Raw genomic sequence first — 57,044 nt, 5'->3', positions numbered from 1 at the left:
CCGTTCGGCGACGAGACGCTGGCGCTGGTGGACAAGTGGTGGGCCGCCGGCCCCTGCGTGGACGTGCCCGCCGGGGAGTGAGATGACCACCGTCGACCAGGTCACGGTCCGCCGGGCCCGCACCGCCGACGTGCGCGGCATCCGCCGGCTGGTGGACACGTACACCGACGACCGGCGGCTGCTCAGCAAGGCCACCGTGACGCTCTACGAGGACGTGCAGGAGTTCCGGGTGGCGGTGACGCCGGACGGCACGGTGGTCGGCTGCGGCGCGCTTCACGTCATGTGGGAGGACCTGGCCGAGATCCGCACGGTCGCGGTCGACCCGTCCTGCCGGGGGCACCGGATCGGCCACCGGATCGTCGGTGAGCTGATCGACGCGGCCCGCGAGCTGGGCATCGCCCGGATCTTCGTGCTCACGTTCGAGACCGGCTTCTTCGGCGGCTTCGGCTTCCACGAGATCGACGGCGCCCCGGTGCCGCAGTTGGTCTACGAGCAGCTCCTGCGCTCCTACGACGAGGGTGTGGCCGAGTTCCTCGACCTGGAACGGGTCAAACCCAACACCCTGGGCAACACCCGCATGCTGCTGCGCCTCTGAGTCGCGTCGGGCTGCCGTAGGGTGGGCGCCGTGAGCGTGCGCGTGGGGGCCATCGACTGCGGGACCAACTCGATCCGACTGCTGATCGCGGACCTGCCGGATCCCTCCGCCGGGGCGGCGGCGCCGCTGACCGACGTCAGCCGGCGGATGGAGATCGTGCGGCTGGGGCAGGGCGTCGACCGGACGGGCACGCTGGCGCCCGAGGCGATCGAGCGGACCCGGGTGGCGCTCGCCGACTACGCGGCGGAGATCGAGAAGACCGGCGTCGAGCGGGTGCGCATGTGCGCCACCTCGGCGTCGCGCGACGCCTCCAACGCCGACGACTTCCGCGCGATGGTCGAGCGGACGCTCGGCGTACCGCCGGAGGTGGTGACCGGCGACGAGGAGGCCCGGCTGTCGTTCACCGGCGCGGTGCGCGGGCTGCCCGCCGACGCCGAACCGCCGTACCTGGTGGTCGACATCGGCGGTGGCTCGACCGAGTTCGTGGTCGGCACCCGCGCCGACGGCGTGCGCGGGGCGATCTCGGTGGACATCGGCTGCGTCCGGATGACCGAGCGGCACCTGCACGGCGATCCGCCCTCGCCGGCCGAGATCGCCGCCGCCGAGGCGGACATCGCGGCGGCGGTGGACCGGGCGCTGGCCGCCGTCCCCGGCCGGGAGGCCGTCACGCTGGTCGGGCTCGCCGGTTCGGTCACCACCGTGGTCGCCCTGGCCGAAGGGCTCCGGGAGTACGACCCGAGTCGCATCCACCACGCCCGGGTTCCGTACGCGCGGGTCGCCGAGGTGACCGCCTACCTGCTGGGCGCCACCCGGGAACAGCGGCTGGCCGAGCCGGTGATGCACCCGGGCCGGGCGGACGTGATCGGCGCCGGCGCGCTGGTGCTGCGCGTGATCATGGAGCGGGCCGGCATGTCCTCGGTGGTCGCCTCGGAGCACGACATCCTCGACGGCATCGCCTGGAGCCTCGCCTAGCGCGCAACTCCTTGGTCGACGGATCAGTCGGTCGGCAGGTCCGGGCGGTGCTCTCGCACCCACTTCTCGACGTCCGACTTCCGCCACACCTTGCCCATCGCCAGCACGGCGATCGGCTCGGGGAAGTTGCGTTGATTGGCGATCACGGACGCACGCTGGCGTGACACGTTGCCGAGCATCGCCCGGATCTCCGACACGCCCACCAGCTCCACGTGTTGACGATGGCAGCGGCGTGGTCCGCGTACGGCGACAACTGCGGAGGCTATTGACAGCGTCAATGATGAAGCGACACGATCGGGGGATGAGTGCGTCGAATGGCTATCCCGTACCCGATCGAGGTCGTCGGGCGATGCGGCCGCACGTGCCGATGCGGCCGCGCTGGCTCTGCCGGGTGTGCGCCGGCCCCTGGCCGTGCCAGCCGGCCCGCCTGTTGCTGTTGACGGACTACCGGCGTGACCGGGTCGCCCTCTCGGTCCACCTGGCGAGCTGCCTCTTCGAGGCCGCCGCCGACCTGCTGAAACTCAACCCGGATCCCCAGGAGCTGTTCGACCGCTTCGTCGGGTGGGCCGCCCGCCCTCCGCTTGGTTGATTAAGGAGTTCGCGTCGGCGTTCGCGGCGAGTCCCGACGCAAACTCCTTGATCAACGAAGCGGGGGAGTGCGTCGTCGTTGACGGTACTGTGCATTGCGCACTACTGTGCGGAGCGTGGATACGACGCAGCTTCTCAAGGGTGTCCTCGACCTGGCCGTGCTCGCCGTGCTCAAGGACGAAGACGGCTACGGCTACGACATCCTCCGCCGGCTGCGCGAGGCCGGCCTCACCGAGGTCGGCGACGCCTCGGTCTACGGCACGTTGCGCCGGCTCTTCGCGGGCGGCCTGTTGACCACCTACGTGGTGCCCAGCGAATCCGGGCCGCACCGCAAGTACTACGCGCTGAACGCCGCCGGGCGGGACCAGCTCACCCGCTCCGGCAAGACCTGGCGCTCGTTCGCCACCACCATGGACGCACTGCTCGACGATCGGGGGATGGCGGCATGACCGTCACTGGGCAGGAGATCACGGACTACGTCGACCGGGTGCGGGCCGCGCTCGCCGACCTGCCGCCGACGCTCCGCGACGAGTTGACCGAGGACCTTCCGGAGCACCTCGCCGAGGTGGCAGCCGAGGGTGACGGCACGCTCGTCGACCGGCTCGGCGCGCCGGAGGCGTACGCGCTGGAACTGCGGACCGCAGCCGGCGCGGAGCCGGGCGGCCGACCGGCCCGCCTGCGTCGGCTGGCCGCCGCGCGGGACCGGGCCACCACCCAGTTACGCCTGCTCGACCGTCAACTCGGCCCGCTGCTCGGGCACACCCGGGTGGCGGACTTCCTGCGCTCGCTGCGCCCGGCCTGGTGGCTGGTGCGCGGCTATCTGGCCGCGCTGCTCGTCGGCGAGATGACGCGCAGCGGTCGGGTCGGCCTGCTACCCCGGCTCGACGACAGCCTGCTGGGCGGCCTGCTGCTGCTCACCGGCGCGGTCCTCGCGTCGCTGTGGCTAGGCCGTCGCTCCGGCGGCTTCACCGGGTGGCCGCGCCGGCTGCACCTGGTGGGCACCGCCGTGCTGGTGGTCTTCTCGTTCGCGGTGCTCGCCGACGTCGATCGCAACGCCGGCGAGGACGGTTACACCTCCTACCAGGAGGTCGCGGTCGACCGGCGGTACGACCGGATCGAGGACGTCTTCGTCTACGACCAGCAGGGGCGGCTCGTCCGCGACGCCCAGCTCTTTGACCAGAACGGCGTGCCGATCCGGCTCGGCTGGCCGACCTGCCTCGACGCGTCCGGCGCCGTGCCGGCACCGCGCAACGCCTACCCGTACTGCCCGGAACTGGCCCCGTTCGGCCCGCCGGCTGTGCCGCCGGCACCCGCCGCCCCGCCCACGGCCACCGGCACGCCTGCCCCGCCCACGGCCACCGGCACGCCTGCCCCGCCCACGGCCACCGGCACGCCCGCGCCGACCGCGAGCGCGACGCCGGGATCGGCGGCTACGGCCCTGCCGACCGCGTCTGCCACCGGCGCGACCGCGGAATCTGGAGCGCCGGCTCCGGCCAACTGATCTGTCGCCGTCGTCCTCACCGCCGCCCGGGTGGCGGTGAGGACGACCGGCTCAGGCGATGGCGGCGATGTCGCCGTCGTCGAAGTAGATCGCCTGGTGCAGTCGGCCGCCCAGCGCGGCGGCGAACCGGGCAACCACCTCCTGGCCGGAGATCTTTCCCTGCTCGATCTGGGAGACCCGCCCCTTCGTGACGCCCATGCGGTCCGCCACCTGCTGCTGGGTCAGCCCTCGGGCACGACGCACCTCGGCGAGCCGATGACCGATGACCTCGGCGAGGAGTTGCTGCTTGCCCGCCTCGACCGCCTCTTCGCCGCCGGCGCGGGTGACGTGAGCGGTGCGGATCTCCTGCCACCGGGTGTAGTCGCTCATGCCTTCGCCTGGATGACCCGGGCATGGAGGTGCGGATCCAATGTGTCGATCCAGTGCCTCACCTCGTCGACGAGGTAGACGTCCCACTCACCAGCCATCATACGGCGAGTTTAGCAATCGCTAAACCCCTTGGTGGGGTGGACAGGAGGTGAATGCCACTGTTCTTCCGTCTTCCCCGGGCCGGTGACGGCGTGGCACGCTACCGGCACGTCACAGCCAACTGTGCGACCAGCCAACGGTGACTGACCGCTAGGAGGACGGGCCCATGGGCGAGATGGTGAGCTTCACCGGCAACGGGGGGACGAGCGAGGGGTATCTCGCGATACCCTCCGGCGGTGCGGCCAGCCCGGCGGTCATCGTCATCCAGGACTGGTGGGGCCTGGTGCCCCACGTCCGGGCCGTGGTCGACCGCTTCGCCGAGGCCGGTTTCGTCGCCCTCGCGCCCGACTTCCGGCACGGCGGTCCCGCCGTCAAGCCGACCGAGCCCCGGCAGATGCTGAACAGCAGCCAGATGGACGAGGCGGCCAGCGACATCTCGGCCGCCGCCGAATACCTGGCGAGCCGCCCCGAAGTGGCCGGCAAGGTGGGCTGCGCCGGGTTCTGCGCGGGCGCCAGCCTCGCCCTGTGGGCCGGTACGACCTCCGAGCGGATCGTCGCCACCACCGCGTTCTACCCGCGCCTGCCCTGGGAGGGCATGGTCGCCGACTGGTCCGGCTACGCCGGAAAGGCCGCGCTCGTCCACTGTTCCGAGGCGGACGGTCTCTCCGCCGCCGACGGGGTGCAGGGCGTACGCCGGTCCATCGAGGCCGCCGGCGGCACCTGCCAGACGTTCGACTACCCGGGCACCGCGCACGCGTTCTTCAACGAGGACCGGCCGGAGCAGTTCGATCAGCGGGCCGCCGCCACCGCCTGGGCCCGCACCCTGGAACTGTTCCGGGCGAAGCTTGGCTGAGTCGCGTACCCCGGGGGAGGTGGTCGCCCGCGCGGCGCGGGCGACCGACCTGACCGACCTCGACGGCGCGGTCAGTGACTGCTTCGCCTGCCCGCGGCTGGTGGCGTGGCGCGAGGAGGTGGCCCGGGTCAAGCGGGCCGCGTTCCGCGACCAGGACTACTGGGGGCGGCCGGTGCCGGGCCTCGGGCCGCCGGACGCGCGGATCGCGATCCTCGGCCTGGCACCCGCCGCGCACGGCGGCAACCGCACCGGCCGGATCTTCACCGGGGACCGCTCCGGTGACGTGCTCTTCGCCGCGCTGCACCGGGCCGGGCTGGCCAACCAGCCGACGAGCGTCGCCGCCGACGACGGCCTCACGCTCCGGGAGACCCGCATCTTCTCGGCCGTGCGCTGCGCCCCGCCGGACAACAAGCCCACCCCGGCCGAGCGGGACACCTGCGCGCCGTGGGTGCACCGCGAGGTCGAACTGATCCGCCCCACGCTGCGCGTGGTGGTCGCGCTGGGCGCGTTCGCCTGGGCCGCGTGGTGGCCGGTGCTCCGCCAGGTGTACGGACAGCGCCCGCCCACACCGCGACCCGTGTTCGGTCATGGGGCACACTGGTCCGGCGAGTCCGTGCCGGCGTTGCTCGGCTGCTATCACGTCAGCCAGCAGAACACGTTCACCGGCCGGCTCACGCCGGCGATGTTGGACGACGTGTTCACCCGGGCCAAGCACCTGTCCGGGGTGGACTGAGGAACACACCTGAGGCGGGGGAATGGACTTCGGCGTGCTGCGCAGGTGGTGGCCGGTCGCGGCGGTCGCGGTGCTGCTCGCGGTCGCCGCCGTCGCCGCCGGGCACTCCGCGATCGGGGCCAGTCGGATTCCGCCCGTGGACAACGTCCCGTACGTCCCGGACTATCCGTCCGAGGCGCCGCCCTCGATCCCGGCCGAGCCCCGGGAGTTGGGCATCCCCTCCGAGGGTGGGGTGCCCGACTGGCTGGGCACCGCCGCGGTGGCACTGCTCTTCACGATCGTGCTGGTCGTCGTCGGCTACCTGCTCTGGAGCGTGCTCCGCAGCGCGCTGCGCCGGACCACCCGCGTGGTGCCGGTGCGGCGCACCCGGCGTACCGCCGAGGGGACGGCCCGCGAGGTGGTGGCCGCTCTGGACGCCGGGCTGGAGGAGTTGGACGACCGCGCCACCGACCCGCGGACCGCGGTGATCGCCTGCTGGGTCCGGCTGGAGGAGGCCGCCGAGGACACCGGGGTGCCCCGGAGGACCGGTGACACGCCCACCGACCTGGTCAGCCGACTGCTGCGCGGCGACCCCGAGGCGGGCATCCCGGCGATCGCCAGCGCCGACGTGCTGGACGGGTTCGCGCACGTCTACCGGGAGGCCCGCTACGCCACCCACCCGGTCGACGAACGCACCCGCGACCAGGCCCGGGCGGCGCTGCGCCGGCTGCGCGGCGAGCTGACCGGTGTGGCGGCGGGGGAGGTCGGCGCTCCGTGAGCACCAGCATCGACGACCTGCTCGGCTCCGGCGAGGAGCCCACCGGATCCGCGGCCGGACGGCCGGCCGGCGGCCGGGCCCGGTGGTTGCTGCGAATCGTGCTGGTCACCGCCGCCGCCGTCGTGGTGATCGTGGTCGGCCTCCGCGCGGTCGGCCTGCGGGTGCCGCTCTGGATCATCGTGGCGGGCGTGCTCGCGGTGCTCGCCGTGCGCCGGGTCACCGCCGCGCTCTCGCCCCCGCCGCCGCCGCGCGCCGGGCTGCGGTCCTCCGGCGGCGAGGAGTCCGGCACCTGGAACTGGTCCGCCCGGGACGCGCTGCGGGCCGCCATCAACGGCTGGGAACGACCGCTGGACTGGTGCACCGACAACCGGGAGCGGTTCACCGAGCGGGTGCTGCCCCGCCTCGGTGAGCTGGCCGACGAGCGGCTGCGCCAGCGGCACGGCGTCACCCGCGAGTCCGACCCGGCGCGCGCCCGCGCCCTGCTGGGCGAGCCGCTGTGGACGTTCCTCGGCACCCCCGCCCGCCGCCCCCCGACGCCGCGCGACCTCGCGGCGATCGTCGCCGAACTGGAGAAGATCTGATGAACGAGGACCGGAGCATGCCTCCCGCCGAGGTGGGCCGGCTCGCCCGGACCGTCCTGGACGCGGTCGGCACCGTCGTGGTCGGCAAGCGCGAGGCGCTGGAGCTGGTGCTGGCCGGCATCCTGGCCGGCGGCCACGTGCTGCTGGAGGACCTGCCCGGCCTGGGCAAGACGCTCACCGCGCGGTGCTTCGCGCAGGCGCTCGGGCTGGACTTCCGCCGGCTCCAGTTCACCCCGGACCTGCTCCCCGCCGACGTCACCGGCTCGTTCCTGTACGACCAGAGCAGCGGCGACTTCTCGTTCCGGGCCGGGCCGCTCTTCACCAACCTGCTGCTGGCCGACGAGATCAACCGGACGCCGCCGAAGACCCAGTCGGCGTTGCTGGAGGCGATGCAGGAGAAGCAGGTCTCGGTGGAGGGCGTGACCTACCGCCTGGACGAGCCGTTCCACGTGCTGGCCACCGCCAACCCGATCGAGTACGAGGGCACCTATCCGCTGCCCGAGGCGCAACTCGACCGGTTCCTGCTGCGCGTCTCGTTCGGCTACCCGACCAACGACGAGGAGTGGGACGTGCTGCGCCGGCGCATCGCCCGCCGCCGCGAGGAGGCCGAGATCACGCCGGTGGTGGACGCCGCCACGCTGCGCGCCATGCAGGCCGCGCTGGAGGACGTGGTGGTCGAGGACTCGATCGGCCGGTACATCGTGGCGCTCACCGCGGCCACCCGCGAGCACCCGTCCGTGCTGGTCGGCGCGTCGCCGCGCGGCTCGCTGGCGTTGCTGCTGCTGTCTCGGGTGCGGGCCGTGCTCGCCAACCGGGACTACGTGGTGCCGGAGGACGTCAAGGCGGTGGCGGCGCCCGCGCTGGCGCACCGCATCACGCTGCGTCCGGAGATGTGGTTGCGCCGGGTCGACCCGGCGTTCGTGGTCGGCGAGGTGCTCGAGTCGACGCCCGCCCCGGCCAGCGGCGCGCTGCCCAGCTACGCCGCCGGGCGCTGATGGACGAGCGGGCCGAGCCGGCGAACGGCTGGGCGCCCACCTGGGCGCTCGGCCGGGCCGTGCTGCTCACCGGCGTGCTGCTCGTCGCGGCCGTGCTGCTCGGCCGGATCGACCTGGTGGTGCTGGCCACGCCGTTCGCGCTGGGCACCGCGTACGGTTTGCGCCGCCGCCCGGCCACCCAGCCCGAGCTGGAGCTGAGCGTCGCGGACACCCACCTGGTCGAAGGGTCGCCGATGGCCACCACCGTGGCGGTGGCCAACCCGGACCTGATCGGCTACGACCTGGCGGTGGTCCGGACCCGGATGTCGCCCTGGCTGCGGGTGGAGAAGGTCGGCTTCGGCGGTGCCGAGCTGGACGTGAGCCGCTCCGGCGGCGCGGACCGGCCGTTCGTCACGTCGGTGCCCCGAGGCAGCGCCGTCGACCTGGAGTTGACCGGCACCGCGCTGCGGTGGGGCCGGCACCCGTTCGGCCCGGCCGGCGTCCGGGTCGCCGCCGCCGACGGGCTGCTGGTCTCCCGGGCGGTGATCACCGCCCCGATCCGCGCCCGGGTCTACCCGCGCACCGAGCCGTTCGACGCGGTCGAGGCGATGCCCCGGGCCGCCGGGCTGGTCGGCGCGCACCGGTCACGGCGGCCGGGGGAGGGCGGCGAGTTGGCCGGCGTACGCGTCTTCGCGCCCGGGGACCGACTGCGCCGCATCGACTGGCGGGTGTCGCTGCGGGCCCGCCAACTGCACGTCGCGGCCACCCTCTCCGACCGGGACGCCGAGGTGGTGGTGCTGCTCGACGTGCTCGCCGAGGCGGGCCGCTCCGGCGGCGTACGCGGGCCGGCGTCGGTGCTCGACACCACGGTCCGGGCCGCCGCCGCGATCGCCGAGCACTACCTGCACCGGGGCGACCGGGTGGCGCTGCTGGAGTACGGTCCGGCCGCCCGGCGACTGCGCCCGGCCACCGGGCGCCGGCAGTACCTGACCGTGCTGGAGTGGCTGCTCGACGTGCAGGCCGAGTCGTCCCCGCACGAGCCGTACGACCAGGTGTTCGGCCCGCAGGTGCTCTCCTCGGACGCGCTCGTGGTGGTGCTCACCCCGCTGCTCGACGAGCGTTCGGCGCAGATGCTGGCCCGGCTGGCCCGGGGCGGGCGGTTCGTGGTGGCGGTGGACACGCTGCCGGCGGAGCTGCCGCTGCCGAAGGAACGGGGCTGGGCCGAGGTGGCGTACCGGCTGTGGCGGCTGGACCGGGACACGATGATCGGGCAGCTCCGCGAGCACGGCGTGCCGGTGGTGCGCTGGGCCGGCGCGGGCAGCCTGGACGAGGTGCTGCGCGACGTGTCCCGCCTGGCCATGGCGCCGAGGGTGGGGCTGCGGTGAGTGACCTGGCGGGCGGGCTCGTGGAACGAGTGCGGGCGGTGCGGTACAAGGTGGCCCGGGTCAGCCCGCTGCCGCTACTGGTGCGCGGCGGCATCTTCCTGGTCGTGCTGGCCGGCTTCCTGCTCGCGTACCCGGTGCAGATGCTGGCCCCGCGGTCGCTGCTGGCCCTGGCGGTGGCCGCGGTGCTGCCGGCGGTCGCGCCGCGCCGGCTCTGGCCGACGTTCGCCGCGCTGGTGACGGTCGGCGGCTGGCTGCTGGCCATGCTCGGCTACGACCGGCCGCCGGCGCTGTGGCGGCTGCTCGCCGTGGCCACGCTGCTCTACCTGGCGCACACGCTCTGCGCGCTGGCCGCGCTGCTGCCCTACGACGGGTTGATCGACCCGGACCTGGTGCTGCGGTGGCTGGCCCGGGCCGGTGGCGTGGTGCTGGGCAGCGCCGTGCTCGGCGTCGTGCTGGCGTGGCTGGGCGCGCTCGGCGGGACCGACGGGACGCAGGTGGCGACCGTGGTGGGACTGCTGGTCGCGGTGGGGCTGAGCGCGTTGCTGGGGTGGCTGCTGCGTCGCAGATGACGGGACGCGGCGGGACGTTGCGCAGGTCACACGGGTTGTGCTCCGTCACAGAAGGGGGTCTCGCGCGGTATTACCGGAGCCCCCCGGGGAAAGATGGATGACGTGAATCCGAAGCGGATCCTTGTCGTGGGTGCCGGGCACGTCGGCCTGTACGCCGCTCTGCGTCTGTCGAAGAAGCTGAGCTCGCGTGAGGCCGAGGTGGTCGTCGTCGACCCGCAGCCCCACATGACGTACCAGCCGTTCCTCCCGGAGGCTTCGGCCGGCAACATCTCCCCGCGGCACGCTGTGGTGCCGCTGCGGCGGGAGTTGCGCAAGTGCACGGTGGTGGCCGGCACGGTCACCCGGATCGACCACGACCGCAAGACCGCCGTGGTGCAGCCGATCAGCGGCCCGACCCGGGAGATCCCGTACGACCACGTGGTGGTCGCCCCCGGCTCGGTCTCCCGCACCCTGCCGATCCCGGGCCTGCACGAGAACGGCATCGGGTTCAAGACCATCGGCGAGGCCATCTTCCTGCGCAACCACGTGCTGGACCGGCTGGACGTGGCGGCCGCCACGACCGACCCGGAGGTCCGTCGTCGCGCGCTGACGTTCACCTTCGTGGGCGGCGGTTACGCCGGCATCGAGGCGCTCGCCGAGATGGAGGACATGGCCCGCGACGCGCTGCGCTACTACCCGGAGCTGAAGCCGGAGGAGATGCGCTGGGTGCTGGTCGAGGCGACCCAGCGGGTGCTGCCCGAGGTCGACCGGGACATGGGCGCCTACACGGTGCAGCAGCTCCTGAAGCGGAACATGGACATCCGGCTGGACACCCGGCTGGAGTCCTGCGTCGACGGGGTGGTCAAGCTCTCCGACGGAGACAGCTTCCCGTCCGACACCATCGTGTGGACGGCCGGCGTGAAGCCGTCGCCGATGCTGGACGCCACCGACTTCCCGCGCGACGAGCGGCGCCGGGTGACCTGCCTGCCGACGCTCCAGATCGTGGACGGCGACCGGGTGGTCGAGGGCGCGTGGAGCGCCGGTGACTGCGCCGCCGTGCCGGACCTGACCAAGGAGCCGGGCAACTTCTGTTCGCCCAGCGCCCAGCACGCGGTGCGGCAGGCCGCCCGGATGGCCGACAACATCGTGAACGTGGTCCGCGGGCGCGAGCCGGTCGACTACAAGCACAAGCACGCCGGCAGCGTGGCCAGCCTCGGCCTGCACAAGGGCGTGGCGCAGGTCTACGGCGTGAAGATGACCGGCTGGCCGGCGTGGTTCATGCACCGGACGTACCACATGTCGCGGATCCCGTCGTTCAACCGCAAGGTCCGGGTGGTGGTGGACTGGTCGCTGGCGTTCTTCCTCAAGCGTGAGGTGGTCGCGCTCGGCCAGCTGCACGACCCGCGTGAGGAGTTCGCCGAGGCGTCCGCCCCGCCGGTCGGCGCGCGCGTCTGACCGTTCGTCCCGAAGGGCCCTTCCCGCACGGGAGGGGCCTTTCGTCGTACCCGGGTCAGAACCGCCAGGTCCAGGCGTCGGCGACTCGGGTGCCCGGGCCGAAGAGCGCCTCCAGCGTGCGGCGCAGCAGCTCCGCGTGCGGGGCGTCGTCGGTCAGCGCCACGCACGACGCGCCCCAGGCGTCGACGTCCCGGGCCGCCTGACGGCGCTGCCGGTCACCGACGGCCGGCGCGACGCCCCGCCGGGCCACGTCGGCCAGCAGCGCCGAGGTGGGACGCTGCCAGGTGCCCATGGTGGCCGAGCCGCCGGGACCGTACGGGCCGATGAAGAACCCCTCCGGCATGCCGAACCCGACACCCGTGGCGGTGGCCCACCGCATCGGCCCGGGGTGCTGCGGGGTGGCCGTGGGCACCGGCACCAGCACCCCGCCGGGGCGTACGCACTGTCGCCAGTGGCCGCCGGTGACGAACGTGGGCAGCGGCGGCCGGTCGATCGTGGGCAGCGGCGTCGGGAAGACGCTGAGCAGGGCCGCGCCGACCGCCAGCGGCACCAGCCGGCGCGCCGGACCCGGCTCGTGCAGCGCCCGGTGCACGGCGAGCGTGAGCACGGTGCCGACCAGCGGCAGCACCGCCAGCGCGAACCGGGTGGGCAGCGCGCCGTCCACCACCGGCAGGCCGGCCAGCAGCGCGTACGGGCCGGGCACGCCGGTCCGTTCGCCGCCGGCCACCACCTCGGGGCCGAGCGAGAACGCGGCCAGCACCAGCGCCGCGGCGACCAGGGCGCGCACCAGAGCGCGCCGGCCCAGCCAGACCGCGCAGCCGGTCGCCACCACCAGCAGCGGCCAGCCCAGGAACGTGGTGAACTCCGCCGGGCCGGTGGTCAGCCGGACGGCCTCCGGGCTGCCGAGCACGGTCAGCGCGGAGAGCCGGGCCCAGCCGGTCAGGTCGGCGGAGAAGTAGGCGGGCGGGAACATCCCGTCGGCGACGCCCTGCGGGCCGGCGAACTGGAGCCGGAGCGGGTACGCCAGCACCACCAGCGCGAGCCCGGCAGCGCCGAGCAGCCCACCGGCGAAGCCGGGCAACGCCCGACGCGGCAGCTCCCGGTCGGCCAGCCCGTACGCGACGGCCAGCACCGCCAGCGTGAGCGCGGTGAGGAAGAGCACCTCCTCGCCGACGAAGACCTGGACGACGGCGGTGCCGGCCAGCCCGACCGCCGAGGAGATCATCCGGCGGCGGTCCGGGCCGTCCGGGCGACCGGCCGGGTCGGCGGCGCGCAGCAGCCGCACCACCAGCCAGACCAGCACCGGGACCAGCCACTGCGCGGTCATGTGCAGGTGACCGTTGCTCTGCGAGACCATGCCCGGCCCGAAGCCGCAGAGCGCCGCGCCGAGCCCGGCGGCGAGCCGGTGGGCCCGCAGCGTCCGGGTGAACAGCAGATACCAGGCGACCGCCGTGCCGGCCAGGTTGCCGGCGACGAGCAGGGCGAACGTGGCCGGCGCGCCGAACGCCCACGTGACCGGCGCGAGCAGCACCCCGAGCGCGACGACCGAGGTGTTGGCCATCAGGTTGACCCCGTCCGGCGCGTTGAGCCGGTCGGTGACCAGGCTGAAGTCGCCGCGCAGGGCCCGCGCGTCGAGCGCCAGGAACCATTCGTAGAGCGTCTGGTCGGCCGGGTTGAGGGCGAGCATCCGGGCGCCCGGCGTCGGCCACAGGCCGTGGGTGAGGCCACCGGCGAACGCCACGAACAGCAGCCCGACCAGCAGGTCCGCGCGATGCCGGCGAGCGGCGGCCCGTACCCGGCCGACCCGCGCCGCGGCGGTCGCCGACGCGGGGCGGACCGCCTGGTCGCGGTCGGGCCCGGGGGCCGCGCGGGCGGCGCTGGTCACGGCCCCGACCCTATCGGCCGGCCCCCACGGGGTACGCCGCGGCGCGGCGCAGCCGCTACGGTGAGATCTGCACCGCGCGTGTCGGCGCGGCGGTGTCACCCGCCCGGGTGGTGGAACGGCAGACACGGCCGCCTTAAAAGCGGCTGCCGAAAGGCGTGCGGGTTCGACCCCCGCCCCGGGCACGGAACTCTCAGCTTTCCCACAGCTTGACGCCGCGCACGGTCTTGTCGCCGCGTCTACGCTGGGAGGCGCACGTCTACGTGCGAACGACCCCCTGAGGGAGGCCTGAGAAGTGAAGACCTCGAACCCGGTGCTCGCCCGGCTCGGCCAGGCGGCCGAGCGTGAGCGGGCGACCGGGTACGCCCAGCCCGGGCCGTACGGTCAGCCCGGATACCCCCAGCAGTACCCGCCGCAGCAGCACTACCCGAGCGGCTACGGCCAGCCGGTGGCCCCGCCTGCGGTGACGCCGATGACCCTCGACGACGTGGTCGTCAAGACGGTCCTCATGCTCGCCATCCTGGGCGCCTCGGCCGCCGCGGCCTGGGTGCTCGTGCCGGACGCCCTGGTCGGCGTCGCCTGGATCGGCGCCGCCGTGGTCGGCCTGGTGCTCGGCCTGATCATCTCGTTCTCCCGGATGGCGAACCCGGCGCTCGTGGTCGCGTACTCGATCGTCGAGGGCGTCTTCGTCGGCATGGTCAGCAAGGCGTTCGACTCGCTCTACGACGGCATCGTGCTCCAGGCGGTGGCGGCCAGCTTCGGCGTCTTCTTCCTGATGGCGATGATCTACAAGGCGCGGATCATCCGGGCCACCCCGAAGTTCGCCCGGATCATGGTGGCGATCATCGCCGGCCTGTTCGGGGTGATGCTGGTCAACCTGGTGCTGTCGCTGTTCGGCGTCAACACGCACCTGCGGGACGGCAGCCCGCTCGCCATCGGCTTCAGCCTGGTCTGCATCGTGGTGGCGTCGCTGAGCTTCGTGCTCAACTTCGCCCAGATCGAGGAGGGGGTCCGGATGGGGCTCCCGCAGCGCTACGCCTGGACGGCCGCGTTCGGCATCGTGGTCGGCCTGGTCTGGCTCTACATCGAGATCCTGCGGCTGCTCAGCTACTTCCAGGGCGACGACTGACCGTCCCGCCCGCCCGTCGACGCCCGCCTGCCGCATCCCGCGGCGGCGGGCGTCGTCCGTAGACTCGCCGGTGATGAGCGCAGCGGAACTGGACCGGGCGGTGGCCCTGCTGGTCCGACAGGTCGGGCACTGGCAGCAGCCGCGCTGGTCGGCGCCGGCCGGGGGTGGCAACGTGTCCCGGGCCGACCTGGTGCACAAGCTGGTCCAGGAACTCGCCAACCTGGCCGCCGACGCCGCCGGTGAGCCGCGCCGCGAGGTGCCCCGGCTGCCCAGCGACCTGGCCCTGCCCGACCAGCTCCGGGTGGTCGCCGCCGACCTGGCCCTGGCCGCCCCACCGGCCCCGGTCCTGGCCGTCGCCGTCGACGCGATAACCCGCACCCGCACCACCCTCTAACCCACCCCGCCCTGCCCCGGCGATCTTGCAGTTGTTGCCCCGGCGAATCGGGTACAACGGGCGGACAGCGGGCCGGAAGTGCAAGATCGCGGGCGAGGTGCCGCACGTTTCGTGATCTGTCGGATGCCTACGAGGTTGATGGCGGAATGGGTCGAGCTGACGATGCGGCCCCGAGCGCGGCGACCGACACGCTGCACCTGACCCGTTTGCGCCATCAAGTTCGTAGGCGCCGGGAAAGTCGGTGCGAGTTGGGCTGGTGTGAGAGTCGGTGATCAGGGCTTCAGCCAGCGGCGCACCCCGGGTCGGCGGGCCCGGTCGAGTGCGCGCCGCACCGCCGGCAGGTCGTGCCCGGCGGCCTCGGCCTGCCGCGCGTGCAGCAGGCCGTAGGTGAACGTGTTCTCACCCTCGGCGTACGCCCGCAGCGCGTGCCGGCGCAGCGCCTCCCGGGTCACCACCGAGTCCTGGTGCGTCCCGAGCAGGTTCTGGAGCGCCTTGAGCCGCTTTACCAGGCGGGCGGCCGGCTTGCCGGCGTCGGGCACCCGGACCTCCACCGCGTACCGGGCCGCCTTGTACTTCTTGCGCGCCTCGTGCAGGGCGGTGTCCCCGGCCGGTCCGCGGTCGGCCAACGCCCGGTCCAGCCGGTCGTCGGCGTGGCGCACCGCCCGGCGTACCCGGCGGTCCACCCAGCGGCGGTTCACCTCGGCGGTCGGGCCGTCGAGCAGCCGGTCCAGGCGGGACAGCAGGTCGGGATAACGGTCCGCGTCCAGCGCGGCGCGCAGGCCGGTGGTCGACCCGGCCAGGTCGGCGGCGAACCGCTCCCCGATCCGTGCGGCGACCGGGCCGAGCACCAGCTCGTCGGGCAACTCGTGCACCGCCGCGGCGAGTCGGGCGGTCAGCACCTGGACGTCGCGGACCGCACCCAGGTCGCCGCCGAGCTGCCGCAGTTCGCCCCGGACCGCCTCGCTCTCCCGCCGGTCCCACAGGCCGCGGAACGTGCGCAGCGTGGCCCGCAGCCGGCGGATCGCGACGCGCATGTCGTGCACCGCGTCCGCGTCCCCCTGGTACGCCGCCGCGTGGTTGCCGACGATCGCGTCCCGCTGCTTCCGGGCGTACCTCACGACTGGCTCGGCCGGGCCGGTGGGCGGCCGGTCGTCGAACCGGGCGAGCCGCCCGGCGACCGCGCGGTGGGACTTGCTGACCGGCACCTCCCGGGCGCCGGCCTCGGCCAGCCGGGCGGAAACCGCGTCGAGCAGCTCCTCGTCGCCGTCGACCAGCTCGACCTCGATCTCGTACCAGGTCCGGGCGGTGCCGTCGACCAGGTCCGCGGACCGGACGTCGTCCTCGGCCACCTCGGCCAGCACGCGACCGTCGGCGTCCAGCAGCCGTCGCTCCCGGCGGTGGTTGACGATCCGGGCCGCCGGGGCGACCGGCCGACCCCGGGACGCGCCCCGGATCGACGCGACCAGCTCGGCCGGTGGGCCGGCGTCGGCCGGCCCGGCCGGGAACTGGTGCTCGACCCGGGCTCCACCGACCGCGCCCACCTTGAGGTGCCAGCCCGCGTCGTGCCCGCCGGTACGCCGCCGCAGCGCGTGGGCGCTCCGCAGCAGTCGCAGGTCGTCGGTGTCCCAGTAGACGGCGTCCAGCTCCGAGGCGGTGGCGTCGGACATCGTCACGACGCCACCGCACCCGGTCAGGTCGGGCAGCCGGAAACCCTCGTCGCCGGAGAATTTGCGCTCGCGTTCCACGACGGTCGCCATGCGGGTTCCGGTACCCGGCACGTGCCGTAGTGAATCGAGTTCAGCTCAGTCGTTCGAGCACCATGGCCATGCCCTGGCCGCCGCCGACGCACATGGTCTCCAGGCCGATGGTCTTGTCGTGCCACTCCAGCGCGTTGAGCAGGGTGCCGGTGATCCGGGCGCCCGTCATGCCGAACGGGTGACCGACCGCGATCGCGCCGCCGGCCACGTTCAGCTTCTCCTCCGGAATGCCGAGCTGCCGGTACGACGGGATCACCTGGGCGGCGAACGCCTCGTTGATTTCCACCAGGTCGACGTCGTCGATGGTCATGCCGGCCCGCTTCAGCGCCTGCTTCGACGCCTCGACCGGGCCGAGGCCCATGATCTCCGGGGAGAGCGCGGTGACGCCGGTGGAGACGATCCGGGCCAGCGGGGTGAGCCCCAGCTCGGCCGCCCGCTCGGCGCTCATGATCACTACGGCGGCGGCGCCGTCGTTCAGCGGGCAGCAGTTGCCGGCGGTGATCCGGCCGTCCGGGCGGAACACCGGCTTGAGGCCGGCCACGCCCTCCAGGGTCACCCCGGGGCGCGGGCCGTCGTCGGCGCCGACCACGGTGCCGTCCGGCGTGGTGACCGGCGTGATCTCGCGGGCCCAGAAGCCGTCCGCGATCGCCTTCTCGGCCAGGTTCTGGCTGCGGACGCCGAACGCGTCCATGTCCGCGCGGGACACGTCGTACACCTGGGCCAGGTTCTCCGCGGTCTGCCCCATGGCGAGGTAGATGTCCGGCAGCCGGCCGGCCTCCCGCGGATCGGTCCACACCTCGGCGCCGGCCTGCGTGCGGGCCTGCGAGCGCTCGCGTGCCTCGGCGAAGCGCGGGTTCTCCCAACCGCCGCCGACCAGCGCCTGCGCCTCCGGCGGCAGCGTGTCCGAGTTGCCCCGGGCGTACCGGGAGACCATCTCCACACCGGCGGAGACGAACACGTCGCCCTCACCGGCCCGGATCGCGTGCATCGCCATCCGGGTGGTCTGGAGCGAGGAGGCGCAGTAGCGGGTCAGCGTGGCGCCGGGCAGCCCGTCCAGGCCCAGCAGCGTGGCGACCACCCGGGCCATGTTGAAGCCCTGCTCACCGCCGGGCAGACCGCACCCGAGGTAGAGGTCGTCGATGGTGGTGGGATCGAGCGCCGGCACCTTGTCGAGGGCGGCCTGGACGATGGTGGCGGCGAGGTCGTCCGGGCGGACCTCGCGCAGGGAACCCTTGAACGCGCGGCCGATGGGGGACCGGGCGGTGGCGACGATGACGGCGTCGCGGGGCGACTCAATCGGCATGAACCAACGTTAACCCGCGGGTAACTTGCGGTGGAAGCCGCGCCCCGGGCGGGAAATGTCACCCTGCCGGCGGCCGGCGGTGGTGCCGGAACGCGACCGCGGCGGCGGCCTCGACGGCCGGGAGCAGTGCGTGCGCCCAGACCCGGTAGCCGTCCGCGGAGGGGTGGAAGCCGTCGTGGCAGAGCGTGCCGGCGTCGGCCCGGAACACCGGGCCCGTCTCGGTGCCCAGGTCGACGACGGTGCCGCCGGCGTCCAGCACGGCCGCCGTCTGGGCCCGCGCCATCCGCCGCCCGGACCAGCCGAGCACCTGGCGCAGCGGAGCGGCGACGGCGCGTACCGCGCCGAGGTCGGGGCAGGTGCCGACGACGACCTCGATGTGGGCCTCGCGCAGCCGGCGGACCGCCGAGCCGAGGTAGGCCGCCGCGTCGGCCGGACGGCCCATGGCGGTGGCGTCGTTCGCCCCGATCAGCACCACCGCCACGTCGGGCCGCTCGCCGAGCAGCGCGCGGGCCACCTGCGTGGCCAGGTCGGTGGCGCGGGACCCGGAGACACCGACGCTGGACAGGTGCACCCGCCGGCCGGTCGGCCCCTCGGCGAGCAGGTGGGCGAGCTGGCCGCCGATGGTCTCCTCGAACCGGTCGACGCCCACCCCGATCGCCGACGAGTCGCCGAGCAGCACCAGCCGCAGCGGCGGCGCGTCGGCCCGGCCGACCGTGGCGCGCAGCACCAGACCCAGCTCGGGCTGGGCGTACTCCCGGCTGCGGGCGGCGATGGCCTGGCCGGCGAGGACCGCCGCGCCACCCACCGTGCCGGCCAGCAGCGACAGCGCCGCGGCCCGGCCCCACCGGGCCGCCGTCCCGTTCCGTCCGCTCATGCCGGCACCCTGCTTCGCTCGCTCATGCCATTCCCTCCAGCGTGGCCGAGTCGGTGGCGGTGCCGCTGGGCGGCATCGCGCCGACGCCGAAGAACGCTCGCCGGCGGAGCTGCGCCCACCGCCCGCCCGGCCCGCGGTCGCGGCCCCGGAGCTGGGCGCCGCTGACCTCCGTGCCGGCGTGCCGGGCCGCCTCGTGGGCCGCCTCCGGAAGCGACCGTACGCCTTCCAGCCCGGTGCGCGAAGGACGGCGTTCCGGCACCGCGCCCAACGCGGAGAGCACGGTGGGCAGCAGCGCCGCCGCGGCCATCGCGTACCCCTCCGCGGAGGGGTGGAACCGGTCCCAGGCGAACATCCGACCGGGCTCGGCGGCGAACCGCGGCCCCAGCAGGTCACCGAGGGAGACCGTCCGGCCGCCCGCCTCCACCACGGCCACCGTCTGGGCGGCCGCGAGCTGGCGGCTCCAGCGTCGGGCCAGCCAACGCAGCGGCGGCTGGATCGGCCGGATCGTGCCCAGGTCGGGGCAGGTGCCGACGACCACCTCGCAACCGGCGGCGCGCAGCGTGCGGACCGCGTCGACCAGGTAGCGCACGGCCAACACCGGCGGGGTGCGGTTGGTGACGTCGTTGCCGCCGACCAGCACCACGGCCACGTCCGGTGCGACCTCCAGGGCGGACTCGACCTGCGGCTTCAGCCCGGCCGACAGCGCGCCCACCACGGCGAACCGGTGCAGCCGGACCGGGCGGTGCAGCCGGCGGGACAGCCCGGTGGCCAGCAGCGAGCCGGGCGTCTCCCGGCGCCGGTGCACGCCGTAGCCGGCCGCGGAGGAGTCGCCCAGGATGACCATGGTGATCGGCTGGCCGGGGAACCGCGCGCCGTAGACGCCGTCGCAGCGTGGTGGCGGCGCCTCGGCCATCGGGATGGTGCGGCGGGCCTGCCGGGCCTGGCCGAGCAGCACTCCACCGGTGGCAGCCGTGGCCGCCACCGTGGCGCCCGTGCCGATCGCCGCGAGGCGGGCGATCTGCCGGGCGCGTCGCCAGCGGGCCGGCGCGACGGAACCGACGTCCCCCATGAACCGACAGTATCGCGCCGGTACGACGACCGCTGTCCTTGATCGGGCGGCTGGGAGCCGGCCGTTCTGGGTACCGGTGGGGGTGGGCTTGCCCCGGGGCCGCACCCTGGTCGGGCGAAGAGAGGCGGAATCATGGGGAAGACGTTGAAGCGCAGCGCCGCGTTCGCCGCGTTGGCCCGGGCGTTGGCGGCCGGGGCGCGGGGCGGGCCGTCGCTGGGTGCCCGGCTGGCGGCGCTGCCGCGCATGATCCGGGCCACCGGGCGGGGGGAGTACGACGGCGGGCTGCGCCTGGCGTTGATGGCCGGCGCGGCGGCGTACGTCGTCTCCCCGATCGACCTGCTGCCGGAGATCCCGCTGGCGATCTTCGGGCTGGCCGACGACGCCGTCATGGTCACCTGGCTGGCCGGCAGCGTGCTCGCCGAGACCGAACGGTTCCTGGAGTGGGAGGCACGCCGCAGCTCCGTCATCCCGGGGCAGGTGGCCCCCTGACGGCACGTACGCTGGGCGGCGAACCGGCTGACCGGCCGCCCTCCGACGGCGGCGCTACGAAGGGCACAACGAGGTGCGGTACTACGACAACGTCGTCGAGCTGATCGGCAACACCCCGCTGGTTCGCCTGCGCAACGTCACCGAGGGCATCCAGGCGACCGTGCTGGCGAAGGTGGAATACGTCAACCCGGGCGGTTCGGTCAAGGACCGGATCGCGCTGCGCATGGTGGAGGACGCCGAGAAGGCGGGCATCCTCGGGCCGGGCGGCACGATCGTGGAGCCGACCAGCGGCAACACCGGCGTCGGGCTGGCCCTGGTGGCCCAGCTCCGGGGCTACCGCTGCGTGTTCGTCTGCCCGGACAAGGTCAGCCAGGACAAGCAGGACGTGCTGCGGGCGTACGGCGCCGAGGTGGTGGTCTGCCCGACCGCCGTCGCGCCGGAGGACCCGCGCTCCTACTACAACGTCTCCGACCGGCTGGCCCGGGAGATCCCCGGCGCGTGGAAGCCCAACCAGTACAGCAACCCGGCCAACCCGCGCTCGCACTACGAGACGACCGGCCCGGAGCTGTGGCGGCAGACCGAGGGGAAGATCACCCACTTCGTCGCCGGCGTCGGCACCGGCGGCACCATCTCCGGCATCGGTCGCTACCTCAAGGAGGCGTCCGAGGGCCGGGTGAAGGTGATCGGCGCGGACCCGGAGGGCTCGGTCTACTCCGGCGGCACCGGCCGGCCCTACCTGGTCGAGGGCGTCGGCGAGGACTTCTGGCCGGAGACGTACGACCGGTCCGTCGCCGACGAGATCGTCGAGGTGTCCGACAAGCAGTCCTTCGAGATGACCCGCCGGCTGGCCCGTGAGGAAGGGCTGCTGGTCGGCGGCTCCTGCGGCATGGCGGTGGTGGGCGCGCTGGAGGTGGCCCGCAAGGCCGGCCCGGACGACGTGGTGGTGGTGCTGCTGCCGGACGGTGGCCGGGGCTACCTCTCGAAGATCTTCAACGACCGCTGGATGGCCCGGTACGGCTTCCTGGACGACGCCGGCGCCGAGCCGACCGTGGCCGACGCGCTCGGCGGCAAGCCGGGTGGCCTGCCCGAGCTGGTGCACGTGCACCCGACCGAGACGGTCCGTGACGCCATCGACTACATGCGCGAGTACGGCGTCTCCCAGCTTCCGGTGCTCAAGGCGGAGCCGCCGGTGGTGACCGGCGAGGTGGCCGGCTCGATCGCCGAGCGGGACCTGCTCGACGCGCTCTTCACCGGCCAGGCCCACCTGCACGACACGATCGAGCGGCACATGGGCGAGCCGCTGCCGATGATCGGCGGCGGGCAGCCGGTCAGCGAGGCGGTGACGCTGCTGGAGAAGGCCGACGCGGCGCTCGTGCTGGTCGACGGCAAGCCCAAGGGTGTGCTGACCCGGCAGGACCTGCTGGCCCACCTCGGCGCGCGCTGAGCGGGGTGCGGGGCCCCGGCGACGGGGCCCCTCACACCTCCCGCGCGTAGCGGAGCCGGGCGACCGACCGGGGGCCGATCCGGTCGGTGCTCCGGGTGCCGGTGGCGTGCCAGCCGCCGCGCTCGTAGAAGCGGCGCGCGGACGCGTTGTCGGCCAGCACCCACAACGCCGCCCGGGTCCACCCACGGGCGCGCGCCGCGTCCAGCGCGTCCAGCATCAGCGCCCGGCCGGTGCCCCGGCCCCGCTCGTCCGGGTCGAGATGCAGGGCGTGGAGCAGCCCGGTCGCCGGGTCACCCTCGTCGTCCGGCCCGAGATAGCTGAAGCCCACCAGCCGTCCGTCCCGCTCGGCCACGGTCATCCGGTGGTCCGTGCCCTCCCAGGTCAACCGTTCCACCCAGTAGCGGCCCATCGCCTCGGCGGTGGGATCCGTCAGCGCCTCGGGGGGCAGGAACGACGAGTACGCCGCCACCCGGGAGCGCTGGTGCAGGGCGCCGACCGCCAGCAGGTCGGTCTCGGTCGCGGGGCGTAGGGAGACGGTCACCCGGGCGACGGTACCCGCCGGGGCGGCACCGGCACCGTCTGGAGGTCCTCGGCGATCACCAGGTCGCCGGCGAAGTGCTCGCGGGCCTCGTCGTGGAAGCGGCGCGGGTCGGCGTACCGCTGGGAGAAGTGGGTGAGCACGAGCGTGCGTACCCCCGACTCGGTGGCCACCCGCGCGGCCTGGCCGGCGGTGAGGTGGCCGACCTCGGCGGCGAGCGCGGCCTCCGACGCCAGGAACGTCGACTCGATGACCAGCAGGTCGGCGTGCTCGGCCAGCGCGTACACGCCGTCGCAGAGCCCGGTGTCCATCACGAACGCGAACCGCTGCCCCGGTCGGGTGACGCTCACCTCGTCGGAGGTGACGCGGCGTCCGTCGACGTCCAGGTGGCCCTCGCGGAGCAGTCTGCCCACCGCCGGACCGACGATGCCGTACGCGGACAGCCGCTCCGGCAGCATCCGGCAGCCGTCCGGCTCGACGAGCCGGTAGCCGTACGTCTCGACGGGGTGGCGCAGCCGGCGGGCCTCCAGCGTGCCGACGCCCAGCGTGATCCGTTGCCCGTCGGCGTCGATCGGCTCGACGGCCAGCTCGGCGGTCTCGTGGAAGCTGGACGCGTGCCGCAGCCGGGCGAAGTAGTCGGCGCCGCCGGCCGGGAAGTGCACGGCCACCGGGTGCGGCACGCGGTCCAGCGAGAGGCGCTGGATCATGCCGGGTAGCCCGAGACAGTGGTCGCCGTGGAAGTGGGTGACGCAGATCCGGGTCAGGTCGGTGGCGGTCACGCCGGTGTGCAGCATCTGGCGTTGGCTGCCCTCGCCCGGGTCGAAGAGGATCACCTCGTCGTCCCAGCGCAGCAGGTAACCGTTGTGGTTGCGGGCCCGGGTGGGGGCCTGACTGGCCGTGCCGAGCACCACCAGCTCACGCATCGACACCGCATCCTCCGGCTGACATGGAACGACCCCCGGGGCTTCCGCGCTCGCGCGCGGGCCGGCTGGACTGGGCCGGCACCCCGGGGGTCGGGTGGCTGTCGTGGTTTCGCCGCACCGCTGCCACACGGTCTCGACGATCGTGCTGTCCGCCTCGCGGCGGACGATGTTTCACTGTCGAGGACAGCGGCTAGCGGACAGCCACCTCACGAGTCCGATTGCTATACAAGTCTGGACCACCTCCTTTCCCGTGTACCGCCACGCTATCCACTTCCCGGCGGCATCGGCAACGAATTTCGATCACAGACGTTCACTCCACGCCGATCGGGCCCTCGCGCGGGCCGTCCTCGTGCGCCGGCTGCACCGCCAGCGACGGGAAGTCGGCCAGGTCGCCCTCCGGCTCGGCGTCCCACTCCGGGAAGACCAGCGGGCTCTGGAGGTAGAGGCAGAGCAGTTGGGTGAGGTGGTGGAGGCCGTCGAGGTGGGTCCGCTCGTGGCCGTGGGTGGCGTCCACGCCGAAGCCGAGCAGCGCCACCCGGGCGTGCGCACCGGCCTCGACCGCGGACGCCGCGTCCGAGCGGTAGTAGTCGAAGACGTCGCGGACCAGGTCGACGCCGTGCTCCTTGGCGATGGCGGCCAGGTTGCGGGTCAGGTGGTAGTCGAACGGCCCGACCCCGTCGCCCATGGCCAGCGTGGCGGCGGTCTCCCGGGACTGCTGGCCGGGTGCGACCACCGCCGCGTCCACCGAGACGATCTCCGCCACGTCCGGGTCGAGCCCGTGGCTGGCGCCGTGGCCGATCTCCTCGGTGACGGTGACCAGCAGGTGCGCGGTGACCGCCGGTGTCACCTCGGCGTCGACCATCGCCTTGAACGCGGTCAGCACCGCGGCCACCCCGGCCTTGTCGTCCAGGTGCCGGGACTTGACGTACCCGGTGGGGGTGATGGTCGGGTTGGGCAGCAGCGCGACGAAGTCCCCGGCGTCGATGCCGAGCGCCCGCAGGTCGGCCTCGTCGTGCACCGGCTCGTCGACCCGGACCTCGACCAGTTCCCAGCCGACGCCCTGGAGGTCGACCGCCTCGTTGTAGCGGTGCCCGCTCGCCTTCAGCGGCAGCACCTGGCCGGTGACCACCCGGTCCAGGTCGTCGGTGAAGATCCGCACGTGGGCGCCCTCGGCGAAGCGGGCGCTGTGCGTGCCGATCGGGTTGATCTCCAGCCGCCCGTTCTCCTTGAGCCGCTTCACCATGCCGCCGATGGTGTCGGTGTGCACCACGACGGCCCGGTCCGCGCCGGTCGGCCGGGGCCCGGGCAGGCAGGCGCTCAGCGCCCCGCGCCGGGTCAGCGTGGAGCTGATCCCGAGCGCGGAGAGCCGTTCGCCCACGTACTGCTGGATGTGGTCGGTGCGCCCGGACGGGCTGGGGATCTCCAGCAGTTCCACCAGCACCTGGCGCAGGTATTCGAGGTCGAGCTTGAGCGGTTGGGGTTTGCGTGCGGTCATGCCCCTGAGCCTGCCGCACCGGCCGGCGACCAGAGTCGCTGCGGTGCCCGCGTGCCCGGGAAGAGGAGGTCGACGAAGCGTTCGGCGGTCGGCTGCGGCTCGTGGTTGGCCAGCCCCGGCCGTTCGTTGGCCTCGATGAACACGTGCTCCGGGGCGTCCGGCGCGGGCACCAGCAGGTCCAGCCCGGTGACCGGGATGTCCAGCGCCCGGCTGGCCGTCACGCACGCCTCGGCGATCACCGGGTGCAGCTCGGCGGTCACGTCGTGGATGGTGCCGCCGGTGTGCAGGTTGGCCGTCCGGCGGACCGCCAGCACCTGACCCTCCGGCAGCACGTCGTGCATCTGGTAGCCGGCCTCGGCCACCACCTCGCGGGTCATGTCGTCGATCGGGATCCGGGACTCGCCACCGGTGGCGGCGGCCCGGCGGCGGCTCTGCCGCCCGATCAGCTCGGTGACGTCGTGCACGCCGTCGCCGGTGATCTGCGCCGGCCGGCGGACCGCGGCGGCCACCACCTCGTGGTCGATCACCACCACCCGCAGGTCCTCGCCCGCGCGCAGCTCCTCGATCAGCACGTCCGGGCAGAACCGCCGGGCCAGCTCGACGGCCGCGGTCAGCGCCTCCGGCGTCCGGACGCCGACGGTGATCCCGTTGCCCTGCTCGCCGCGCGCCGGCTTGACCACCACCGGGCCGACGTCGGCCAGGAACGCCAGGTCGTCGGGCTCGCCGGTGGCGGTGCGCCCACGCGGCACGGACAGGCCCGCCTCGGTGAGGATGCGCCGGGTCACCCGCTTGTCGTCGCAGCGGCTCATCGCCACCGCCGAGGTCAGCTCCGACAGCGACTCGCGGGTGTGGATGGTCCGGCCGCCGCTGGTCAGCTTCAGCTCACCCCAGTGCGGGTCGGTCACCTCCACCCGGATGCCGCGCCGCATCGCCTCGTCCGCGACGATCTTCGCGTACGGGTTCAGCTCGTCGTAACCCGCGGGCATGGCCGGCAGGAACAGCCGCTCGTTGATCGGGTTCTTCCGCTTCACGCAGAGCGTGCCGGTGCGGTGGAAGCCGAGCCGCTCGTAGAGCCGGATCGCGCCCGAGTTCTCCGCCAGCACGGACAGGTCCACGTACGCCCGGCCGCGCGCGTCGAGCTGGTCGGCGAGCGCGGTCAGCAGCGCCTGGCCGGTGCCGGGCGGCGCGGTGTTGAAGTCCACCGTCAGGCACCAGAGGCTGGCGCCCTGCTCCGGGTCGGCGAAGACCGCGACATGGTCCACGCCGGTGATGGTGCCGACCACCTCGCCGGCCGCGTCCTCGGCGACCAGATGCAGGAACCGGTCGGTGGCGGCGTTGTCCACCAGCACCTCGACCGGGGCGGTGACCATGCCGTTGCGGGCGTAGATCCGGTTCACCGCGTCCGCGTCGTCGGCGTCGCGCAGCGGCCGGACGGTCAACCCGGGGATGTCCTCGCCCTCGGTGGCGGCCGGCCGGTGCTCGCCCAGCGGCAGCCGGTAGGTCAGCGACGGGTCGATGAACAGCTCGTCCGGCAGCCGGGAGACCAGCACGTGCGGGTCGCGCAGGTAGATGCAGATGTCCCGGGCGCCGTTGGCCTCGGAGCGCAGCACGTCGGCGACGTGCACCTGGTCGGTGAAGGTCTGGCCGAAGACCAGCCGGCCCCAGCCGCAGTCCAGCACCACACCGGAGGCGTCGGTGGCCACGGCGGTGGACGGCAGCGCCGGCTCCGGCGTACCGGGGGCGACCGGGTCACCGCCCGGGCCGGTGCGTTCGCGACGCCGGCCCAGCACCCGTTCCCGGTCGGTGCGAGCCGTGCCGGTGGCGAGGGTGTCGGTCACGGTCAGTCGATTCCGTGGCTCTGGAGCCACATTTCCAGAAGTCCCAGTTGCCACAGCTTGTTTCCGTTCAACGGGGTCAGTTCGGCGTTCGGGTCGACGAGCAGCGCGTCGACGTAGTCGGCGCGGAACAGGTCACGGCGGCGCGCCTCGGGGGCGCTGAGCGCGTCGCGTACCCGGTCGAGGAGCTTGCCCTCCAGGTGGGTGAGGCCCGGGACCGGGAAGTAGCCCTTCGGCCGGTCGATGACCTCGTGCGGCAGCACCCGGCGGCCGATCTCCTTGAGCACGCCCTTGCCGCCCTGGGCCAGCTTCAGCTCCGGCGGGCAGCTCGCGGCCAGCTCGACGAACTCGTGGTCGAGGAACGGCACCCGGGCCTCCAGCCCGTGCGCCATGGTCATGTTGTCGACCCGCTTCACCGGGTCGTCGGTCAGCATGACCTGCGTGTCGATCCGCAGGCCGGCGTCGACCGCGGTCTGCGCGCCCGGCCGGCCCAGGTGCGCGGCGACGAACTCGCGCGCCGGGTCGCCGTCGGCCAGCCAGTCGGGGTTGAGCACCCGGGCCAGTCCGGCCGCGTCGCGGTCGAAGAACGCCTTCGCGTACGTGTCGAGCGCCGCCTCGCGGTCCACCCCGGCCAGCGGCGGGTACCAGTGGTAGCCGCCCAGGATCTCGTCCGCGCCCTGGCCCGACTGGACCACCTTCACGTGCCGCGCGACCTCCTGGCTGAGCAGCCAGAACGCCACGCAGTCGTGGCTGACCATGGGCTCGCTCATGGCCGCCACGGCGGCCTCCAGCGGCGGCAGCAGGTCGCCGGTGGGGACCCGGATCTGGTGGTGGTCGGTGCCGAACGTCTTCGCCACCAGGTCGGAGTAGACGAACTCGTCGCCCTCCCGGCCGCCCACCGCGTCGAAGCCGATGGAGAACGTGGCCAGGCCGGAGCGGGCCTGCCCCTCGCCGGCCAGCAGCGCGACCACCAGGCTGGAGTCGAGGCCGCCGGAGAGCAGCACACCCACCGGCACGTCGGCCACCATCCGGCGGCGTACCGCGGTGGTGAGCGAGTCGAGCAGCGCGTCCTGCCAGTCCCGCTCGGACCAGCCGGCCCGCTCGGTAGCCCGGCCGAACGTCGGGTCCCAGTAGACCCGCTCGCGGGTGGTGCCGTCCGCCTCGTACACCCGGACGGTGGCCGGCGGCAGCTTGGTGACGCCGGCGAGAATGGTCCGCGGCGGCGGCACGATGCTGTGGAAACTGAGGTAGTGGGCGAGCGCCACCCGGTCGATGGTGGTGTCGACGCCGCCACCGGCCAGCAGCGCCGGCAGGGTGGAGGCGAAGCGCACCACGCCGGGGCTCTCGGCCAGATACAGCGGCTTGATGCCGAGCCGGTCCCGGGCCAGCACCAGGCGGCCGGTGTCCCGTTCGCTGATCGCCACCGCGAACATGCCGACCAGGTGGTCGACGAAGTCGAGCCCCCACTCGGCGTACGCCTTGACCACGACCTCGCTGTCCCCGGCGGAGAAGAAGCGGTGCCCCTTGGCCTGCAACTCGGCGCGCAGCTCGCGGTAGTTGTAGATGCAGCCGTTGAAGACCCCGGTGAGGCCCGCGGCGGCGTCCACGATGGGTTGGCCGCTGGCCGCGGACAAGTCGATGATCTTCAGGCGCCGGTGTCCCAGCGCGGTCGGGCCCTGCGACCAGATGCCGCTGTCGTCGGGCCCTCGGTCACTCATCGTGGCCGCCATCCGTTCCACGGCCGAGACGTCGGCCCGTGAACCGTCACGACGGAACTCTCCCGCAAGTCCGCACATACGAGCCAATGCTGCCAGAGCTTGTTGCAGTTCGCCTGTTGAGACGATGACGAACGTGTGACAGCTTGCTACGATGCGCCGTCACCGACGGTGGTTGCCTGTCATGGTTTCGGTTCCTGCCCGCGCGGGACGGATGCCGGAAATGCGCCGGGCCCACGGTGTGACGAACCCCGCAGACCCGGTTCGGGCCGCCGCCGGCCGGCCGGTCGCCTGTCGGGGGGCCACAAACGGCCCCTGGACGGCAAGGCATTGAGACTCCTGTCTCCGCGGATTGGTTTCCTGGGCGATGCGGAGAATCCGCCCCTATGCTTGCCGCCGGAATGCGCCGCGGCTCATCGGGGCCGCCGGAAAGCCTCAATACGGGGATTCGCGAATGCGCCAGAATTATTCTTCGAACAACAGCACCCCTGCTGCCGCCGACGGTGTCGCGCGTCGATCCGCGATCGCTGAGGAACAGGCGTTTCTCGACCTGGCCACGGCCCGGCGCGACACGCTCGCCGACCATCTGCGGACCGAACTGTCGTCGGACCCCGCGGATGCGGTGGAACGGGCGCGGCAGCGCATGCTCCGCCGGCAGCACGAGGAACTGCGGCGAGCACGGGAAGGGCTGGTCTTCGGCCGTCTCGATGCTCGTGACGGCACCGTGCGACACGTGGGCCGCGTCGGTCTGCGCGACGACTGCGAGGACGGTGAGCCGCTGTTGCTGGATTGGCGGGCTCCCGCGGCTCGACCGTTCTACACCGCGACGGCTGTCGACCCGCAGGGTCAGGCACGGCGTCGTCACATCCGCACGACGGAATCGACAGTTGTCGGCGTGGACGACGAGCCGCTGGACGGGACGACAACCGCGGAACTCGTCGGTGAGGGCGCGCTGTTGGCCGCCCTGGACGAGCGACGTACGGGCCACCTGTCGACGGCGGTCTCCACGCTGCAGCGCGAACAGGACGACATCATCCGGGCCGAGGCGACCGGCCCGTTGATCGTCCAAGGGGGTCCCGGCACCGGCAAGACCGTGGTCGCCCTGCACCGCGTCGCCTATCTGCTGTTCGCCCACCCGACAATGGCGGAGCAGGCGGTTCTGGTCCTCGGACCCTCGCCGCGGTTCCTCCGCTATATCGCCCAGGTGCTGCCGGCGCTCGGTGAGACCGCCGTCGTCTCGGCGACCTGCGACACGCTGCTGCCCGGGATCCGCGTGGGCCGCGACGAGAGCCGGCCGCTCGCCGAGATCAAGGGGCGCGCCCTGTGGCAACCCGCGCTGGAGAACCACGTCACGTCGCTGCTTCCCCGGCCTCGTGAGCTGAAGCTGCGCTGGGAGGGCGAGTTCTACGTCATCCCCGCCGCGACCGTGGCACAGGCGCTCGTCTCGGCGGTGCAGGGCCGCCCGTACCACCGCGCCCGCGCGGCGTTCGCCGAGCAGTTGCACCACATCCTCGCCGACGCCGTCGTCGCGCAGCGCGAGGCGCTGATGGACGAGATGGAGGAGGGCTTCGAGGACATCCTCGCCCGCGTCGACAGGAGCATGCGGCACGACTCCGTCGGCAGGAGAGCCACCGGCAGCGACGTGGACGGGTTGTTCTCGGCGGAAGAGGTGGAGAGTCTTCCCGGTCGGATCGCCGAGAACGCCGCCATCGCCCGGTTCGTCGAGGCGTGGTGGCCCAGCCTCGACGCCGAGACCCTCCTGCGTGATCTCCTGGCCGACCGCGCCCTGCTGGCCCGGTTCGCCCCCCGGCTCACCACGGACGAGATCATCGCCGTCTCGGCCGAGCCGGCACCGTGGGCGTCGAGCGACATTCCCCTGCTCGACGCCCTCGCCGACCTGCTGGGCGAGGTCGAGACCCCGCAGCCCCAGGGCGAGTTCGTCGCCGACCAGGCCCGTCGGCGACGCGACTGGGTGTACGGCCACGTCGTCGTCGACGAGGCGCAGGAGCTGTCCGAGATGCAGTGGCAGATGGTCCTTCGGCGCTGTCCCGGTCGCTCCGTCACCGCGGTCGGCGACATCGACCAGGCGGCGGCCGCGCACCGGCACACCAGCTGGGCCCAGGCGGTGCAGGCGGTCTTCGGGGACCGCTGGACCGCCGCGGAACTGACCATCTGCTACCGGACCCCACGTGAGGTCATGAGCCTCACCGCACCCGTGCTGAGAGAAGCCGGCAGCCGCAACGCGCCGCCCCGGGCGGTGCGCTCCTCCGGCCGCACCCCCTGGGTGCGCACGGCCACGCCCGCCGAGCTGGCCGGCGTCGCCGTCGAAGCGGTGCGAGAGCTGCGGCAACGGTGGCAAGGCGGGACGGTCGGCGTCATCGCTCCCGCCGGCCGCATCGCCGAACTCCTGACCGTGCTGGCTGATGTGCCGGTGCTCACCGCGACCCAGTCGAAGGGACTGGAATGGGACGCGACGCTTCTCGTCGACCCCGAGGGCATCGCCGCCGAGCCGCGCGGCTGGAACGGCCTCTACGTCGCGCTCACCAGGTGCACCCAGGAACTCGGACAGGTGGCGCTCACGTAGCGGTCGCCTGTCGGGCACGACGACCGGTGTGGCGTACCCGCCGCGCCGCTCATCGTGCCCGCCGCGCCGCCGGCCTCAGCTCCCGGTGCGGGCCACGCCGACCGGGCAGCTCAGCCCGTTGGGCCCGTGGTTGCAGTAGCCGTTCGGGTTCTTCGTCGGCGCCAAATATTGCTGGTGGTAGTCCTCGGCGAAGAAGTAGTCGCCCAGCGGCGTGATCTCCGTGGTGATCTCACCCTTGCCGGCGCGCGCCACGATCGGCGCGAACGCGTCCCGCGACGCCGTGGCGGCGGCGAGCTGCTCGTCGGTGGTGGTGTAGATCGCGGAGCGGTACTGGGTGCCCACGTCGTTGCCCTGGCGCATGCCCTGGGTCGGGTCGTGGTTCTCCCAGAAGACCTTGAGCAGGTCCTCGTAGCTGATCGTCGACGGGTCGTAGACCACCTGGACCACCTCGGCGTGCCCGGTCATGCCCGAGCAGACCTCCTCGTACGTCGGGTTGGTGGTGTACCCGCCCGCGTAGCCGGCCGACGTGGTGAGCACGCCGGGCAGCGTCCAGAACAGGCGCTCGGCACCCCAGAAGCAGCCCATGCCGAAGACGGCGACCTGCGCGCCCTCCGGGAACGGGCCCTTCAGCGAGGACGGCAGCACCTCGTGCCGGTCGGCGATCGGCATGGCGAGCGGGCGGCCCGGCAGGGCCTGGTCGGGAGTGATCATCTCGGCCTTCATGCGGCGGAGGAACACGGTGGGTCTCCTCTCGTGGCTTTCCCAGCGTGTAACAGCGCCGGTCCCCGGTTCCTTACCCGTTCGGGCGACCGTCAGGCGGGACGGCCGCGCCGGTAACGGCTCTTCGTGTAGTCGTTCACCCACTTCTGGCTGCTTCGCCACGTGCCGTCGTCCGCCTTGACGGCTCTCAGTCGACCTCTCATGGCGGCAACACGAAGGGCGTTCTCGGTCAGGTCGGCCGTGGCCAACGCGGGAAGCGGCAGCAACTTCACCGGACCGGCCACCGCGGGCATGACGAAGCGGTAGAGGTTCGCGGTGACGCTGCGGGCGATCAGCTCTCCCAACAGCCCGGGGTCGCCGACGTCGGCCCGGCGCATGGCGCGTAGATAGGCATCCCGGTCCCGCTTGTAGATGATGGCGGGCGGATAACCCAGTCTGCCGAGAAGGAGGCTCAGCACCAGGCGGCCTGTTCGGCCGTTTCCGTCGAGGAACGGATGAATGGCTTCAAAGTCGTTGTGAACCACCGCCAGCCGTTCGGCAAGGGGCGTATCCGTCTTCGCTCGCAGTTCCGCGACACGGTCGAGCCAACTCCGGATCCGCGCATCGACCTCCGGCCAGGACGGCGGCTTCATCCCGCCGGGGAAGCGTGCGATCTCGTGCCGTCGGAAGTTGCCGGGCCCTTCGAGGTCGGTGGCGTGCGGGTGCGGGTCCACCGTCCAGACCGGGCTCCAACGCTTGGCCGTAAACCCATCGGGCCGCGTCGGCGTAGCCCCGGACCTCCATGTAGTCCCGCAGCGGTTTGGCCCCGACAGCGCGACCCTCGTCGAGAAGCTTCTCGACTTCCTGGAAGAACGAGGGTGTTCCCCTCGGCCCAGATGTCTTCTGCCTCGGCGGGTGTCGGTAGCCCGCCCAGCCGGTCTCGCAGTTCGCGGACTGCCTCCTCCATGCGCTGGTACACGGCGGCGCGGGAAGGGCGCCCAGGGCCGGACACGACCTGCTCCAATTTTGTTCGTTTCAGGGAATCAAAACGTACCGAACAAATTTGTCGACTCCGGGGAGACGCGCCGAGCGCCTGCTCCCCGGGCTGGCAGCCTCTCAGCCGCCCAGCGCGGCCGAGATCCGCCCGGCGAAGCCGGTCGCCTCGGTGTCGTCGGCGTAGCGGGTCCGGGGCCAGAAGAAGCCACGCAGCCCGTCGCCCTTGGTCCGGGGCACCACGTGGGTGTGCAGGTGCGGGACGGACTGGGACACCTTGTTGTTCATCGCCACGAACGTCCCACCGGAGCCCAGACCGGTCTCCACCGCCGCCGCGATCCGCTGCACCAGCCGGAAGTAGCCGGGCAGCGCGTCGCCCGGCAGGTCGGTCAGCGCCACCAGGTGGGTGCGCGGCACCACCAGCACGTGGCCCTTGAACACCGGCCGGGTGTCGAGGAACGCCACCCCGTCCGGCTCGTCCGTCACCACGAAGCCCGGCACCTCGCCGGCCACGATCCCGCAGAACAGGCACCCAGCCATCCGCCCAGGCTAGGCCCATCCCACCGGTCCCGCCGGGCACGCCTCACCCCGGACCGGGCGGGGTTGGTCAGGGCCGGTCCAGGTAGGTGTCCCAGTCGTCGTCGGGGATGCCGGGTGGGCCGGTTTCGCCGTTGACGAGGCGCGTCTGGATGTCCGCCTCCCACCGGTGGGCCCAGCGGCGCAGTTCTCCGATGTCGTCCTCACCGAGGCCGTAGGCCACGAACGTCTCGACGTCGAGTTCGTCGATCCCGCCGAGTCGGTCCGCGAGGTCATGCAGCGAGAATCCAGCGGTGTGCCGGGCGGCCAGGGACTCCATCTCGGCGCATGTCATTAACCTGTTGGCGGCCCGGACATCTATGTAGTCGCGATGGGCGGCGCGGTCGTGCAGCGCCCGGACCTTGAGCCCGACCGCGTCCTGGAGCGCCAACACCGGACCGACGTGCAGTTCGACCGGCGGACCGATCGCCTCTTTCAACAGGTCGACCTCGCAGTCCCCGGCTGGGCCACTGACCATCAGCCGGGCCATTCGAGGAGTCGCCTCGACCACACGACAGTCATGGCCCGCGGCCTGGTACGCCTCCGCCAGGCGATCAGCCACCGAGGCAAGCGGTAAGGCGGTGGCGGTGGCGAAGTCGATGTCGCGGGACGGGCGACGGAGGAGTTCGTGCGCGGCGAGGGCGTAGCCGCCGGCGAGCACCAGGCCGAGATCGTCGCCGGCCTGGAATCCGATCCGCAGCAGATGGAGATGCAGCTCGTCCACAGCTATGCGGCGAGGCCGGGCATTCGGCTCTCCCAGAGCGCGATGACCCGCCGCGCGGTCAACCTACGTATGCGGGGCCAATCCGCGCGGAGCAGGATGGGATTGACGTATCGGACGATGTCCTCACGTTGCCCGCAGTCCATCAACGTGCGGTACAGCGTGAGCCGCTGCCCGGAATCATCGACGTCGAAGTCGGTGAGCCCCGACCAGGCGAGGCGGACCGGCAGGCTGAGGTGCCCGTGATCCGGCCCACGGAGATCGTCGAGCGACGTGGGGATCCGGTGTACGACGCCGTGCAGGCGCGAGGGCAGCGCTTCGGTCGAACTCACCGGCCCAGTATGGCCGACCGGGCGACGACCTCCCGGTTGTGACCCGCGCGCCGGGTTACCGGCGTCGGGGTGAACCGGCGGGACTAACGTCTCGGGCATGAGTCACGGCTTCGAGACGCTCGCCATCCACGCCGGCCAGGACCCGGAGGCCCGCACCGGCGCGGTGATCCCTCCGATCTACCAGACCAGCACGTACGCCCAGGACGCGGTCGGCGCGCCCCGTGAGGGCTACGAGTACAGCCGCTCCGGCAACCCCACCCGGGACGCGTTGCAGGAGTGCCTGGCCGCGCTGGAGGGCGGCCCGATCGGGCTCGCCTTCGCCAGCGGCCTGGCCGCCGAGGACACGCTGCTGCGGACCGTCTGCAAGCCGGGCGACCACGTGGTGATCCCGGACGACGCGTACGGCGGCACCTACCGGCTGTTCGCGAAGGTGGCCGAGCGCTGGGGCCTGGACTACACCCCGGCGAAGGTCTCCGACCCGGCCGCGGTCCGGGCCGCGATCCGGCCCGGCGCCACCCGGATCGTCTGGGTGGAGACGCCGACGAACCCGCTGCTCGGCATCGCCGACATCGCCGCCCTGGCCGCCGTGGCGCACGACGCCGACGCGTTGCTGGTGGTCGACAACACGTTCGCCTCGCCGTACCTGCAACAGCCGATCGCGTTCGGCGCGGACGTGGTGGTGCACTCCACCACGAAGTACGTCGGCGGGCACTCCGACGTGGTCGGCGGCGCGCTGGTCGCGGCGGACCGCGGGCTCGGCGAGGAGTTGCGCTACCACCAGAACGCGATGGGCGCGGTCAACGGCCCGTTCGACGCCTGGCTCACGCTGCGCGGCATCAAGACCCTCGGGGTCCGGATGGACCGGCACTGCGACAACGCCGAGCGGATCGCCGCCTTCCTGGACGGCAACGCGAAGGTCGCCCAGGTGCTCTACCCGGGCCTGCCGTCGCACCCGGGTCACGAGGTGGCCGCCAAGCAGATGCGCCGGTTCGGTGGCATGATCTCGTTCCGCGCGGCGGGCGGTGAGGAGCACGCCGTGGAGATCTGCAACCGGGCCCGGCTGTTCGTGCTCGCCGAGTCGCTCGGCGGGGTGGAGTCCCTGATCGAGCACCCGGGCCGGATGACACACGCCAGCGCTGCCGGCTCGCCGCTTGAAGTTCCCGGCGATCTCGTGCGACTGTCTGTCGGCATCGAGACGGTCGACGACCTGCTCGCCGATCTGGAGCAGGCACTGGGCTGACCGCTGGACGGGAGGGTGGCAGTGCCGGACATCTTGCCGACGACCTGGGTCGGGGCGACCGCGAAGCAGATCGCCCGCGCGGTACGCCGCGGCGACGTCTCCGCCACCCAGGTGGTGGCCGACCACCTCGACCACGTGTCACGGGTCGACGCCGAGCTGGCCGCGTTCCGCACGGTCCGTGGCGGCGAGGCGATCACCGAGGCGGAGAAGGTCGACGAGCAGGAGGAACTGGCCGACCTGCCGCTGGCCGGGGTGCCGGTGGCGGTCAAGGAGAACACGCCGGTGGCCGGCCTGCCCACCTGGAACGGGTCGGCTGCGATGCGTACCCCGGTGGCGGAGGCCGACCACGAGGTGGTCCGGCGGCTGCGCGGCGCGGGCGCGGTGATCCTCGGGGTGACCCGGATGCCGGAACTCGGCCTCTGGGCCCTCACCGACGACGACACCGGCGTGACCCGCAACCCCTGGGACCGGACGCGTACCCCCGGCGGCTCCTCCGGCGGCGCCGCCGCCGCGGTGGCCGCCGGGTTGGTGCCGATGGCGCACGGCAACGACGGCCTCGGCTCGATCCGCATCCCGGCGGCCTGCTGCGGTCTGGTCGGGCTCAAGCCCGGCCGGGGCGTGGTGCCCTGCCAGCTCGGCGCGGACGACTGGTTCGGTCTCACCGAGCACGGCATGCTGACCGGGACGGTGGCGGACGCGGTGGTCGGCTTCTCGGTGCTGGCCGGCCGCCGGCCGGACAAGCTGGTCCCGCCGCCGCGGCTGCGGGTGGGCGTCTCGCTGCGCTCGCCGGTCCGGGGCGTCTCGCCGGACGCGCCGAACCGGGACGCGGTGGCCGCCGCCGGCCGGCTGCTGGCCGCCGCCGGGCACGACACCGTCCCGGCCGACCCGGTCTACCCGACCCGGCTGGGCCTCCAGGGCATCGCCACCTGGTTCGCGGCGGCCGCCGCCGACGTGCGGGCCGCCGGTGTGGCGCCACGCCAGCTCCAGCGGCGCAGCCGCCGGCACGTCGCGCTCGGCGAGTGGGCGCAGCGCCGGGGGTACGTCAGGGAGGCCGACCGGGCCGCCTGGCGCGAACGGTCGGTGCACTTCTTCGACGACCAGTCGGTCGACCTGCTGCTCACCCCCGCGCTGGCCGGGCCGCCGCCGGAGGCAGCCGGCTGGTCCGGCCGCTCCTGGCTGGCGAACATGTCGACGAACATCCGGTACGCCCCGTACGCCGCGCCGTGGAACATCGCCGGCCTGCCGTCGATCGTGGTGCCGGTCGGGCGTCGCCCGGACGGGCTGCCGGTCGGGGTGCAGTTCGTCGGCCCGCCCGGCTCCGAACTGCTGCTGCTCGGGGTGGCCGGCCAGTTCGAGATGCAGGCGCCGTGGCAGCGGCACGCCCCCGGCTATCCCCGCGTCGGAACGGGGTCACCGGCCGTCGCATGATCGTCTAACGTGTGCGCGTCCCTGTCGCGCGCACTCCTCCGGACGGTCCCGATGCACTGCCAGACCTGCGGGGACGCCACCTCGCCCGCCTTCGACGAGTGCCAGCGCTGCGGCACCCGCCACGGCCAGCCCCCAGTCCTGCCCGGCGTGCCCACGTACCCGGTCCGGGGCCTGGGGTCGGCCCTCTGTGTCGCGGTCGGCGCGACCGCCGCGCTGTTCACGCTCTCCGCGCTCTTCCCGCTGCTCGGCGTCCGCCTGGCCCGCTCGGCCGCCGAGCAGCTCGACCGGGACGTGCTGCTCGGCGCGGTGCTCGCCGAGGTCCTGCTCACCCTGCCGTTCATCCTGGCCGTGCTGGTGGCCGCCACGCTGGTGGTGATCTGGACGTGGCGGGTGCGCAAGAACCTGGACGCCTTCTCCGGCGCCGCGCCGACGCAGAGCCCCGCCTGGGCGATCGCCGGCTGGCTGGTGCCGTTCGCCAACTTCGTCGTGCCGGCCCGGGTGGTGGCCGAGGTGGCGCGGTTCAGCCTGTGGCGCCGCCGAACGCCGTGGCTGGTGCCGCTCTGGTGGGCGGCCTGGCTGGTCTTCTCCATCGGGGAGCGGGTGGTGGCGCAGCTGGAGGAGCAGCGGTACGAGCGGCTGACCGAGTGGCCGCGCAGCGAGGCCGAGTTCGCCACGTACGTCACGTTCTACCGGGAGTCGCTCGCGCCCCGCCTGCTGCCGGTGCTCGCCTGCCTGGTCGCCGCGATCTCTTTCGTCGTGCTGGTTCGCCGGATCTCCGTCGCCCAGCAGGACCGGATCGCGCGGGCCCGACCGGCGTTCCCGGGCTGGCCCGGTCACCCCGGCTGGCCGGGACATTCCGGCTGGTCAGGGCAGTCCGGTCAGGCTGGCCGGCCCGGTTGGCCGGCGGCCGGGGCGGCCGGCCCCGCACCTGTCGTGGGGCCCGCGCCCGGTGCGCCCGTGGCGACGTCGCCGCAGCTTCCGCCCGGTGCGGGTGGCACGATCGGGGCATGACGGAACTGGTCGGTCTCGCCGACGTACAGGCCGCGCGGGAGCTGCTCGCCGGCGTCACCCGGACCACCCCGCTGGAGCCGTTCCGGCCGCTCAGCGCCGCGTTCGGTGGGCCGGTCATGCTCAAGTGCGAGAACATGCAGCGCGCCGGGTCGTACAAGGTGCGCGGCGCGTACGTGCGGATCTCCCGGCTCTCGGCGCAGGACCGGGCCCGGGGCGTGGTGGCGGCCAGCGCCGGCAACCACGCCCAGGGCGTGGCGCTCGCCGCCGGCCTGCTCGGCGCGGAGGCCACCGTCTTCATGCCGGTGAACGCGCCGCTGCCGAAGGTCTCCGCGACCAAGGGGTACGGCGCCCGCATCGAACTGGTCGGCACCACTGTCGACGAGGCGCTGGTCGCGGCGCAGACGTTCGCGGAGCGGACCGGCGCGGTGTTCATCCACCCGTTCGACCATCCGGACGTCATCGCCGGTCAGGGCACGGTGGCGTTGGAGATCCTCGAACAGTGCCCGGACGTGCGCACCATCGTGACCGGGGTGGGTGGCGGCGGCCTCGTCTCCGGGATCGCGGTGGTGGCCAAGGCGCTGCGCCCGGACATCCGGGTGATCGGGGTGCAGGCGGCGAGCGCCGCCGCCTTCCCGCCCTCGCTGCGGGCCGGCGAGCCGGTGCGGCTGCCCGCCTTCTCGACGATCGCCGACGGCATCGCCGTGGGGCGTCCCGGCGAACTGACGTTCACCCACGTCCAGCGGCTGGTCGACGACGTGGTCACGGTCTCCGAGGAGGACATCTCACGGGCGTTGCTGACGCTGATGGAGCGCGGCAAGCAGGTGGTGGAGCCGGCCGGCGCGGTCGGCGTGGCGGCGCTGCTGGCGGCCGTCGTGGAGGTGGAGTCGCCGGTGGTGGCGGTGCTCTCCGGCGGCAACATCGACCCGTTGCTGATGCTCCGGATGATCGAGCACGGGCTGGCGGCGACCGGGCGTTTCCTGCGCATCACGGTGCGCTGCACGGACCGGCCCGGGCAGCTCGCCTCGCTGCTGGGTGAGATCGCCGGGCACCGGGCGAACGTGGTGGACGTGGTGCACCAGCGGGCGAACCCGCACCTGCGGCTCGGGGAGGTGGAGGTGGCACTCTCGGTGGAGACCCGCGGGGTGACGCACTCGGACAAGCTGATCAGCGCGTTGCGGGCCAGCGGCTACCAGGTGGATCTGGTCGGCGCCGTGTGAGATCGCGAACGCCCCGGCCGGATGATCCGGTCGGGGCGTTCGAGTGGAGTGGCTCGGGTCCGAGGAGCCTGTCAGCCTCGGTCGGGTCGGACCCGAGCCGGCCGGCGCGGGTCCGCCAGCGGGATCAGCCGGAGTACGGCTCGAAGGACACCACCGTCACCTTGATGTCGGCGCCGCTCGGCGCCGTGTAGGTGCAGGTCTGGCCGGCCTTGCCACCGAGGATCGCCTTGCCGAGCGCGGACTCGGGGCTGTAGACGGTCAGCTCGGTGGTGGAGGCGATCTCGCGGGAGCCGAGCAGGAAGGTCTCGGTGTCGTCGGCGTCGTCGTCGAAGTAGATCGTCACGACCATGCCGGGCGACACCGCGTCGGCATCCGGCGCCTCACCGACCTTGGCGGTGCGGAGCAGCTCCTTCAGGTAGAGGATGCGTCCCTCGGCCTTGCCCTGCTCCTCGCGGGCGGCGTGGTAGCCACCGTTCTCCCGCAGGTCGCCCTCCTCGCGCCGGGCGTTGATCTCGGCGGCGATGACCGGCCGGTTGGCGATCAGCTCGTCGAGCTCGCCCTGCAGGCGGTCGTACGCGTCCTGGGACAGCCAGGTGGCGGGCGCCTCGTTTCCGTTGGTGGACACAGGCGATCTCCTCGGTTGGTGCGGACTGGCTGACAGGTGAACTACCAAGCTACCAGTGCCGTGCCCGTCCGGGTGCGCTCGATCACCCGGGGTGCCGGCGGCGGGACCCACCCGGGTGCGAGGTCCGGCGGCTCGCCGGCGCTCCGGCTCAGGCCGGTCGGCAGCGCAACACCTCACCGATGAACGGCCGGGCGCTGGTCGGCACCTCCTGGCTGGCCCGGACGTGCCGCTGGCCGGGCCCGGCGGTCACGGTGGCCTCGACGTGGCCCACCTCGGCGCCGTCGTGCGAGCGGGCCCGCAGCAGGCAGGTGGCCGCGCCGCCCGGCGGCACGGTGACCCGGAAGTCGACCACCACCCGGGAGTCGGTGATCCCGGTGTAACTGATCATCTCGCCCCGGTACTCCGGGTCGCCGTACTGGGTGTAGAGCTTCGCGGCAGCCAACCCGAGCACGGCCAGCACGACCGCCACGGTCAGCGCGAGCAGAAGCGGCCGGCGGCGACCCGGCTCCCGGCGGCGGCCGTAGCGGCCGGGCGGGAAGACCGGCGTACCCGGTACGACTGTGGCGTGCGTCTCGCTCACCGGCGGGTATCTCCTGGCGTTGTTGTCGGCGGCATCGGCAAGAATGGCAGGGTCCATCTTCCCAGCCCGGCGCTGAGCCAAGGATGGCAGGTCGGCCCCGACCGGTCCGAGTGGTCCCGGCCACTCCGACGGGGTGCCGGCCGGCCAGCACGGGGGCTTTCGCGGGCGCGGGGGGAGATTCCGGCAGGTCAGCCGGTCGGCCCGGGTGGGTCGGCCGGTGGGCACAGACGAGGAGCGCCCAAGGTGGCAGAGCAGCTGCGTCTCATGGCGGTGCACGCCCATCCCGACGACGAGTCGAGCAAGGGCGCCGCCACCATGGCGAAATACGTCGCCGAGGGGGTGGAGGTGCTGGTCGTCACGTGCACCGGCGGCGAGCGGGGCAGCGTGCTGAACCCCAAGATGGACCGGCCGGACGTGTGGGCCAACATCGGCGACATCCGCCGGGCCGAGATGGACGCCGCCCGCGCCATCCTCGGCGTCGAGCAGGCGTGGCTCGGCTTCGTCGACTCCGGGCTGCCCGAGGGCGACCCGTTGCCGCCGCTGCCGGAGGGCTGCTTCGCCCTCCAGGAGGTGGAGGCCGCCGCCGCGCCACTGGTGCGGCTGATGCGGCAGTTCCGCCCGCACGTGGTCACCACGTACGACGAGGAGGGCGGCTACCCGCACCCGGACCACATCATGACCCACAAGGTCACCGTGGCCGCGTTCGAGGCGGCCGGCGACCCGGAGCGCCACCAGGAGCTGGGCGAGCCCTGGCAGCCGCTCAAGCTCTACTACGACGTGGGCTTCTCCCGCGCCAAGATCATGAGCCTGCACGAGGCGATGCTCGCCGCCGGCCGCGAGTCGCCGTACGGGGAGTGGATGAAGCGCTGGGAGGACCGCCCCGACAAGGGCGACCGGATCACCACCCGGGTCGACTGCGCCGCCTACTTCCCGGTCCGCGACGACGCGCTGCGCGCCCACGCCACCCAGATCGACCCGGACGGGTTCTGGTTCCAGGTGCCGATGGACCTCCAGCAGCGCGCCTGGCCCACGGAGGACTTCCAACTCGCCCGTTCGCTGGTGAACAGCCCGCTCCCCGAGTCGGACCTCTTCGCCGGCGTGCGCGAGACGTGCCGTGCCCACTGACGTCGGCGCGGGCTACCCTGGTCGTCAGCCGCACATCGGAGGAACACCATGCTGACCACCGCCCAGGTGCTCGCGGAGAACAACTTCGGTGACACCCGCACGGGTGGTCTGGCCGGTCCGATGGGCCTCTTCCTCATCGTCGCGCTGGCCACCGTCACCGTCCTGCTGATCCGCAACATGAACGCCCGGCTGCGCCGGCTGCCGGACCGCTTCCCGCACCAGGCCGAGCCGGGACGGGTCGACGCGGCGGTCGTCGATCCGACAGGGGGGACTGTCGAGCAGGATTCACCGACGAATACTCCCAACGGCTCCCAGCAGCACCGCAACAGCTGAACACCACGTGAATCACGCCCAAGTCGGTCGTCGACCCCTGTTGCGACCACCGGCTTTGGCTTAGCCTTCCGCCGGGGGGACCGTCAGGCCCCGGACCCTGCGCGGAAGGGGGGCGTCGATGTCGAGGACAGTCACGGGCCCCCACCGTGCCCCGATCCCGGGCCGTCCCGGGGCGGGGCCGTGACCTCCGAACCGGCCGACCGTCCCCCCGACCGGCTCGGCCTGCGCGGCACCCCGTTGAGCGTCGTGCTGCTGACCGCCGCGGTCGCGGTCACCGCGCTGCTGGCCGCGGTGCTCGGTCTCGCCGTACCGGCGCACCTGCCGGTCGATGACCCGCTGCCCGGGCCGGCGCGGTTCGGCCTCGCCGCGGTCACGTTCGCCGTCGCCCAGCTCGCCCGCCTGCGCTTCCGCACCGCGGCCGGCATGGTCAGCATCACCTGGGGCGAGGCCGCGCTCGTGGTCTGCCTCTGGCTGGTGCCCGCCGGCTGGCTCCCGGGCGCGGCGCTGCTCGGCGCCGGCGCCGCCTGGACCACCATGTCGCTCGTCGCCGACCGCCGCCCGGTGCTGGAACTGGTCCGCATCGCCGGCTCGCTCACCGCCGCCACGGCGCTGGCCGGGGCCGTCGCGAGCGCGCTCGGCCGGCCGCTGCTCGCCGCGCCGACCCCCGAGCTGGCCCTGGCGCTGGGCGCCGGCGCGGTCACCTACCTGCTCACCACCGCCTGGCTGGGCGCCGCCACGATCGCCCTGCGGCACGGCATCCCGATCGGGCCGCCGCTGCTGGCCGCGCTCCGCGGCAAGCTGCCCATGTTCGTCGGCAACGTCGCGGTCGGCCTGGTGGTGGTCGCGCTGCTCGAACTCGACGCGCGCTGGCTGCTGCTCCTGCCGCCCCCGCTGTGGCTGCTGCAACAGACCTACCGGCACCGGCTCCGGGCCGACCAGGAACGGCGGACCTGGCGGGCGTTCGCCGAGGCCACCGCCGCGCTCAACCAGCTCGACGAACGCGGCGTCGCGACCGCCGCGGTGACCGGCGCGCTCACCCTGTTCGGGGCCGAGCTGGTCGAGGTGGACGTGGCGCGCGGGGAGGGGCACTGGCGCCGCTACCGGGCCGACCTCGGCGGTCAGGTGCGGGACGTCGAGGTGGACCCGACCGCGGAAGCCGGCACGGGCGAGCACGAGCTGGTCCGGCGGCTCGCCGTCGGCACCGTCGAGGTGGGCCGGCTGCGGGTGCGCTTCGCCCGGTCCGCCCCGCCCAGCCCCGCCGAACGTGACGGGGTGGCCGCGTTCTCCGACGCCCTGGCCGCCGCGCTGCACGACGCCGCGACCCACCGCGAGCTGCGGCTGGTCACCGCCCGGTCGTCGTACGAGGCGGTGCACGACCAGCTCACCGGGCTGCTCAACCGGGCGGCGCTGCTGGCCCGGGGCGACCAGGCGCTGCGGCAGCGTCCGCACGACCACCCGGTGGCCCTGCTCCTGCTGGACGTGAACCAGTTCAAGGAGGTCAACGACACGCTGGGGCACGCCGCCGGCGACGAGCTGCTGCGGCTGACCGCCAACCGGCTGGCCGTGCTGACCCGGCCGGGCGACCTGCTCGGGCGGCTCGGCGGCGACGAGTTCGCGCTGCTGCTGACCTCGGTCCCGGTGATCGACGACCGGACGGCCCCGCTGACGTACGCGCTGCGTCAGGCCCGGGAGGTCGCCGAGCGGCTCGCCGCCCCGACCGAGGTGGCCGGCGTGCGGATGTCGGTCGAGGTGGCGGTCGGCGTGGTGGCGGCCGACGCGGGCGCCGCCGACCTGACCGAGCTGCTGCGGCGTGCCGACATCGCGATGTACCAGGCCAAGGAGGGCGGCGGCAGCGTCGCCGCGTACGACAGCTCGCGGGACGCGGCGAGCACCGACCACCTGGCGTTGCTCGCGGAGCTGCGCGAGGCGCTGGCCGCCGACGACCAGTTGGTGCTCGCGTTGCAGCCGGCGGTCGACCTGGCCACCGGCGCGCCGACCGGGGTGGAGGCGTTGATCCGGTGGCGGCATCCGCGCCGGGGCTGGCTGGGACCGTCCGACTTCATCCGGCCGGTGGAGAACAGCGAGCAGCTCGGCAGCTTCACCCGCTACGTGCTGGACAAGGCGCTGGCGGTGGCCGCCGGGTGGGCGCGTGAAGGGCTGGACGTCCCGATCTCGGTGAACCTGTCGGCGCGCAGCCTGCTCGACCCGAGGTTGCCCGCCGAGATCGAGGAGGCGCTGCGCCGGCACCAGGTTCCGCCGCGCCGGCTGGTCCTGGAGATCACCGAGACGGTGGTGATGAGCGAGCTGGAGGTCATCGACGAGGTGCTGGCCACGCTCCGGGCGATGGGCGTGCAGCTCGCCGTGGACGACTTCGGCACCGGCTTCTCGTCGTTGACGTTCCTGACCCGGATCGCGGTCGACGAGTTGAAGGTGGACCGCTCCTTCGTGATCCGGATGGCGGACTCGCCGGAGGCGGCGGCGATCGTGCGTACCACCGTCGGGCTCGCCCACGAGCTGGGCCTGCGGGTGGTGGCCGAGGGCGTGGAGACCGCCGAGCAGCGCACCGCGCTGGCGGAGCTGGGCTGCACCGCCGCCCAGGGCTACCACTTCTTCAAGCCGATGCCGGCGGACAAGATCGGCGCGGTGCTCGGCTCGCTGCGTGACACGGCCCGCGGCAACGTCTTCCCGCTGCGCGCCGACGGCGCCTCCTGACCCCACCCCCACCTGCCTCTGCCGCAGATTCACGGAAAGCGTGGCCATCCGGGCCCGGACAGCCACGCTTTCCGTGCAACAGGGGCCTCACTCAGGGGTCAGCCTCGGGGGAGGACGTCGTCGAGGACGGTGGGGAGACCGGACCAGTCGGCGGAGGCGATGGTGGCGTGCGCGCGGGCGAGCTGGGCGACCCGGGCCGCCGCCGCGTCGGCGTCACCGGCCCCGACGGCCGGCGGGACGTTCTGCGCGTCGGTCATCACCAGCAGGTAGTGGTTCGTGTCGTACCAGGCGGTGTCGATGCCGCCGGTGACGTACGCCGAGGCGTCGCCGTCGAAGACCACGAACCACTGGCGCAGGGCCGGGTCCGCGTATCGGGCGCGGGGGTCGCCGGCCTGGGCGCGGTGCACGGCCGGGAACGCGCGGGCGGTGTCCAGTGTGCCGGCCGCCGCCAGGCCGGCCAGGTGGCGCGCGTACTCCACGTCGGTCCAGAGGGTGTCGGTCGGGTTGCCCTCCTCGACGGTGCCGGGGATCAGTTCCACGATCACCTTGCCGGCGAGCTGCCCCCGGGTGGGCCAGGCGTCGGCGCGGGCGGCGGCGTCCAGGCCGGGGTGGCCGCCGAGCAGGTCGGCGGGGCGGAACACCCGGTCGCCGAGGCGGGCGGCGAGCACCGCGTCGAGCTGGGCCGGCCCCTGCCCGGTACGGCTGCTGAAGCCGGTCTTGAGTTCCAGCTTGAGGATCACCGGGCCGGCGTCGGGGTGGGCGCCCAGCCAGAGTCGGATGTCGTCCAGGCAGTGCTCCAGGTTCTTGTTCCGGGTGCCGGTGTAGAGCTGGGCCGCGCTGGTGGCGGCCACGCAGTTGTTGTCGTTGCCGAGCGGGTTGCTGTGGCTGACCCGCCACTGCCGGGTGAGCACGTCCGGCCAGACGTCCAGTTCGATCAGCCCGGGTCGGGCGTCGAGCGCCTGGGCGAGGTAGGTGTAGGTGCCGCGCTCGTACGTGTTGTGGATGCCGACGGCGGTGGTGGCGGACCACCGGGTCTCCGGTGGCACCGCGGCGGACGCGGCGGCGGGGGTCAGCGCGGCGCCGGTGAGGGCGGCGAGGGCGAGCAGGGCGAGCAGGACGGGGGGTCTGCGCATGGACCGTCTCCTTCGGACGTGCCGGCGGTGGGCGACGCCGGACATGCGCCGATTCAAATAGACCAGGATGAATAACGGAAGGACGTTTCGTGGCGGGCCGTCGGGCTGCCGACATCCCGTCGGTGCGGGGCAGCGCGGGACCGCTGGTCGGCCCTAGTCTGCTGGCACGGTGGACGCGACCGGCGTCCCCGCTGACCCGGCCGGCCACTCGCGGCGCGCGGGCACCGCGCGCTCGCTATGGTCGGATGGTGAATCGACTCGCCGAGGCCACCTCGCCCTATCTGCTCCAGCACGCCGACAACCCGGTCGACTGGTGGCCCTGGTGTGACGAGGCGTTCGCCGAGGCGAAGCGGCGTGACGTGCCGGTGCTCATCTCGGTCGGCTACGCCGCCTGCCACTGGTGCCACGTGATGGCCCACGAGTCGTTCGAGAACGAGGCCGTGGCCCGGCTCATGAACGACGACTTCGTCTGCGTCAAGGTCGACCGCGAGGAACGGCCCGACGTCGACGCCGTCTACATGACCGCCACCCAGGCGATGACCGGCCAGGGCGGCTGGCCGATGACGGTCTTCGCCACCCCGGACGGCACCCCGTTCTTCTGCGGCACCTACTTCCCCCGGGCCAACTTCCTCCGGCTGCTCGGCTCGGTCGCCGCCGCCTGGCGGGACCAGCGCGAGGAGGTGCTGCGGCAGGGGGCCGCCGTGGTCGAGGCGATCGGCGGCGCCCAGGCCGTCGGCGGCGTGACCGCCCCGCTCACCGCCGAGCTGCTCGACGGCGCCGCCGCCCAGCTCGCGAAGGAGTACGACGAGACGAACGGCGGCTTCGGCGGCGCCCCGAAGTTCCCGCCGCACATGAACCTGCTCTTCCTGCTCCGGCACCACCGGCGGACCGGGTCGGCGCGCAGCCTGGAGATCGTCCGGCACACCGCCGAGGCGATGGCCCGCGGTGGCCTGAACGACCAGCTCGCCGGCGGCTTCGCCCGCTACTCGGTGGACGGCCACTGGACCGTGCCGCACTTCGAGAAGATGCTCTACGACAACGCGCTGCTGCTGCGCGTCTACACCCAGCTCTGGCGGGTCACCGGCGACAGGCTGGCCCGCCGGGTGGCCCGCGACACCGCCCGGTTCCTCGCCGACGAGCTGCACCGGGCCGGCGAGGGCTTCGCCTCGGCGCTGGACGCGGACACCGAGGGCGTCGAGGGGCTCACCTACGTCTGGACGCCGGACCAGCTCGTCGAGGTGCTGGGCGAGGAGGACGGCCGGTTCGCCGCCGACCTGTTCACCGTCACCCCCGACGGCACCTTCGAGGAGGGCGCCAGCGTGCTGCGGCTGGCCCGGGACGTGGACGACGCCGATCCGGCCGTCCGGGCCCGCTGGCGGGACGTGGCGGGCCGGCTGCTGCACGCCCGCGACACCCGCCCCCAACCGGCCCGCGACGACAAGGTGGTGGCCGCCTGGAACGGCTTGGCGATCACCGCCATCGCGGAGTTCCAGCAGGTCGCCGCGCTCTACGCGGCACCGGAGGACGAGGACGCGAACCTGCTGGAGGGTGTGGTCATCGTCGCCGACGGGGCGATGCGCGACGCCGCCGAGCACCTGGCCGCCGTGCACCTGGTGGACGGCCGGCTGCGCCGGGTGTCCCGGGACGGGGTGGTGGGCGCGCCGGCCGGGGTGCTGGAGGACTACGGCTGCGTCGCGGAGGCGTTCTGCGCGCTGCACCAGCTCACCGGCGAGGGGCGCTGGCTGGCGCTGGCCGGTGAGCTGCTCGACGTGGCGCTGGCCCGGTTCGCGGCGCCGGACGGCGGCTTCTACGACACCGCCGACGACGCCGAACGCCTGGTCACCCGGCCGGCCGACCCGACCGACAACGCGACCCCGTCCGGCCGGTCGGCGATCGTCGCGGCGCTTGTCGCGTACGCGGCGTTGACCGGGGAGACCCGCTACCGGGAGGCCGCCGAGGCGACCCTGTCGACCGTCGCGCCGATCGTGGACCGGCACGCCCGGTTCACCGGCTACGCCGCCACGGCGGGCGAGGCGCTGCTCTCCGGGCCGTACGAGATCGCGGTGGCGACCGACGATCCGACGGGTGACCCGCTGGTGGCCGCCGCGCACCGGCACGCCCCGCCCGGCGCGGTGGTGGTCGCCGGCGCCCCGGATCAGCCCGGCGTGCCGCTGCTGGCCGGCCGGTCCCTGGTCGACGGGCGGCCGACCGCGTACGTCTGCCGGGGGTTCGTCTGCCAGCGGCCGGTGACCTCGGTCGAGGAGCTGGTCGCCCAGCTCGGCTGAGTCCCCGGCGGCGGGCCGCCCTCACGGGCGGGCCCGGTGCCGGCCCGGTTAGGCTGGCGGCGCTATGGACTCCCGGACCGGACTCCCCGTCGTGGGCATGGTGGGTGGCGGCCAACTGGCCCGGATGACCCACCAGGCCGCCATCGCCCTCGGCCAGTCGCTGCGCGTGCTGGCACTCGCCCCGGACGACGGCGCGGCGCTCGTCGCCGCCGACGTCCAGTACGGCGACCACACCGACCTGACCGCGCTACGCACGTTCGCGAAGGGCTGCGACGTGGTCACGTTCGACCACGAGCACGTGCCGAACGATCACATCCGTGCGCTGGCCGCGGAGGGCGTCAAGCTGTTCCCGCCGGCCGAGGCGCTGGTGCACGCGCAGGACAAGCGGGTGATGCGGGAGCGGCTCGCCGAGCTGGGCGCGCCGAACCCGGCCTGGCGTCCGGTGGAGTCGCCGGCCGACCTGGTCGGGTTCGGCGAGCAGACCGGCTGGCCGGTGGTGCTCAAGGCCGCCCGGGGCGGCTACGACGGCCGGGGCGTCTGGCTGGTGGACGACGCCGACCAGGCCACCGAGCTGGCCGCCACGCTGCTCGACGGCGGCACGCCGCTGCTGGTCGAGGAACGGGTGGCGCTGCGTCGGGAGCTGGCCGTGCAGGTCGCCCGGTCGCCGTTCGGGCAGGTGGCCGCGTACCCGGTGGTGGAGACCGTGCAGCGCGACGGCATCTGCGTCGAGGTGCTGGCGCCCGCGCCCGACCTGCCGGAGGAACGGGCGGTGGCCGCGCAGCAGCTCGCCATCGACCTGGCCACCGCGCTCGGCGTGGTCGGGTTGCTCGCGGTGGAGCTGTTCGACACGCCCTCCGGGCTGGTGGTCAACGAGCTGGCCATGCGTCCGCACAACTCCGGCCACTGGACGATCGAGGGTGCGCGCACCTCCCAGTTCGAGCAGCACCTGCGCGCGGTGCTGGACTACCCGATGGGGGACACGTCGCTCGCCGCGCCGGTGGTGGTGATGGCGAACGTGCTCGGCGGGGAGCCGGGCGGGATCTCGATCGACGAGCGGCTGCACCACCTGTTCGCGGCCGAGCCGGGCGCCAAGGTCCACCTCTACGGCAAGCAGGTCCGACCGGGCCGCAAGATCGGGCACGTCACGGTGCTCGGCACGGACCTGGCCGACGTGCGGGCCCGGGCCGCCCGGGCGGCGCGGTGGCTTCAGGAGGGAACAGCATGAGTACGGTCGGGCTGATCATGGGCAGCGACTCGGACTGGCCGACCATGCGGGCCGCCGCCGAGGCGCTCGACGAGTTCGGCGTGCCGCACGAGGTCGGTGTGGTCTCCGCGCACCGCACCCCGCTCAAGATGATCGAGTACGGTCGGTCCGCCGCCGGGCGGGGCATCCGGGTGATCATCGCGGGCGCGGGTGGGGCCGCCCACCTGCCCGGCATGGTCGCCTCGGTCACCCCGCTGCCGGTGATCGGCGTGCCGGTGCCGCTGAAGTACCTGGACGGCATGGACTCACTGCTGTCCATCGTGCAGATGCCGGCCGGCGTGCCGGTCGCCACGGTGTCGATCGGCAACGCCCGCAACGCCGGGCTGCTCGCGGTCCGCATCCTGGGCGCCGCCGACCCGGCGTTGCGCGACCGGATGGCCGCCTACCAGGCGAGCCTGGAGGACCTGGTCGCCGAGAAGGAGGCGGCGCTCCGCGCCTCGCTGGCCTGACTGGCACCGATTTCACTCTCCGTGTTTTCGTGGCGGAATGACGGAGCGTGATCGGCCGTTGGGAGGCCGTTTGGTAGTCGCGGCGCCTTTGCTCTGCAGCCTTCCGCGCACCACCTGCTCTGAGATGCGCATTGGTACCGATGCGTATTACTGGGTCCGACAGTCGCGGTCGCGCTGGGTCACTGATGCGCCAGTGGCTGCAGAGCAAAGGGCGTGGGGGGTGAGTCACTCCGGCAGCCGACCCGCTACCGAAGGTGACCGGTAGTCGGGTCTGGAGGGTCGGTTCATCCGGCCGCCGGTGGGGTGGCAGCCCGAGCACGTGCCGCGCGGTGCGCTCACCGCATGCCGCGCAGCGCCGTCTGTAGACGCTCCTGGGCGCGGCGGCGGCGCTCGTTGCTGGCCCCGAGCACCAGCAGCACGATGCCGACCGGGATCAGCACCAGCCACGGGCCGAGACTGAACAACGCGTGCACCGCGGCGACGGCGGTCACCGTCGCGCCCACGATCACCGGCGCCTGCTGCCGGCTCATCGAGCCGAAGATCAGCACCGCCACGGCCCCGAGCAGCAGCAACACCTGGCGCAGCATGCTGGAGTCGGTGGCCACCACGATCGCCAACGTGGGCAGGAACGCGGTCACCAGCGCTGGCCCGTACGCCACCCAGCTCGACATGTCCGGCCGGTGCCGCAGTTGCAGCACGCCGACCAGCAGGGCCAACGCGGCGAACGGCAGAGTGTACGCCTCCGGAAGCGCCACGTCGGCCACCCACATCAGGATCCACCAGGCGGTGATCTCGCAGGCCACCACCGCCCAGAACAGCAGGTTCCGCTCGAACGGGCGACGCCCCGGCCGGCTGGCCGCCACCCCGAGCACCGCACCCCAGGCGGCCAGCAACGCGGCGATGTGCCGGGGCGAGTCGAACGCCAGGGCCAGCGCGATGAGCGCCGCAGCGTACCCGCTCCACTCGACGGTGGCCGCCTCCCGGTACGCCTCGGGCCGGCGCAGCCGGGGCAGCGTGGCGGCGAACACCTGCAACGCCGCACCCACCGCCAGCACGCCGAACGCCGACCACACCGCGGCGAGCCCGGCCACCAACCCCAGCGTGAGCACGAAGAGCTGCGCCATCAGCGAGGCGAACAGCCAGCCGAGGATGCGAGCCCGTTGGGTGGTGCCGAAGACCGCGGCGACCGCGCCCACCCCGACCGCGCTCCCCAACGTGATCAGGGTGAGGTCGCGGGTGGCGAGCGCGCCGGCCAGCCCGGCGCCACCGGCGGCCAGCCCGATGACGAAGACCAGCACCCGGGCGACCCGGATCGAGCGACCCGGCTCGGCCAACGCCGGCGGCGGGGTCAGCGCCAACCCCAGCATCGAGATGGTGAACACCACCAGCCCCGCCTCCGCGGTCACCGGCCACCCCTGGCCGAGCGCCACCGGCGCGATCAGCAGCGTGAGGGCCGCCCCGGGCAGGATCACCGGCACCGCCCGGGAGCGGCGACCGCCGCTGAACCCGGTCGCGGCCAGCGCCGCGGTCGCGGTGAGCAGCAGCGCGGTGAGCACGTGGGTCGGGTCCACCGCGTCCGGCGGCGGGGTGAGCAGCTCCGGGGGCGGCCCCTGCCACACCCGGCCCAGCACCACGAACGTCGAGAACAGCGCCACCACCAGCGTGGGCGCCAGCGTGACGAGCGCCAGCGCGGTGGGCAGCGCCGCCGCGGCCAACGCGCCGGCCGCCGGGCTGACCCGCCACCGAAGCTCGGTGGGGCGGTCCGGGTCCCGGCGCAGCGCCCCGTTCAGCAGCACCGACCACCGGCGTACCGGTCGGGCCGAGCCGACCGGCGGGACGGTGGCCGCCCGGATCAGCTCGGCGAGCACACCGAGCAGCGCGGCGGCGGCGGCGAACACCCCGGCGGGCAGATGGACGACGAGGGCGGTGGCCGCCGTGACGGTGCCCGCACCGACCACTGCCACGCTGGCGTACGGCAGGTACTGCGGCACCTGCCGGCGGACCGCCGCGACCACCGCCAGGCCGAGGCTGGCGGCGGCCAGGGCGGCGGTGAGCACCACCTGCGCGGGACGGCCGAACTCGACCGACAGCGCGGCCACCGCGCCGGGCAGGGCGAGCAGGGCCGACCCGGCCGCCGCGCCGCCCACCTGGACCAGGTGCGGCGGCATACCCTCGGTGCGGACGTCCTCCACCAGCGCCGGCGCGAACGACCGGGCCAGGGCCGCCACCGTCACCCCGATCAACGCGATGCTGCTCAGCGCCAACGCGGTGGTCCAGGGCCGGACCAGCCCGGCGCCGGTGGCGTGCAACGCCACCACACCGGCCACGGTGGCCCGGGACAGCGCGGCCCTCGGGTCCGTCGCGGCCACCGCCGCCATCCCGAAGACCGCGGCCACCATGGTGCCGACCAGCACCGGTGACCACCAGGGCAGGTCGAACGCGGCCGGCGCGCCCACGGTGGCGAGCACCGCGCACACGCCCGACACGTCGTACTTCCAGGGCGGGGGCAGCAGGACGGCGGCGGTCGCCGCCAGCAACGCCAGCGCGACCGGCGCCTGCCAGGTCGTCCCGCCGGTCGGCGCGGCCGGCCAGCCGCTCAGGTCACCGGCCCAGATCGGGCCGGGGGTGGCCAGCACGCCGACGCCGCCGCGCAGCGCGCTCCAGGCGGCGACGAGACCGATCAGGGTGCCGCCGGCGGCGATGCCGAGGATCGGGCCGCGCCGCCACTCCTCCGGCAGCGCCCGGGCCGCGACGGCCACCACCAGTACCAGCGCGGCGGCAACCATGAGCTGGCCGCCCGGCGCGAGCACCGCGGCGATCCGCACCAGCGTGGCGACAAGCGCCACCGTGGTGGCGGCGAGCGCCAGGTCGGAGCCGTCGAGTGACATGTCGGCGCGGCGTCGGGCGTCGATCCGGGGCGCCGCCGCCAGCAGCGCGGCGGCGATCAGCAGCAGCCCGCCCACCCAGCCGTCCGCCGAGGTGGCGCCGGGCGCGAAGAGCCCGGCGACGGCGACGGCCACCGCGCCGAGCACGGTGCCGAGCGCGTGCGGCATGCTCAGCTGCCGCTGCGCCACCTGCACCAGGGCGGCGTAGGCGAGCGTCACGCAGACGGCGAGGAAGCTCGCCGCGAGGATCGGCACGGTGATCTCGCGCAGGTTGGCCGGGGTGGGCGCCGGCGGGGTCGGCACGGTGGCGGCGACGAACGCGGCCACCGCGCCGGGCAGGGCGAACGCCGCGCCACCGGCCGCCCAGGCGCAGACCGGGTCCGTCACGGCGGCGGCGATCCGGACCCGGGGCGCGAGCGAGACCAACGCCCCGGCCAGGAAGAGCAGGGTCAGCGCGGCGGCGGTGAGCGCGGGCCGGGCGAGCGCGGCGCCGGCGCCGGTCAGCCCCAGCCCGGCCGCGGTCACCGCGTGCACCACCGCAGCCCGTTCCGTGCCGGCGGTGAGCCCGAACACCCCGATGGCGACGGCGGTCACCAGCATCGGCCAGCAGGCCGCCGCCCAGCCCAGACCGAGCGAGGCCGGCACGGCGAGCGCGGTGAGCGCGGCACCGACCACCGCGAACTCGCGCCGGATCGAGGTGGGCAGCGCCACCACCGCGGCGACGGTGAGCAGCAGCGCGGCGGCGGCGAGCTGCCAGCCGGTCGGGCCGACCGCCCGGGCCAGCTCGGCGTGCCAGCCGCCCAGGTCGGCGGACCAGGCGGGCAGCGACGCCCGGACCGGGGCCAGCCCGGCGCGCAACGCGCCACCGGCGACCACCAGGCCGCTGACCGTCAACGCCGCCGCGGAGGCGAGCTGCGGGCCCCGGCGGGCCGTCTCCGGCATGGCCCGCACGGCGAGGCCGGTGAGCGCGATGACCGCGGCGATCAGCAGCAGGGACCGGCCGGGCAGCGCCACCGAGGCGACCCGCCCGAGCGCGCCGATGACCGCGAGCGTGAGGATGCCGGCGCCCACGTCGGGCAGCGGCGGCCGGCGCAGCGCCAAGGTGCCGGCCAGCGCCGTCAGCGCGGCGAGCAGCAGCACCGCGCCCGCGCCGGCGGCGACCGGCACGGTGGTGGCGCGCAGCAGGGCGGTGACCGCGTACGCCAGGGCGAGCGCCACCGCCGCGCCGTGCAGCAGCCAGGTCAGCTCGCGCAGCCACGGCACCGGCCGGGCCGGCGCGGCGGTGGCCGGACCGGCCGGTGACTCGCCGCCGAGCACCTCGCCGGACTCCTCCGGCGCCGATTCGGGCCGGTCGTCGTCGGCGCGCTGCCGGGACGCGGCGGGTGCCGGCGGGGCGGTGCGGGGCAGGTCCGTCCGGACCGGCCGTTCGCGCACCACCGGGGAGCGCACCAGCGCCAGGTCCAGCACGGCCACCAGGGTGAGCACCAGCGCCCAGCCGGCCGGGCCGGTCACCCGCTCGTACGCCAGCAGCGGCAGCACCGGCTGGGCGGCCAGCACGGTGGCGAAGCGGGGCGCGCGCAGCCCGGTGCCGTACGCGTACCCGACCGCGACCACGGTGGTGACCAGGAAGATCGCGCCGGCGAACGCGGCGCCCGAGGTGCCGCCGCCGATCCGGTCCACGGCCCAGACCGCGTACCCGGCCAACGGCACCAGCAGCATGCCGACCGCGGCGATCGTCTCGGCGGTCGAGGTGAGCCCGCGGCGGGCCAGCACCGGCGGGGCGAGCAGCATCAGCACGGTCGCGACCAGCAGCACGCCGAGCCGGGCGAGCGCGTCCATCGAGCTGGTGGCGACCGCCGCGAACACCACCGCCGCGACGCCGAGCAGCAGCGCGCCCAGCCCGAGCGGGATGTTCTGCACCTCGCGCGAGGACGCCTCCGGCGGGTGCTCCGGATCGTCCGCGTCGAGCCACTGCGGCCGGCCGCGGGGCGGCGACGGGGGAAGGTCGTCCGGTCCGGGCGGCGGGGTGCCCTGCCGGGGCACCCGGGGTGGCGCGCCGGTGGCGGCGGTGGGGGGCCGGCGCCCCGGCCGTCGCCGCAGCACCCGGCGGGGCCGGGTGGCCTGCTTGACCCGTTCCTCACCGGCGTGCGCCAGGATGTCCCGCTGGAAGAGCGCGGCCTGCATCTTGGCGGCGATCTGCCGTTGCTCACGGGCGATCTCGGCGTCCCGGGCCTTCATCTCGGCGATCGACCGTTCGATGTCGGCCAGGTGCTCGGCCCACTGGGGCTGCTCCGCGCCGCAGTGCGGACAGACGGCGGCGGGCTTGATCTCCCGCCCGCACGAGGCGCACCTGAAGCTCTCCACGACCGTCTCCCGTCCGCCTGTGCCCTCGCACTGTGGACCTCCCAGAGGCAGCATGCCTTGAGCGGGCCGGGATTTCGACAGTTGCCGGCGCGTTCCGGACAACAAAAAGGACCGGCCGGCCGGGGAGGCTGCTCCCCGGCCGGCCGGCCCGGCGTCGATCGGTCAGGGACGGCCCAGGCCGCGGTACTCCCAGCCGGCCTGCGTCCACAGTGTCGAATCGAGGCAGTTGCGCCCGTCGACGACCCGCCGGCCGTTGGCCAGCTCGCCCAGGGCCACCGGGTCGGCGTTGCGGAACTCGGCCCACTCGGTGAGCACGCAGACCAGGTCGGCGCCCTGGACGGCGTCGTTCATGGTCTCCTCGTAGGCCAGCCCGGGCACCGCGCGGCGCGCGTTCTCGATCCCCTGCGGGTCGAAGACGTGCACGTCGGCGCCGGCCTTGCCGAGCAGCGCGGCCACCGCGAGGGCGGGGGCGTCGCGTACGTCGTCGGTGTTGGGCTTGAAGGTCGCGCCGAGCACCGCGATCCGGGTGCCGGAGAGGTCCGGGCCGGCCGGGCCGGAGCGGCGGTTGAGCAACTCGGCGGCGAGCTGCACCACCCGGGTACGCCGACGCAGGTTGATCAGGTCGACCTCGTGCAGGAAGCGGAGCGCCTCGCCGGCGCCGAGCTCCTGGGCGCGGGCCTGGAAGGCACGGATGTCCTTGGGCAGGCACGCGCCGCCGAAGCCGAGGCCGGCCTGGAGGAAGCGGTTGCCGATCCGGGGGTCGTACCCGATGGAGCGGGCGAGCTGGGTGACGTCGCCGCCGGCGGCCTCGCAGACCTCGGCCATCGCGTTGATGAAGGAGATCTTGGTGGCCAGGAACGCGTTGGCGGCGACCTTGACCAGCTCGGCGGTGGCGAAGTCGGTGACCACCAGCGGGACCTCGCGGTCCTCGGTGGCGGCCAGGTCGAAGACGCCCTTGTGGGCGACGAAGAGCATGCCGTTGGCCCACTCGCTCTTGACGCCGACCACGATCCGGTTGGGGCGCAGCACGTCGTCGACGGCGAAGCCCTCCTGGAGGAACTCCGGGCTCCACGCCACCTCGACGCCCAGGTCGGCCGGCGTGTGCTTGCCGACGAGCTGCTCCACCCACTCGGCGGTGCCCACCGGCACGGTGGACTTGCCGACGATCAGCGCCTTGCGGGTCAGGTGCTGGGCCAGGCTGGTCACCGACGCCTCGACGTACGACAGGTCGGCGCCCATGCCGTCGGCGCGCTGCGGGGTGCCGACGCAGATGAAGTGCACGTCGCCGAAGTCGGCGGTCTCGGAGATGTCGGTGCTGAACCGCAGTCGGCCGGCGGCCAGGTTGCGCCGGAGCAGCTCGTCGAGGCCGGGCTCGTGGATCGGCACCTCGCCGGCGTTCAGCTTGGCGATCTTGTCGGCGTCGACGTCGAAGCCGAGCACCTCGTAGCCCAGCTCGGCGTAGCAGATGGCGTACGTCGCACCGAGGTAACCGGTGCCGAGGAAGGTCACCCGGGGCCGGGCCGCGCCGGAGGGCGGGGTCACCGCGGCGATGGCGGGCATCGGCTGGGAGTTCGGGTACGGGATCGTCACGCCTGTCTTCTCCGCTCGCACTGGCGGCGCATCCTCGCGTCGCATTCTGCAGGGGCGCCTAGGCCGGGCACCGAGGGAAACTGATTCTGGTGTGAGGGTAGTGGGTCGGGTTGCCGCCGCCCGGGCGCGAGCCTACCCGCCGGTAAGGTCCGGTCGAGGCCCGGTGGCTATTCTTCAGTCTGCGGCAGTCGGCGGCCCCCGGGCGGCCCGGACTGCGCATGATAGCGGTGAAAGGGGAGGGCCGACATGGCCGCAGAGCAGTCGTTCGACGTCTACCGGTTGCCGGAGGAGCACGAGGCGATCCGGGAGGCGGTCCGTGAGGTCTGTGCGGCCAAGGTGGCGCCGCACGCCGCTGAGGCGGACGAGACAGGTGAGTTCCCGAAGGCGTCCTACGACGCGCTGCGGGCGGCCGACTTCCACGCCCCGCACGTCCCGGTGGAATACGGCGGCGCCGGCGCGGACGCGCTGGCCACGGCCATCGTGATCGAGGAGGTGGCGCGGGCGTGCGCCTCGTCCTCGCTGATCCCGGCCGTCAACAAGCTGGGCACCATGCCGCTGCTGTTGGCCGGCTCCGAGGAGCTGAAGCGCCGGTACCTGACGCCGGTGGCCTCGGGTGACGCGATGTTCTCCTACTGCCTCTC

The 57,044-nt window shown here is 73.8% G+C and carries 52 protein-coding genes and 1 tRNA gene (1 of these 53 running past the window's edge); 31 read left to right on the top strand and 22 right to left on the bottom strand.

Going from position 1 to position 57,044, the window contains the following annotated elements:
• The 3 genes in view from AB0B02_RS00265 to AB0B02_RS00255 are tightly spaced (at most 42 nt apart) and all read left to right on the top strand, a layout consistent with a single transcriptional unit that may run on beyond the window.
• Positions 1–81, top strand: the end of a protein-coding gene (locus AB0B02_RS00265; RefSeq protein WP_281942761.1) for a DUF501 domain-containing protein. 477 nt of this gene lie to the left of the window's left edge; the window shows 81 of its 558 coding nt (coding positions 478–558); its start codon lies beyond the left edge, outside the window; it ends in the stop codon at positions 79–81.
• Between the two features lies 1 nt (position 82).
• Complete coding sequence (locus AB0B02_RS00260; protein WP_281942759.1) at positions 83–595, top strand: amino-acid N-acetyltransferase; 513 nt, start codon at positions 83–85, stop codon at positions 593–595.
• A gap of 42 nt (positions 596–637) precedes the next feature.
• Positions 638–1,567 (top strand): Ppx/GppA phosphatase family protein, encoded by a 930-nt coding sequence (locus AB0B02_RS00255; RefSeq protein ID WP_281943779.1) that lies wholly within the window; start codon positions 638–640, stop codon positions 1,565–1,567.
• A gap of 23 nt (positions 1,568–1,590) precedes the next feature.
• Here the strand turns inward: AB0B02_RS00255 and AB0B02_RS00250 are convergent, their stop codons facing one another.
• Positions 1,591–1,779: a hypothetical protein gene (locus AB0B02_RS00250; protein WP_281942757.1), complete on the bottom strand. Its 189-nt coding sequence runs from the start codon at positions 1,777–1,779 to the stop codon at positions 1,591–1,593.
• A 137-nt stretch (positions 1,780–1,916) separates the two neighbouring features.
• On the opposite strand from AB0B02_RS00250, the gene AB0B02_RS00245 reads away from it, so the two are divergent.
• The 3 genes from AB0B02_RS00245 to AB0B02_RS00235 all read left to right on the top strand — a co-directional run bounded on the left by AB0B02_RS00245 (position 1,917) and on the right by AB0B02_RS00235 (position 3,656).
• Positions 1,917–2,156: a hypothetical protein gene (locus AB0B02_RS00245; protein ID WP_308447849.1), complete on the top strand. Its 240-nt coding sequence runs from the start codon at positions 1,917–1,919 to the stop codon at positions 2,154–2,156.
• A gap of 115 nt (positions 2,157–2,271) precedes the next feature.
• On the top strand, positions 2,272–2,604 hold the full coding sequence (locus tag AB0B02_RS00240) for a PadR family transcriptional regulator (protein WP_281942754.1): 333 nt from the start codon (positions 2,272–2,274) through the stop codon (positions 2,602–2,604).
• Positions 2,601–3,656 carry a hypothetical protein gene (locus AB0B02_RS00235; protein ID WP_357291829.1) on the top strand — a complete coding sequence of 352 codons (1,056 nt, stop codon included), beginning with the start codon at positions 2,601–2,603 and terminating at the stop codon, positions 3,654–3,656. The genes AB0B02_RS00240 and AB0B02_RS00235 overlap by 4 nt, the downstream gene beginning before the upstream one ends.
• Before the next feature lie 51 nt (positions 3,657–3,707).
• Here AB0B02_RS00235 and AB0B02_RS00230 read toward each other — a convergent pair whose 3' ends face one another.
• Positions 3,708–4,025: a helix-turn-helix transcriptional regulator gene (locus AB0B02_RS00230; RefSeq protein WP_357291825.1), complete on the bottom strand. Its 318-nt coding sequence runs from the start codon at positions 4,023–4,025 to the stop codon at positions 3,708–3,710.
• A gap of 265 nt (positions 4,026–4,290) precedes the next feature.
• Here AB0B02_RS00230 and AB0B02_RS00225 point away from each other — a divergent pair, with 265 nt between their 5' ends.
• From AB0B02_RS00225 to AB0B02_RS00190, 8 genes are all read left to right on the top strand, one after another.
• Positions 4,291–4,977 carry a dienelactone hydrolase family protein gene (locus tag AB0B02_RS00225; protein ID WP_281944178.1) on the top strand — a complete coding sequence of 229 codons (687 nt, stop codon included), beginning with the start codon at positions 4,291–4,293 and terminating at the stop codon, positions 4,975–4,977.
• A gap of 19 nt (positions 4,978–4,996) precedes the next feature.
• Complete coding sequence (locus AB0B02_RS00220; RefSeq protein ID WP_357295623.1) at positions 4,997–5,710, top strand: uracil-DNA glycosylase; 714 nt, start codon at positions 4,997–4,999, stop codon at positions 5,708–5,710.
• A 22-nt stretch (positions 5,711–5,732) separates the two neighbouring features.
• Positions 5,733–6,467: a DUF4129 domain-containing protein gene (locus AB0B02_RS00215; RefSeq protein WP_357291820.1), complete on the top strand. Its 735-nt coding sequence runs from the start codon at positions 5,733–5,735 to the stop codon at positions 6,465–6,467.
• Complete coding sequence (locus AB0B02_RS00210; RefSeq protein WP_357291817.1) at positions 6,464–7,048, top strand: hypothetical protein; 585 nt, start codon at positions 6,464–6,466, stop codon at positions 7,046–7,048. The genes AB0B02_RS00215 and AB0B02_RS00210 overlap by 4 nt, the downstream gene beginning before the upstream one ends.
• Entirely contained in the window at positions 7,048–8,043 is a 996-nt protein-coding gene (locus AB0B02_RS00205; protein WP_281944172.1) for a MoxR family ATPase, read from the top strand. The genes AB0B02_RS00210 and AB0B02_RS00205 overlap by 1 nt, the downstream gene beginning before the upstream one ends.
• A complete protein-coding gene (locus tag AB0B02_RS00200; RefSeq protein ID WP_357291812.1) occupies positions 8,043–9,407 on the top strand; it encodes a DUF58 domain-containing protein in 1,365 nt (454 codons plus the stop codon). Before AB0B02_RS00205 ends, AB0B02_RS00200 begins: the two co-directional genes overlap by 1 nt.
• 5 nt (positions 9,408–9,412) lie before the next feature.
• A complete protein-coding gene (locus tag AB0B02_RS00195) occupies positions 9,413–9,976 on the top strand; it encodes a hypothetical protein (RefSeq protein ID WP_281944202.1) in 564 nt (187 codons plus the stop codon).
• 102 nt (positions 9,977–10,078) lie between these two features.
• Positions 10,079–11,410, top strand: a complete 1,332-nt coding sequence (locus AB0B02_RS00190; RefSeq protein ID WP_357291809.1) for an NAD(P)/FAD-dependent oxidoreductase — start codon at positions 10,079–10,081, stop codon at positions 11,408–11,410.
• A 55-nt stretch (positions 11,411–11,465) separates the two neighbouring features.
• On the opposite strand, the gene AB0B02_RS00185 is transcribed toward AB0B02_RS00190, so the two are convergent.
• On the bottom strand, positions 11,466–13,295 hold the full coding sequence (locus AB0B02_RS00185; RefSeq protein ID WP_357291805.1) for a hypothetical protein: 1,830 nt from the start codon (positions 13,293–13,295) through the stop codon (positions 11,466–11,468).
• 101 nt (positions 13,296–13,396) lie between these two features.
• Here AB0B02_RS00185 and AB0B02_RS00180 point away from each other — a divergent pair.
• From AB0B02_RS00180 to AB0B02_RS00170, 3 genes are all read left to right on the top strand, one after another.
• Positions 13,397–13,477: transfer RNA gene (locus AB0B02_RS00180), tRNA-Leu, on the top strand.
• A gap of 110 nt (positions 13,478–13,587) precedes the next feature.
• A complete protein-coding gene (locus AB0B02_RS00175; protein WP_281944166.1) occupies positions 13,588–14,421 on the top strand; it encodes a Bax inhibitor-1/YccA family protein in 834 nt (277 codons plus the stop codon).
• Between the two features lie 73 nt (positions 14,422–14,494).
• A complete protein-coding gene (locus AB0B02_RS00170; RefSeq protein ID WP_281944164.1) occupies positions 14,495–14,815 on the top strand; it encodes a hypothetical protein in 321 nt (106 codons plus the stop codon).
• 272 nt (positions 14,816–15,087) lie between these two features.
• On the opposite strand, the gene AB0B02_RS00165 is transcribed toward AB0B02_RS00170, so the two are convergent.
• From AB0B02_RS00165 to AB0B02_RS00150, 4 genes are read right to left on the bottom strand one after another with little or no spacing between them, the layout of a single operon-like run.
• Positions 15,088–16,572 carry a CYTH and CHAD domain-containing protein gene (locus AB0B02_RS00165; RefSeq protein WP_281944162.1) on the bottom strand — a complete coding sequence of 495 codons (1,485 nt, stop codon included), beginning with the start codon at positions 16,570–16,572 and terminating at the stop codon, positions 15,088–15,090.
• 40 nt (positions 16,573–16,612) lie between these two features.
• A complete protein-coding gene (locus AB0B02_RS00160; RefSeq protein ID WP_357291799.1) occupies positions 16,613–17,875 on the bottom strand; it encodes an acetyl-CoA C-acetyltransferase in 1,263 nt (420 codons plus the stop codon).
• A gap of 58 nt (positions 17,876–17,933) precedes the next feature.
• Positions 17,934–18,749 carry an SGNH/GDSL hydrolase family protein gene (locus AB0B02_RS00155; protein WP_281944158.1) on the bottom strand — a complete coding sequence of 272 codons (816 nt, stop codon included), beginning with the start codon at positions 18,747–18,749 and terminating at the stop codon, positions 17,934–17,936.
• Between the two features lie 22 nt (positions 18,750–18,771).
• Positions 18,772–19,818, bottom strand: a complete 1,047-nt coding sequence (locus tag AB0B02_RS00150; protein WP_281944155.1) for an SGNH/GDSL hydrolase family protein — start codon at positions 19,816–19,818, stop codon at positions 18,772–18,774.
• Between the two features lie 132 nt (positions 19,819–19,950).
• Here AB0B02_RS00150 and AB0B02_RS00145 point away from each other — a divergent pair, with 132 nt between their 5' ends.
• Positions 19,951–20,307 (top strand): YkvA family protein, encoded by a 357-nt coding sequence (locus AB0B02_RS00145; protein WP_281944153.1) that lies wholly within the window; start codon positions 19,951–19,953, stop codon positions 20,305–20,307.
• A gap of 73 nt (positions 20,308–20,380) precedes the next feature.
• On the top strand, positions 20,381–21,751 hold the full coding sequence (locus AB0B02_RS00140) for a cystathionine beta-synthase (RefSeq protein WP_357291793.1): 1,371 nt from the start codon (positions 20,381–20,383) through the stop codon (positions 21,749–21,751).
• A gap of 31 nt (positions 21,752–21,782) precedes the next feature.
• Here AB0B02_RS00140 and AB0B02_RS00135 read toward each other — a convergent pair whose 3' ends face one another.
• The 5 genes from AB0B02_RS00135 to AB0B02_RS00115 form a co-directional block, all read right to left on the bottom strand.
• Positions 21,783–22,292 (bottom strand): GNAT family N-acetyltransferase, encoded by a 510-nt coding sequence (locus AB0B02_RS00135; RefSeq protein WP_357291790.1) that lies wholly within the window; start codon positions 22,290–22,292, stop codon positions 21,783–21,785.
• On the bottom strand, positions 22,289–23,218 hold the full coding sequence (locus AB0B02_RS00130) for a ribonuclease Z (protein WP_281944147.1): 930 nt from the start codon (positions 23,216–23,218) through the stop codon (positions 22,289–22,291). Before AB0B02_RS00130 ends, AB0B02_RS00135 begins: the two co-directional genes overlap by 4 nt.
• A gap of 304 nt (positions 23,219–23,522) precedes the next feature.
• Complete coding sequence (locus tag AB0B02_RS00125) at positions 23,523–24,707, bottom strand: osmoprotectant NAGGN system M42 family peptidase (RefSeq protein WP_281944145.1); 1,185 nt, start codon at positions 24,705–24,707, stop codon at positions 23,523–23,525.
• A complete protein-coding gene (gene ngg / locus AB0B02_RS00120; RefSeq protein ID WP_281944143.1) occupies positions 24,704–26,545 on the bottom strand; it encodes an N-acetylglutaminylglutamine synthetase in 1,842 nt (613 codons plus the stop codon). Before ngg ends, AB0B02_RS00125 begins: the two co-directional genes overlap by 4 nt.
• 2 nt (positions 26,546–26,547) lie before the next feature.
• Positions 26,548–28,338, bottom strand: a complete 1,791-nt coding sequence (locus AB0B02_RS00115) for an N-acetylglutaminylglutamine amidotransferase (RefSeq protein WP_357291785.1) — start codon at positions 28,336–28,338, stop codon at positions 26,548–26,550.
• A gap of 286 nt (positions 28,339–28,624) precedes the next feature.
• Between AB0B02_RS00115 and AB0B02_RS00110 the strand changes: the two genes are divergently transcribed.
• Positions 28,625–30,841 (top strand): UvrD-helicase domain-containing protein, encoded by a 2,217-nt coding sequence (locus AB0B02_RS00110; protein WP_357291781.1) that lies wholly within the window; start codon positions 28,625–28,627, stop codon positions 30,839–30,841.
• A 75-nt stretch (positions 30,842–30,916) separates the two neighbouring features.
• On the opposite strand, the gene msrA is transcribed toward AB0B02_RS00110, so the two are convergent.
• The 5 genes from msrA to AB0B02_RS00085 all read right to left on the bottom strand — a co-directional run bounded on the left by msrA (position 30,917) and on the right by AB0B02_RS00085 (position 34,162).
• Complete coding sequence (gene msrA / locus AB0B02_RS00105) at positions 30,917–31,579, bottom strand: peptide-methionine (S)-S-oxide reductase MsrA (RefSeq protein WP_281944135.1); 663 nt, start codon at positions 31,577–31,579, stop codon at positions 30,917–30,919.
• A 74-nt stretch (positions 31,580–31,653) separates the two neighbouring features.
• Positions 31,654–32,274 carry a Fic family protein gene (locus tag AB0B02_RS00100; protein WP_357291778.1) on the bottom strand — a complete coding sequence of 207 codons (621 nt, stop codon included), beginning with the start codon at positions 32,272–32,274 and terminating at the stop codon, positions 31,654–31,656.
• Between the two features lie 382 nt (positions 32,275–32,656).
• Entirely contained in the window at positions 32,657–33,073 is a 417-nt protein-coding gene (locus AB0B02_RS00095) for an HIT family protein (RefSeq protein WP_357291774.1), read from the bottom strand.
• Positions 33,074–33,140: 67 nt separating this feature from the next.
• Entirely contained in the window at positions 33,141–33,833 is a 693-nt protein-coding gene (locus AB0B02_RS00090; RefSeq protein WP_357291770.1) for a nucleotidyl transferase AbiEii/AbiGii toxin family protein, read from the bottom strand.
• Between the two features lie 2 nt (positions 33,834–33,835).
• On the bottom strand, positions 33,836–34,162 hold the full coding sequence (locus tag AB0B02_RS00085) for a hypothetical protein (protein ID WP_357291767.1): 327 nt from the start codon (positions 34,160–34,162) through the stop codon (positions 33,836–33,838).
• Between the two features lie 97 nt (positions 34,163–34,259).
• Here AB0B02_RS00085 and AB0B02_RS00080 point away from each other — a divergent pair, with 97 nt between their 5' ends.
• Genes AB0B02_RS00080 through ilvA form a run of 4 tightly spaced genes read left to right on the top strand, consistent with a single transcriptional unit; the run spans position 34,260 to position 39,058 of the window.
• Positions 34,260–35,402, top strand: a complete 1,143-nt coding sequence (locus AB0B02_RS00080) for a cystathionine gamma-synthase (RefSeq protein ID WP_357291764.1) — start codon at positions 34,260–34,262, stop codon at positions 35,400–35,402.
• Positions 35,403–35,417: 15 nt separating this feature from the next.
• Positions 35,418–36,830 (top strand): amidase family protein, encoded by a 1,413-nt coding sequence (locus AB0B02_RS00075; RefSeq protein WP_281944123.1) that lies wholly within the window; start codon positions 35,418–35,420, stop codon positions 36,828–36,830.
• A gap of 51 nt (positions 36,831–36,881) precedes the next feature.
• Positions 36,882–37,841, top strand: coding sequence for a DUF4328 domain-containing protein (locus AB0B02_RS00070; RefSeq protein ID WP_357291760.1), 960 nt, complete (start codon positions 36,882–36,884; stop codon positions 37,839–37,841).
• Positions 37,838–39,058: a threonine ammonia-lyase gene (gene ilvA, locus AB0B02_RS00065; RefSeq protein ID WP_281944119.1), complete on the top strand. Its 1,221-nt coding sequence runs from the start codon at positions 37,838–37,840 to the stop codon at positions 39,056–39,058. Before AB0B02_RS00070 ends, ilvA begins: the two co-directional genes overlap by 4 nt.
• A gap of 124 nt (positions 39,059–39,182) precedes the next feature.
• On the opposite strand, the gene greA is transcribed toward ilvA, so the two are convergent.
• Both greA and AB0B02_RS00055 read right to left on the bottom strand, forming a co-directional pair.
• Positions 39,183–39,683, bottom strand: coding sequence for a transcription elongation factor GreA (greA, locus tag AB0B02_RS00060; protein WP_107162318.1), 501 nt, complete (start codon positions 39,681–39,683; stop codon positions 39,183–39,185).
• A gap of 148 nt (positions 39,684–39,831) precedes the next feature.
• Entirely contained in the window at positions 39,832–40,263 is a 432-nt protein-coding gene (locus AB0B02_RS00055; protein ID WP_281944115.1) for a DUF4307 domain-containing protein, read from the bottom strand.
• Between the two features lie 243 nt (positions 40,264–40,506).
• Here AB0B02_RS00055 and mca point away from each other — a divergent pair, with 243 nt between their 5' ends.
• The 3 genes from mca (at position 40,507) to AB0B02_RS00040 (ending at position 44,433) form a co-directional block, all read left to right on the top strand.
• On the top strand, positions 40,507–41,388 hold the full coding sequence (gene mca, locus AB0B02_RS00050) for a mycothiol conjugate amidase Mca (RefSeq protein WP_357291755.1): 882 nt from the start codon (positions 40,507–40,509) through the stop codon (positions 41,386–41,388).
• Positions 41,389–41,436: 48 nt separating this feature from the next.
• Positions 41,437–41,721: a hypothetical protein gene (locus tag AB0B02_RS00045; RefSeq protein WP_281944111.1), complete on the top strand. Its 285-nt coding sequence runs from the start codon at positions 41,437–41,439 to the stop codon at positions 41,719–41,721.
• A gap of 222 nt (positions 41,722–41,943) precedes the next feature.
• Complete coding sequence (locus tag AB0B02_RS00040; RefSeq protein WP_281944200.1) at positions 41,944–44,433, top strand: bifunctional diguanylate cyclase/phosphodiesterase; 2,490 nt, start codon at positions 41,944–41,946, stop codon at positions 44,431–44,433.
• A gap of 98 nt (positions 44,434–44,531) precedes the next feature.
• On the opposite strand, the gene AB0B02_RS00035 is transcribed toward AB0B02_RS00040, so the two are convergent.
• Positions 44,532–45,566, bottom strand: coding sequence for a phosphatidylinositol-specific phospholipase C domain-containing protein (locus tag AB0B02_RS00035; protein ID WP_281944109.1), 1,035 nt, complete (start codon positions 45,564–45,566; stop codon positions 44,532–44,534).
• Between the two features lie 248 nt (positions 45,567–45,814).
• On the opposite strand from AB0B02_RS00035, the gene AB0B02_RS00030 reads away from it, so the two are divergent.
• From AB0B02_RS00030 to purE, 3 genes are all read left to right on the top strand, one after another.
• Complete coding sequence (locus AB0B02_RS00030) at positions 45,815–47,851, top strand: thioredoxin domain-containing protein (RefSeq protein WP_357291751.1); 2,037 nt, start codon at positions 45,815–45,817, stop codon at positions 47,849–47,851.
• Positions 47,852–47,915: 64 nt separating this feature from the next.
• A complete protein-coding gene (locus AB0B02_RS00025) occupies positions 47,916–49,076 on the top strand; it encodes a 5-(carboxyamino)imidazole ribonucleotide synthase (RefSeq protein ID WP_357291748.1) in 1,161 nt (386 codons plus the stop codon).
• On the top strand, positions 49,073–49,564 hold the full coding sequence (gene purE / locus AB0B02_RS00020; protein ID WP_281944104.1) for a 5-(carboxyamino)imidazole ribonucleotide mutase: 492 nt from the start codon (positions 49,073–49,075) through the stop codon (positions 49,562–49,564). The genes AB0B02_RS00025 and purE overlap by 4 nt, the downstream gene beginning before the upstream one ends.
• Positions 49,565–49,899: 335 nt before the next feature.
• Here purE and AB0B02_RS00015 read toward each other — a convergent pair whose 3' ends face one another.
• Complete coding sequence (locus AB0B02_RS00015) at positions 49,900–54,813, bottom strand: permease (RefSeq protein WP_357291744.1); 4,914 nt, start codon at positions 54,811–54,813, stop codon at positions 49,900–49,902.
• Between the two features lie 162 nt (positions 54,814–54,975).
• Positions 54,976–56,403: a UDP-glucose/GDP-mannose dehydrogenase family protein gene (locus AB0B02_RS00010; protein ID WP_357291741.1), complete on the bottom strand. Its 1,428-nt coding sequence runs from the start codon at positions 56,401–56,403 to the stop codon at positions 54,976–54,978.
• 246 nt (positions 56,404–56,649) lie between these two features.
• On the opposite strand from AB0B02_RS00010, the gene AB0B02_RS00005 reads away from it, so the two are divergent.
• On the top strand, positions 56,650–57,044 hold a 395-nt coding region (locus tag AB0B02_RS00005; RefSeq protein ID WP_357291738.1), incomplete at its 3' end, for an acyl-CoA dehydrogenase family protein.

This window comes from Micromonospora sp. NPDC049240 (genome assembly GCF_040647835.1).
Lineage (GTDB): Bacteria > Actinomycetota > Actinomycetes > Mycobacteriales > Micromonosporaceae > Micromonospora.
The sequence above is the reverse complement of the archived record's forward strand: the minus strand, read 5'-3'. Positions and strand labels throughout refer to the sequence as shown.

Bases quoted from the DNA above. Each gene is read 5' to 3' on its own strand.
- AB0B02_RS00095 (WP_357291774.1), bottom strand. From the start codon at position 33,073: ATGGCTGGGTGCCTGTTCTGCGGGATCGTGGCCGGCGAGGTGCCGGGC.
- AB0B02_RS00115 (WP_357291785.1), bottom strand. From the start codon at position 28,338: ATGTGCGGACTTGCGGGAGAGTTCCGTCGTGACGGTTCACGGGCCGAC.
- AB0B02_RS00235 (WP_357291829.1), top strand. From the start codon at position 2,601: ATGACCGTCACTGGGCAGGAGATCACGGACTACGTCGACCGGGTGCGG.
- AB0B02_RS00225 (WP_281944178.1), top strand. From the start codon at position 4,291: ATGGGCGAGATGGTGAGCTTCACCGGCAACGGGGGGACGAGCGAGGGG.
- AB0B02_RS00230 (WP_357291825.1), bottom strand. From the start codon at position 4,025: ATGAGCGACTACACCCGGTGGCAGGAGATCCGCACCGCTCACGTCACC.
- AB0B02_RS00200 (WP_357291812.1), top strand. From the start codon at position 8,043: ATGGACGAGCGGGCCGAGCCGGCGAACGGCTGGGCGCCCACCTGGGCG.
- AB0B02_RS00110 (WP_357291781.1), top strand. From the start codon at position 28,625: ATGCGGAGAATCCGCCCCTATGCTTGCCGCCGGAATGCGCCGCGGCTC.
- AB0B02_RS00170 (WP_281944164.1), top strand. From the start codon at position 14,495: ATGAGCGCAGCGGAACTGGACCGGGCGGTGGCCCTGCTGGTCCGACAG.
- AB0B02_RS00045 (WP_281944111.1), top strand. From the start codon at position 41,437: ATGCTGACCACCGCCCAGGTGCTCGCGGAGAACAACTTCGGTGACACC.
- AB0B02_RS00165 (WP_281944162.1), bottom strand. From the start codon at position 16,572: ATGGCGACCGTCGTGGAACGCGAGCGCAAATTCTCCGGCGACGAGGGT.
- AB0B02_RS00145 (WP_281944153.1), top strand. From the start codon at position 19,951: ATGGGGAAGACGTTGAAGCGCAGCGCCGCGTTCGCCGCGTTGGCCCGG.
- AB0B02_RS00215 (WP_357291820.1), top strand. From the start codon at position 5,733: ATGGACTTCGGCGTGCTGCGCAGGTGGTGGCCGGTCGCGGCGGTCGCG.
- purE (WP_281944104.1), top strand. From the start codon at position 49,073: ATGAGTACGGTCGGGCTGATCATGGGCAGCGACTCGGACTGGCCGACC.
- AB0B02_RS00245 (WP_308447849.1), top strand. From the start codon at position 1,917: ATGCGGCCGCACGTGCCGATGCGGCCGCGCTGGCTCTGCCGGGTGTGC.
- ilvA (WP_281944119.1), top strand. From the start codon at position 37,838: ATGACGGAACTGGTCGGTCTCGCCGACGTACAGGCCGCGCGGGAGCTG.
- AB0B02_RS00150 (WP_281944155.1), bottom strand. From the start codon at position 19,818: ATGGGGGACGTCGGTTCCGTCGCGCCGGCCCGCTGGCGACGCGCCCGG.
- AB0B02_RS00080 (WP_357291764.1), top strand. From the start codon at position 34,260: ATGAGTCACGGCTTCGAGACGCTCGCCATCCACGCCGGCCAGGACCCG.
- AB0B02_RS00155 (WP_281944158.1), bottom strand. From the start codon at position 18,749: ATGAGCGGACGGAACGGGACGGCGGCCCGGTGGGGCCGGGCCGCGGCG.
- AB0B02_RS00160 (WP_357291799.1), bottom strand. From the start codon at position 17,875: ATGCCGATTGAGTCGCCCCGCGACGCCGTCATCGTCGCCACCGCCCGG.
- AB0B02_RS00070 (WP_357291760.1), top strand. From the start codon at position 36,882: ATGCACTGCCAGACCTGCGGGGACGCCACCTCGCCCGCCTTCGACGAG.
- AB0B02_RS00260 (WP_281942759.1), top strand. From the start codon at position 83: ATGACCACCGTCGACCAGGTCACGGTCCGCCGGGCCCGCACCGCCGAC.
- AB0B02_RS00125 (WP_281944145.1), bottom strand. From the start codon at position 24,707: ATGACCGCACGCAAACCCCAACCGCTCAAGCTCGACCTCGAATACCTG.
- AB0B02_RS00025 (WP_357291748.1), top strand. From the start codon at position 47,916: ATGGACTCCCGGACCGGACTCCCCGTCGTGGGCATGGTGGGTGGCGGC.
- AB0B02_RS00035 (WP_281944109.1), bottom strand. From the start codon at position 45,566: ATGCGCAGACCCCCCGTCCTGCTCGCCCTGCTCGCCCTCGCCGCCCTC.
- AB0B02_RS00205 (WP_281944172.1), top strand. From the start codon at position 7,048: ATGAACGAGGACCGGAGCATGCCTCCCGCCGAGGTGGGCCGGCTCGCC.